Origin of the sequence: Nocardiopsis listeri NBRC 13360 (assembly GCF_001570765.1) — a bacterium.
Classification (GTDB): Bacteria; Actinomycetota; Actinomycetes; order Streptosporangiales; family Streptosporangiaceae; genus Nocardiopsis; species Nocardiopsis listeri.
In genome coordinates, this window is sequence record NZ_BCSH01000060.1 from 1 (window position 1) to 52,323 (window position 52,323).

Here is a 52,323-nt window from a genome sequence, read left to right on the forward strand (position 1 = left end):
GGGAATCGGGCCGATTCACCCAGAGGATATCGAACATATTTTCGAACAATGGGTATGCTGGGGAGCATGCCCGATCAGTCCCTGACGCCGGACTGGCCCGTGAGCGTGCACCCACCCGGGTCGGACTCCTTCGAGCAGACGGCCCTGGAGTGGTTGTTCGACCACGTGCCCGCCGACTACCGGTTGCACGGGGTCCTGCGCCGCCATCCCGTCGCTCTCTCCCGCCTGGTCCGCCAGTACGTCTCGGCGACGTTGGAGGCGGCCAGGGAGGGCTATCGCACGGCCCGGGTGGATCTGCGCGACCACCTGTCCCCGCACGCCCTCGACCAGGTCATGAGCGCCTACCTCGCCGAGGGTCGGCGCACGGCCGGGCTCCTCCGCTCCGTCGAGGTCGTGGACGAGGCCCTGCGTGCGGCCGGAACGGGGAGCTCCGATGACGACTGAGGTGATTCCACGCCCTCCGAACCCCGGTTCAGGCGGTGACCCGTACCAGGACCGCGACTTCTTCACCGGTGTTCACCAGGTGCCGGCCTCCCCGAGTGCCACCGCCCACCACACGGGCCCGATCCGAGGTCAGTTCCGCGGCCGACAGCATCTGACCGTCGGCGTCGGAGGTGATCAGGTGGGCGCGTCCGCTGACCAGGTACAGCGCCTCCAAGGCGTGTGGGTTCTCGGCGCGTGGCGAGGGGCCGGCGACGAAACTGTTGGGTTCCAGGGCCACGGACGTGACCCGGAAGCGCCCACGGGCCAGGCGGCGGACGCTGCGCGGGGCGGGTTGCCAGCTCCCGCGGCGGGTCGGCCAGAGGGTCGGGCGGCGCAGCGCGGTGGCGGCGTCCCTGGCGGCGGCGACCACCTGTCCGAGAGTGGGCAGGCGGCGAGCGCCCAGGTGGGCGTAGCCGGAGGCGCGTCCGGCGTCCACGACGTCGCCGATCCCGTCCAGCGACACGGTCGTGGCGCGTTGTCGCGGGGCGTGCTCGGTCGGAACCCGAGGGGCGGTGGCCGGCGCGGAGGTCTGCTGCGGCATCGTGAGAGGATCCTTCACGTGTGCGTGATCACCGGTGTGGTGGGCGATCACGGGAAAGTCGTCATGGGGCCCGGGAGGTCCCGGAACGGTGGGGTCGATGCCTCCGAACGCACGTTCGGAGAGGAAGATCACCCAAGCGAAGACCCGTCACGGCCGTCTCACGTCGAAGGACGGGGGCCGATCACGGGCCGGTCGTACGGGGTCGGTGGAATCCGGCCCCTCGACTACGACTCAGTGACGACAACACGGACACGCCGCACAAGCCGGCAGGCAGGAGGCCCCGTTGGGGGCCGTACGAGCCAAGGCGACGGTGCGGGTGCGCGGATGCATGGCAGCAAGGAGACCAGCAAAGCCGGTGGTGAGTCAAGCGGAGACCGGAAGACGAGCGCGTCGAACCGCCCACGCCGGAGACGTACCGGGCATGTTGCGGGTGGCGTCCCGTGGTGGTGACATGTGGAGCCCGGGAGAACGGCGTTCTCGCCGTTTCGGGCCCCACCTCCCAGAACAGCCGTAGTGACAGGAGTGGCAGTGCAGCCGTCCGTTCCCAGAGGGCAGCCTTGAACCCCGAGGCACAGGGACTGTGGGCGCGTGTGCTGGTACGGGCCGTCGTCGTGGCCGCCGCCGGGGTGATGGCTCTGGGCTTCCTCGGCGTGGAGGCGGCACTGCTCATCTGCTTCCTGTGCGTGCTCACCTACGTGCTCCTGTGGCTGCGGTCCAGGTACGGGAGCGTCCTCTTCACGGGGAGCGAGAGACCGTCGCCGCGACCGGGCCCCGAAACGGAACCGGGGGACGGGGACGACCCGGACGACACCGGAGGCCCGCCGAATCCACGAAGACCCCCCGATGACGCCTGAGATCCCCACCGAACTCGGACTTCGCGCGGTCTCCCCGAGCGCCGCGCCATGAGCCGGAATCGAGGGAAGGCCGCCGTGTCTTTCCATGAACCGGAGAGCGACGAGCGGCGCGCGGCGTAGATTCTAGGTCTATGACGGACCAGGACCTTCTGCACGACCTGCGCTCCGGTCGCGTGTGCCCGGCCGGCGTCTACGCCCGTCTCCTCGACGCCTACGGGGAGGAGCTGTACCGGTACTGCGTTCTGGTCCTACGAGACCGGGACACCGCGCACGTCGTGCTGCGGGACACCCTGATCGTGGCCAGGGCGCACAGCGTCCGTCTACGGGACTCCGCGCGGTTGGGGGAGTGGCTGCACGCGTTGGCCGAAGTGGAGTGCGGTCGTCACCGTGCCTGCGCGACGGGTGGGGAAGGGATCGCCCGTCCGGTCCTCGCGGGGTCCCACGGCCTGGTCCGGGTCCGTGTGCTCAACGGCCTGACCCGCCCCGAACTCGATGGATACAGGTCCCACGTCGCGGTCCGCGCCGACCAGTTCGGTCGTGACGGCTTCCCCCTTCGACAGGGGGCGCGCAACAGCCTGCGCGGGGTGGTGTTCTCGATCCCCACGCCACAGGCGCTGATGTTGCTGGGCGTGTTGCTCCTGCTCCTGCTCCTGCCATTGGGAGCCGACTGAGGAACAGGGTTCCCCGGACGCGAGCAGGCCCGGTGAGTCCACCTCACCGGGCCAGATCAGGTACCGAGACGCTCGTCGGTCACTTGCCCTCGTTGGTGATGTGCGAGGAGTCCCCGTGCATGCCGGCCTCTTCGGCGCGCTTCACCGACGCGGTGATCTCCTGCTCGGCCTCGTGGCGGCCGACCCAGCTGGCGCCCTCGACGGACTTGCCCGGCTCCAGGTCCTTGTACACGGTGAAGAAGTGTTCGATCTCTAGACGCTCGAACTCGTTGACGTGGTGAATGTCACGCAGGTGTTCCTGGCGCGGGTCCGTCGCCGGGACGCACAGCAGCTTGTCGTCACCACCGGCTTCGTCGCGCATCCGGAACATGCCGATGGCGCGGGCGCGGATGAGGCAGCCGGGGAAGGTCGGGGCCTTGAGCAGGACGAGTGCGTCCAGCGGGTCACCGTCCTCACCGAGCGTTCCCTCTACGAAGCCGTAGTCGGCGGGGTAGGTGGTGGAGGTGAACAGCATGCGGTCGAGACGGATACGACCGGTCTCGTGGTCCACCTCGTACTTGTTGCGCTCCCCCTTGGGGATCTCGATCGTAACGTCGAATTCCATGCTGATCTCGGCTCCCAATGCGACTAATGTCGCCGTATAACAACAACGTCAGACCGCGACACCAAAGGAAGGGCAGGTGCCCCGGGTGCGACGGGTACGAGGCGAGGCGATCCTCGCGCTGGCCCTGCTCAACATATTCGTGCTGATCACCGGGTTCGTCGCCTTGGACGTGATCGAGGCACGACCGCTGCCGGCGGTGCCCAACCCCGTCACGCACGCCGACGGCGTGGCGGCGGTTGCACCCGCGGCTCCGACTCCGGTGGACCCGGAACGGGTCGCGGACGTACTTGATGATCCCATGTCGTCGTCCGGGCTCGAGGAGGGCCTCTCCGGTTACGTGGTCGACGGATCGACCGGGGAGACACTCTTCGAACGGGACGCAGACGCCGCGGTGACCCCGGCGTCGACGACGAAGATCGCCACGGCCGTCACCGTCCTGGACACCGTCGGCCCCGACCACGTTCTACGGACCGAGGCATACCTCGATCCCGCGGAGAACCGTGTGGTGCTCCGTGGTGGGGGCGACGCGACCTTGACCGTGACCGCCGACTCCGCAGCTTACCCACAGGTAGCGACCCTGGAGGAGCTCGCGGTCGACACTGCGGGCTCCCTCGCCGAGCAGGGCGTCGACACCGTGAAGATCGGCTATGACGACTCTCTCTTCACCGGCTCGGACACCGGGCCGGGGTGGAAGCCCAACTACGTGACCGAGGGCAGCACCGCCACCATCCACGCGTTGCTCGTCGACCAGGGCAGGGTCGAACCGGACGTGTCCACCCGTGTGCCGGATCCACCACGGGCCGCCGCCGAGGCCTTCGCCGATCAACTGGAGCGGGCCGGGCTCACCGTCGAGGGCGACCCGAGGGAGGCCGAGTCCGTCGGTGAACCGGTGGCCTCTGTGACCTCCGCGCCGGTGAGTTCCCTCGTCGAGTTCATGATGTTGGCCAGTGACAACAACATGGCGGAGGCCCTGGGCCGCGTGGCCGCCCTGGAATCGGGGGCGGAGGCGAGCTTCGCCGGGGCTTCCGAGACCACTCACCGTGTCATGGCCGGCCTCGGTATCGACGGGGTCGACCTGTCGGACAACAGCGGCCTGAGCACCGAGAACCGCATCACCCCGCGGGCCCTCGTCCAGCTGCTCGAAGCCGCCGGCGAGCACCCCGAACTCAACGCGACGCTCACGGGGTTGCCCACCGCGCACTCCACCGGCACGCTCGCCGGTCGCTACTCCGAGTACTCCACCTCGCACCACGCGGCCGGCATGGTCCGGGGCAAGACCGGGACGCTCGACGGCGTCAGCACACTCGCCGGCACCATCCACGACCAGGAGGGCAACGCGTTCGTGTTCGCCTTCATGGCCAACGACGAGGCCGCGACCGGGCCGGCTCTGGACACCCTCGCCGCGGCCCTCGCCGAGTGCGGCTGTTCGTGAGGTCGGTCGCGGGCCCAGGGCGGATCCCACCGTGGGGCCCGGCCCGCCGAGAGGCGATTCGTTCGGGTTCGTTTCGGGTCGTCTCAGGGCGATCCCGGGGTCTGCCCTGAATTCGATCCCTGATCCCCGTGCCGCCGGGCGTCCCGTGGGTAGGCTGGCGATGTGACTGTGATCGACTGGGACGTAGCCGTCAACACCGGTGTCCGCCTCGTGCGCCCTGGACCGCAGGTGGATCTGGCCGACGCACGGCAGGCCGTCGTGCAGTTGCGCGACCTCTCCTCTGTGGCGGCCGGGCACGTGCGCGACTTCACCGGTATGAACCCCCTCGAACCCTCTGGTCCCGCGACCATCGTGGACAGACCCGGGTGGATTCGAGCCAACGTCAACGGGTTCCGGGTGGTGCTCGAACCCGTGCTCGAACAGATGGGCGCCGATCGGCTGAACAAGAGCCCGGCCGGGAACCTGGCCGGCGCGGTCGGTTCGCGGGTGACCGGGATGCAGCTCGGCGCCGTCCTGTCCTATCTGGCGGGGAAGGTCCTCGGCCAGTACGAGCTCTTCCTGCCACCGGACCCGAACGGTCATTCACCGACCGGGCGACTGACCCTGGTGGCGCCCAACATCGTCAACACCGAACGCGAGCTGGACGTCGACCCTCGCGACTTCCGACTGTGGGTCTGCCTGCACGAGGAGACCCACCGGATGCAGTTCACGTCCACGCCGTGGCTGCGCGACCACGTCCAGCAGCTCATGCAGGAACTCCTGCTGTCCACGGAGATGGACGCCTCCGACCTCATAGACCGGCTCCGGCAGGCCGGTGAGGCCGTGGCCGAAGCCGTGCGGGGTGGCGAGGGAAGCCTCCTCACCGCGTTCCAGAGCCCGGAGCAGAACGAGCTCATGGACCGGGTCACCGCGGTCATGAGCCTGGCCGAGGGGCACGGAGACTACGTGATGGACGCGGTCGGACCCGAGGTCGTGCCCTCGGTCGAGACCATCCGGGCCCGCTTCCAGAAGCGGCGCGAGGGGGCCAACCCGCTCGACCGGATCATGCGCCAGCTCTTGGGCATGGACATGAAGATGAAGCAGTACGAGGAAGGCGCGAGCTTCGTCCGACAGGTGGTCGCCCAGGTCGGCATGGCCGAGTTCAACAAGGTGTGGACCTCGCCCGAGACCCTGCCCACCATCGAGGAGATCCGTAACCCCTCGACGTGGATCGAACGGGTCGTGCGCCCCGCCGCCATCAGCGAGTGAGCGGTCCGCCCCCCGCCGTGGCCGCCGTTCGCTCGGCGGTCCGGCGGGTGCTGTCCGCACTGCCGGCCGACACCACCGCGCTCGCGGCCTGTAGCGGCGGAGCGGACTCGTTGGCCCTGGCCGGTGCGCTCGCCTTCGAGGCCCCTCGGATGGGGCGTGCGGCGGGCGCCGTCACCGTGGACCACGGGCTCCAAGAGGGCTCGGCCGAACGGGCCGAAGGGGTCGCCAAGGTGTTGCGCGGGCTGGGCCTTGATCCCGTGGACGTGGCCACCGTGCGGGTGGCCGGCTCGGGCGGCCCCGAGGCCGCGGCCAGAAGGGCCCGCTATGACGCCCTGGACACGGCCGTACGGGAGCACGCTCCCGCCGTGGTGCTGCTCGGACACACCCTCGACGACCAGGCGGAGACGGTCCTGCTCGGACTGGCACGCGGTTCGGGGGCCCGCTCCCTGGCGGGGATGTCCGCCTCGTCCGGGGCCTACCGCCGTCCCCTGCTGGAACTGGACCGGGGCACGGTTCGTGCGGCGTGCCTGCTCATGGACCTGAGTCCGTGGGAGGACCCGCACAACCACGACCCGCGGTTCGCCCGCTCCCGGGTGCGTCATGAGGCGCTTCCCGCCCTGGAACGGACGCTCGGTCCCGGGATCACGGCCGCCCTGGCGCGTACCGCGACGATGCTCCGGGCCGACGCCGACACCCTGGACGACCTCGCCACCACGCTGTACGACCGTGCGCTTGAGGCCGCCTCCGGCGTGGAGGGCCTGGCCGTCGGACCGCTGGAGGAGGCCGACACCTCACTGCGCACCCGCGTGCTTCGTCGCGCCGCGCTCGACGCCGGCTGTCCCGCCACCGACCTCACCGCCCGCCACGTACGCGAGCTCGAACGGTTGATCACGGAGTGGCGTGGCCAGGCCCACATCGATCTGCCCGGTGGCGTTCGTGGCCGCCGTGCGGCCGGTCGCATCCACTTCGTTCGGTGAGGTCGGTCGGTTACAGGAGGTGACCCCGCCCTCTTGTGTCGCAGTCCGGCGCTGTCGCCACCTTCGACACGTTTATCCTGGTTGCCGCAAACGGGGAATCCAGCAGCGAGGACAGTGAGCGTGGACGCTAAGGACATGGGCCAGGACCTGGAGAAGGTTCTGGTCACCGAGGAAGAGATCGATGCGCGTCTGGTCGAGCTGGGCGCGCGGATCGACGCGGACTACGCGGGTCGGGACCTGCTGATCGTCGGTGTGCTCAAGGGTGCCGTCATGGTCATGGCCGACCTGGCCCGAGTACTGCACACCTCGGTCTCGATGGACTGGATGGCGGTGTCCTCCTACGGAGCGGGAACCACGTCCTCGGGTGTGGTACGCATCCTCAAGGACCTGGAGACCGACATCAAGGACCGTGACGTCCTGATCGTCGAGGACGTCATCGACTCCGGGCTGACCCTCTCCTGGCTGGTGGGCAACCTGCGTTCGCGCGGCCCGAAGTCGGTCGAGGTCTGCACCATGGTCCGCAAGCCACTGGCCTTCGACGTCGACCTCGACGTCAAGTACGTCGGCTTCGACCTGCCCAACGAGTTCATCGTCGGTTACGGACTGGACTACGCGGAGAAGTACCGGAACCTTCCGTTCATCGGGACTCTCGCACCGCACGTCTACGAGAACTAGCCCGGACCCCGCCCGCGCGACCGTGTCATGGCCCACGCGGGCGGGGCTCGGGAACAACGGAACGGGTCGTCGTCGTTGCTTTCATGACGGCTCGCGTCCGGCCTCAGCGGTGTGCCCGCCCGGCGCGGCGAGGTGTACCGTCGAATATCCCGGCGTCAGCGCGGGGAGCACGTGTCCGATAGGTCCTGCTCCGGACAGTCCTCTGGGGCGGGCGGCCTGGTCTGGAGGGACGGACCCGACAGGGTTCCGCTCACATGAATCTGAAGCGTATTTTCCGCGGCCCGTGGATTTGGATCCTGGTCGTCGCCCTCATGCTCGTCATCGGCTTTCGCGTGTTCGACGTCGGTGGAGGTCCACAGCCGGAGGAAGCCGACATCTCCGAGGTCTACCGGCTCATCGAGCAGGACGAGGTCGAGGACGCCGAGATCATCGACCGTGATCAGCGCATCGAGCTGACCACCGTCGACGGCGAGATCCTCGAGGCCTACTGGGTCGAGGGCCAGGGCATGGAACTGGCGACCCTGCTCCAGGAGACGAGCCAGAATCCGGACGGCGCGCTGAAGGACTACAAGGTCTCCGTCGCCACCACCCCGGTCTGGACGACCGCCCTGTTCAGCCTCTTGCCGCTGATCATCATCATCGTCATCTTCTGGTTCGTCTTCAGCCAGATGCAGGGCGGCGGCTCCCGCGTGATGAACTTCGGCAAGTCCAAGGCCAAGCTCATCACCAAGGACACGCCCAAGAACACCTTCGACGACGTCGCCGGGGCCGACGAGGCCATCGAGGAACTCCACGAGATCAAGGAGTTCCTGCAAAGCCCGGAGAAGTTCCAGTCGATGGGCGCTAAGATCCCCAAGGGCGTCCTGCTCATGGGCCCGCCCGGTACCGGTAAGACGCTGCTGGCCCGAGCCGTCGCCGGTGAGGCCGGGGTGCCGTTCTACTCCATCTCCGGCTCGGACTTCGTCGAGATGTTCGTCGGCGTCGGCGCCTCCCGGGTGCGGGACCTGTTCGAGCAGGCCAAGGCGAACGCGCCCGCGATCATCTTCATCGACGAGATCGACGCCGTCGGCCGCCATCGCGGCGCCGGCATGGGCGGCGGTCACGACGAGCGCGAGCAGACCCTCAACCAGATGCTGGTCGAGATGGACGGCTTCGACGTCAAGGGCGGCGTCATCCTCATCGCCGCCACCAACCGGCCCGACATCCTCGACCCTGCGCTGTTGCGCCCGGGCCGCTTCGACCGCCAGGTCGTCGTGGACCGTCCCGACCTGGACGGTCGCCGCGACATCCTGGAGGTGCACTCCAAGGGCAAGCCGATGGCAGACGACGTCGACTTCTCGGTGATCGCCCGTCAGACCGCCGGGATGACCGGCGCCGACCTGGCCAACGTCATCAACGAGGGCGCCCTGTTGTCCGCGCGCGCGGACAAGAACGTCATCACCCACGCGATCCTGGAGGAGGCCATCGAACGTGTGATGGCCGGCCCCGAGCGCAAGTCCCGGGTGATGTCGGACCGTGAGAAGAAGGTCATCGCCTACCACGAGGGCGGCCACGCCCTGGTCGGGCACGCACTGCCCAACGCCGACCCGGTGCACAAGATCACGATCCTGCCGCGCGGTCGCGCCCTCGGGTACACCATGTCGGTGCCGACCGAGGACAAGTTCCTCACCTCGCGTTCGCAGATGATGGACCAGTTGGCCATGATGCTCGGTGGTCGCGCCGCCGAGGAGCTCGTCTTCCACGAGCCCACCACCGGCGCGAGCAACGACATCGACAAGGCCACCGACCTGGCCCGCAACATGGTCACCGAGTACGGCATGAGCGAGCGCCTGGGCGCCCGCAAGTTCGGCTCCGCCAACAGCGAGCCGTTCCTGGGCCGCGAGATGTCGCACGCCCGCGAGTACTCCGAAGAGATCGCCTCCATCATCGACGAGGAGGTGCGTCGCCTCATCGAGTCGGCGCACGATGAGGCCTACGAGGTCCTCGTCGAATACCGGGACGTTCTCGACGACCTGGTCCTACAGCTGTTGGAGCGGGAGACGCTCACCAAGGACGAGGTGTTGGCGGTCTTCGCCCCCGTCCGTAAGCGTCCCTCGCGCGGTTCCTACACCGGCTACGGCAAACGTCAGCCCTCCAACCGGCCGCCGGTCCGCTCCAAGAAGGAGATGGCCACACTCAACGGCGCCGAGGTGCAGGGATCGGAGTTCAACGGTCGGTTCCCCGGGGGAGTCGGCGACGAAGGAGAACAGGCGTGAGCGACCTTCCCTCCAGACCCGTGGATCGTGAGCGGATCGCCCGCGCGGTTCGCGAGATCCTCATCGCCATCGGGGAGGACCCCGACCGTGACGGGCTCGTCAAGACCCCCGATCGTGTGGCCAGGGCCTACGAGGAGCAGTTCTCGGGTCTGGGGCAGAAGCCGGGTGACGTGCTCACCACGGTCTTCGAGGCCGACCACGAGGAGATGGTCCTGGTCAAGGACATCGAGCTCTACTCGACGTGCGAGCACCACCTCGTGCCGTTCTACGGGGTGGCCCACGTGGGTTACATACCGGGAGTGGACGGCCGCATCACCGGACTGAGCAAGCTCGCCCGCCTCGTGGACGTCTACGCTCGCAGGCCGCAGGTGCAGGAGCGGCTGACCGGCCAGGTCTCCGACGCCATCATGGACCACCTGGACCCGCGCGGCGTGATCGTGGTGGTCGAGGCGGAGCACCTGTGCATGACCATGCGCGGGGTGCGCAAGCCCGGTGCCAAGACGGTCACCTCCGCGGTGCGAGGGATATTCCGCAGCAGCGACCGCACTCGGGCCGAGGCCATGAGTCTCATCCTCGACCGGGGCTGAGACCGGGACGAACCGTCCCGATGCCCGGTCGTGAGGAATCGGTGTTCGGTCGGCCGGAGTGGCCGGTCCGGAGCGACCCGGAGAACACCTTTCCAGGGGCCGGGGGCAGTGTGCCCCCGGCCCCCACGCGTACGCGTAGGGTGAAACGCATGGCGCCGAAACACACACTTCCGGGACTGCCCGACCGCGGGCGGTGCCTGGTCATGGGGGTCGTCAACGTCACCCCCGACTCCTTCTCCGACGGCGGGTCCTGGTTCGATCCCGAACGCGCGATCGAACACGGTCTGCGGCTGGTCGAAGAGGGAGCCGACGTCATCGACGTGGGCGGTGAGTCCACCCGACCCGGCGCCCAGCGTGTGGGCGCCGCCGAGGAACTGCGCCGCGTCGAACCGGTCGTGCGGGAACTCGCCTCCCGGGGGATCGCGGTCAGCGTCGACACCATGCGGGCCGAGGTGGCCGAGCGCGCGGTCGAGGCCGGCGCGGTCCTGGTCAACGACGTCAGCGGTGGGTTGGCCGACCCCGAGATGGCACGACTGGTCGCATCTTCCGGTGTCGCCTACGTGTTGATGCACTGGCGTGGGCATAGTCATGACATGCAGAGCCGTGCCGTGTACACGGATGTCGTCCAGGAGGTCCTCGATGAGCTCCGCGACCGTATGGAGGCCATGATCAGTGCAGGAGTCGACCCCGGCCAGATCGTTCTGGACCCGGGACTGGGATTCTCCAAACGCCCCGAACAGGCGCACAACTGGGCGCTGCTCCAGCACCTCGAACGGTTCCACGAACTGGGCCGTCCGGTGCTGGTCGCCGGTTCCCGCAAACGCTTCCTGAGCCGACTGCTCGGTGACGCCAAGGGCGAGGACCGCCCCTTCGTCGACTGTGACGCGGCCACCGCCGCGGTGACGACCCTGTCCGCGGACCGGGGCGCGTGGGCGGTACGCGTACACGACGTCCGTCCCAACGCCGACGCCGTACGCGTTGCGGCCGCCTGGTCCGATGGTGGCCGTGGGCTCGACGAGGGCCGTTCCGAGCCCTTGGACCGGGGTGGCCTGTGAAGTCGCGCCAGGAGGTCATGGAGAGCGTCGCCGAGGCCAACTCCCAGTTCTACAGCGCCATCGAGAACGGCGACATCGACCTGATGGGCGCGGTGTGGGCGGAGGAGTACGAGGCCCCGGACCTGGTGTGCGTCAACCCCGGCTGGCCGCTGCTGCGCGGTCGTACCGAGATCATGCGCGCCTGGTCCCTGATCATGGCCAACGTCACCTACATCCAGTACGTGCTCACCGAGACGCACATCGGGGTGGGCGGTGACATCGCCATGGTCACGTGTGAGGAGAACGTGCTGACGGCCGAGGACGGCAGCCCCGGGTTCGTCGCGGGCGGGCAGGTGGTCACCACCAACCTGTTCGTCGACACCGAGCAGGGGTGGCGGTTGTGGTCGCACCACGCCTCGCCGGTCCTGATGGAGGAGGACGAACCGGAGGGCGAGGACTGATGCCGGACCGCATCGCGCTCCGTGGACTGCGGGCCCGGGGCAACCACGGCGTGTTCGACTTCGAACGTCGTGAGGGCCAGGACTTCGTGGTCGACGCCGTGCTGTACCTGGACACGAGCCCGGCCGCGGTCAGTGACGACGTCGGAGACACCGTGCACTACGGGCTGCTCGCCGACCGTCTCGTCGCGATCGTCACCGGCGAACCGGTCAACCTGATCGAGACGCTGGCCGAACGGCTCGCCGCCGAGTGCATGGTCGAGTCGCTCGTGGAGGGGGTCGAGTTGACCGTGCACAAGCCGTCGGCACCGATCGAGCACGAGTTCGAGGACGTCTCGGTCACGGTGACCCGTGGAAAGCGGGGTGCGTAGGTGACCCGTGCCGTACTCGCCCTGGGTTCCAACCTGGGGGACCGCCACGCCACCCTGCGGGGGGCCGTGGACGCGCTGTCGTCCGGACCGGGTGCGCCCACGCCCGTCGCGCTCTCGCCGGTCTACGAGACCGCACCGGTGGGGGGACCCGAACAGGACCCGTACCTGAACGCGGTCCTGGTCGTCGACTTCGACGGCACAGCCCGGGAACTGCTGGAGCGCGCGCAGGCGGCCGAACGCGAATTCGACCGGGTCCGAGAGGTGCGGTGGGGTCCGCGCACGCTGGACGTGGACGTGATCGCCTTCGGGGACACCGTCGACGACGATCCGGTCCTGACGTTGCCGCACCCGCGCGCCCACCTGCGCGCGTTCGTGCTGCGTCCCTGGCTGGACGCCGACCCCGCGGCGGTCGTGCCCGGCCGGGCGCCGGTGGCGACGCTGCTCGCCGACGTGGAGGACGCCGACACCACCGGCGAACAGAAGCTGACGCGCCGGGACGACCTGGCCCTGCGACTTCCGGGGGAGGCGGATCGCTGATGTCCGATGACGGTGGGGGCACGCTCTCTCCGACCGGGTGGCGTGTCCCGTCCGTCCTGGCGGCCCTGGGGGCCCTGGTGGGCCTCTTCGTCGCCAACTCGCTGTCCGGACCGCCACTGATCCCGTGGTCGGCGATCCCGACCCTGTTGCTGCTGGCCTTCGCCGAGTCCTACACCGCGGGGCGGACCGCGCGGCGCATTCGACGCGAGCCGGGGACCGAACCCATCGAACCGATCAGCGCCGCCCGCCTACTGGCCCTGGCCAAGGCGAGCGCCCTGTTCGCGTCGATCGCCGCGGGCCTCTTCGCGGGCATGGCCCTGTCGATCACCGCACGACTGGACCTGCCCACACATCGTGAGGCCTTCCTGGTCTCGCTGGGCACCGCCCTGGCCGCCGGCCTGCTCCTGGTCGCCGCGCTGTACCTGGAGCACGCCTGCCGGGTCCCCGACGACGGCGAGGACGACATCGACGACACGCCACGGGCCACCTGAACATCCGGTGTCCACTGCGCGCCTTCACCGACCCTTGCGCGCTGATGGTTGACTGAGGCCGTGGAGACCAGTGAATCGACACCCGAGACCGAGACCGAGTCCGAGACGGGATCGACGAGTGTGGAGCGGCCCTTGGACGCGGCCTTCGCCGCGCCCGAGGGGCTGCTCTGGCGGCGTATTCCACCGGCGTTGGCCTGGTACCGACGGCTGGTGACCACGGCGGGATGCCTGGCCGCCGGGGTGGGTGGCGGCGTGCTGCTGCTCATGTGGGGCCGTCCGCTGTGGGCCGGGGCCTGGGCCGCTCTCGCCTTGGTCGTCGCGGCGGGCACGTGGTTCCTCGCGGGTCGGTTCCAACGCTCTTGGGGCTACACCGAAGCGCCGGCCGAGTTGTACCTGACCTACGGGGTGTTCGTCCGACAGCTCGTGGTGGTGCCCTACGGCCGGATGCAGGTCGTGGACGTCACCACGGACCTGCTCGAACAGGCGTTGGGGATCGCGACGGTGCGAGTGCGCACCGCGGCGAGCACCGCGGACGCGCGGGTGGTCGGGCTCCCGCTGGCCGATGCCGTCAAGTTGCGCGACCGGCTCGCCGCGCGCAGCGAGAGTTTCTCCACGGGGTTGTAAGTGCACGGATCGCCTCAGCAGGAACCATCGCCTCGGCCGGAACCAGGGTCGGAACCAGGGTGGGCGCCGCCGGGAGGCGGGGCGCACCGGCCGCCGCGGGGCCCCGCGCAGGGACCGCCTCCAGGCCCGTACCAAGGCCCGCACCAGTACCCGGGCGCGCGCCCGCCGGGGCCCACGCCCTACCCGCCGCCGGGCCCCTACCCGCGTTTCCAGGGGCCGGCCATGCCCGCGGGGCCCGGATGGGGGCCGCCACTACCGCCACCGCCGCCCAAGGACGACATCATCACCGGAGTGTTCCGGGCGCACTGGATGATCATCCCGTTGCAGATCATCGCGGTGACGCTGGTGTTCGTCGCGTTGATCGGGCCGATCCTGGTGATGTTCGGGTTCGCCTGGGTGCTGTTCATGGCGTTGGCGGTGCTGTTCGGCTCCTTCGCCTACGCGTTGCCCTCCTGGTGGTACGGCACCTTCGGTCTCCGAGAGGACCACCTGGTGGTGCACACGGGACTGGTCCTGCGCAGCGCCAGGGAGATCCCGTTGAGTCGGCTCCAAGCGGTCGACGTGGTCCAGCCGTTGCTGATGCAGGTGTTCGGGATGGCGGAACTGCGCGTCGAACTGGCCGGCGGGGACGGCAGCGCCATCCGGTTGCGATGCCTGCCCAAGGACGTCGCGGAGCGGATGCGGGCGGCGGTGCTCGCCCACGCGGCGGGGCTTCCCGGCCGCGCTCCGCAGGCCCCGGAGTGGCCGTTCTACCGCCTGCCCTTCCCCCTGCTGCTGGGGGCGTTGACCTTCAGGGTGCCGATCCTGGTCTCCTTCATCCTGCTGCTCATGCTGGCCACGGCGTTCGTGGTCTTCCTGGAGCCGGGTGTGCTGGGCGCGGTGGTGCCGCTCGCGTTGGGGCTGCTGCGCTACTACTGGGGCCCGCTGGCGCGGTACACGGACTTCTACGCGTCGCTGTCCTCGGACGGCCTGAGGCTGCGCTACGGCATGTTCCAGCGTCGGATGCAGACCGTCCCGCCCGGACGGGTACAGGCGGTTCGGATCGTGGAGCCGATGCTGTGGCGGGCCCTCGGGGTGGCCCGGGTGGAGGCGACCGTCGCGGGATACGCGGGGGCTCGCCAAGGCGACTCCGCGGACCTGCTGCCGGTGGCGCCGAGATCCAAGGCGTTCACGTTGGTGAACGAGGTCTTCCCCGGGAGCGACGCGGCGATGGTGCCGCTGGTGGCCGACCGGACGCGGTCGGTGGGCGCGGCCGGGGTGGACGAGCGGTTGTTCGTGAGCGTGCGCGGCGTGTTCTGCCGGGTCACGGAGATCGTCCCGGTGGAGCGGATGCAGACGCTGCGGCTCTCCGCCGGGCCGATCGCCCGTCTGCGAGGTCGTGTCACCGTCGACGTGGACACGCCTCCGGGACCGGTGGCGGCGCGCGCGAGCGACCGGGGCGCGGTGGAGGGGCGCCGTTTCCTGGACGCGTTGGCCGACGCGGGCAGGCGCGCACGGGTACCCTCCGCGGGCACGGAACGGTGGGCGACCCGGGCGACCATGCACGTGGAAACCGGGCAGGGGAAGCACCCGGTCGAGGAAGCGGAGGTTTCTCCGGGCGACACCCCCGAGACGTGACTGTGGTGTGTGTCACATTCGGGGCTGTAAGTGGCTGTGGTTGCGGGTTTCATGTCCGACATGTCCGCTCACTGATGGTGATATTTCCTGGTCATGGGCCATAAAAGCTTGGGGTTTCTGGTCACGCTCGGCGGCTGAGTATGGCTAAATGGTGACTGAACACGGGGAGTGTTCACTGTCATACACATCGTCAATGGTTTCGACCGTTTGGCGCCCCCCGCCAAACGGTCCTGACGGGAGATATTCATGCTGAAGAAGGCCTTCGCCGTTACCGCCATCACCGCTGCCGCCGCCGGCGTCCTCTTTGCCGGGTCCCCGGCCATGGCCAACAGCAACGCGTTCACCTCCGGCAACGGCGGCATCCTGAGCGGCAACCAGCTCATCGCCGACCTCGACGTGCCGGTCAACGTCTGCGGTAACTCGATCGCGCTGCTGGGTGTCTCCGGCGCCAACTGCGTCGACTCCGGTGCCACGGTGAAGAACTAGTTCGGGTCACCGAACCGACCCGACTCGGGCGGGGTGAACGGTCGGAAGGCGCCTTCCCCTGAACCGCCCTCGGGTCCCTGAGCTCCAACGCGTCAAGCGTCATCCCGTGACGACGGGGTGGCGCTTTTCGTGTGTCCGCGGTGAGTGCCCCGACAACGGTCGACCGCAACCCGCGTTGTCGCCGCGTGCTAACCACGAAGTGGTGGTGACGTTGTGCGACCAGGTGCGATGCGAAGTCTGAGCCTTTGTCCGGTTGGGCCCCGGGAAGCGCCACAACAGTGGGTGACGGCCGTCGACCTTTCGTGATCAGTGCAGCTCAGCGTGTGTTTCGTGAGTGTCTCCGTAGGTAATTTCATCTCCGACGCCAACAGGCGTCGTCGAACCCAAGAGTCCGGGCGGCTCCCCCCGACCGGACGACTAAGGAGACAAAGTAGTGCTGAAGAAGACGCTCGCAGTCGGTGCCGTGACCCTCGCCTCCGCCGGGATCATCCTCTCCGCCACGCCGGCCGCGGCACAGGCCGGAGCCTGGACCTCCGCTCACGGCTCCGATGTCAGCGGCAACATCGCCTACATCAACGGTGTGGACAACACCAACGCCGGCTGCGGCAACTCCAACGCCGTGCTGGGCCAGTCCCTCGCCTCCTGCTACAACGCCGGGGTCATCATCCAGAACTGATCCCCGGCCAGGCCGACGCGATGCGGTCGGCCGAAGCGGACGGAACACACGCGGGGGCGGGCGACGATGCCCGTCCCCGCTCCGTGTCCCCGGTCACCTCCCAGGGCCTTCCTCACCAGGGGCGGGGCGACGGTCCACCATGGGGGGAGGACTATCGTGTGCTCAGAACTCGGCGCGCGGGAAGCGAACGCGCACCGGACCAGGAGGGGACACGGAGTACATGGAGACGACACAGGGGCGTCCCGCCCGTCTGCGGGTCGGCGTCGTCGGGGCCGGACGTGTCGGCTCCGTCCTCGGCCTCGCCCTGGCCAGGGCCGGACACAAGGTCGTGGCGGCCAGCGCGGTCTCCGAGGCGTCGGTGACCCGGGCGGAGAAGCGCCTGGACGGTGCCCGCGTCCTCGAACCCGCCCAGGTGGTCGAGGCCAGTGACCTGGTGCTGCTCACCGTCCCCGACGACGCCCTTCCCGACCTGGTCGAAGGGCTCGCCGGAACCGGGGTCGACCTGCGCGGCAAGATCCTGGTCCACGCCAGCGGCGCCCACGGCTACAGCGTCCTCGCCCCCGCCACCATCGTCGGGGCCCTTCCCCTGGCGCTGCATCCCGCCATGACCTTCACCGGTCGTGACGAGGACATAGAACGGCTCGCCGACTGCACCTTCGGGGTCACCGCCCCCGACCAGCTGCGTCCCATCGCCGAGGCCCTCGTCGTCGAGATGGGCGCCGAACCGGTGTGGATCGCCGAGGACAAGCGCACCCTGTACCACGCGGCCCTGGCCGGCGGCGCGAACCACCTGGTCACCCTGGTCGCCGACAGCGCCTCCCTGCTCTCCGCCGCCGGGGTGCCCGAACCCGGTCGTCTGCTCGCCCCGATGCTCTCCGCCGCCCTGGACAACGCCCTGCGCCTGGGCATCCACGGGCTCAGCGGCCCCGTTCTGCGCGGTGACGCCGGAACGGTCGCCGGCCACATCGAACAGCTTCGGGAGAACGCGCCCGAGAGCGTCGCCAGCTACGTCGAACTCGCCCGTCTCACCGCGGACCGGGCCATCAACGCCGGGCTGCTCAAACCGGAGGACGCCGCGCGACTGCTCGACGTCCTGCGCCGCTGAGGAAGCGCACCGCCGAGCCCCGAACCACCCCGGCGCGCGAACCCCGGTCCGCGCGCCATCGTGCCCACCAGGGAGAGATCGATGACCGCCCCCAGCACGCCCGCCGCAGACGGGCCCCTTCTCGTCCGAACCCCGGACGAGCTGCGCCGTGCCCTCGACGGTCGTGGCCGTGTGGGCCTGGTCCCCACCATGGGAGCCCTCCACGGCGGCCACCGCACCCTTGTGCGCCTGGCCCGGGAGAAAGCCGAGACCGTGGTGGTCAGCGTCTTCGTCAATCCCCTCCAGTTCGGTCCGGACGAGGACCTCGACCGCTACCCGCGCGACCTGCCGGCCGACGTCCGAGTGTGCGCGCAGGAAGGGGTGGACGTGATCTTCGCCCCCGAGGTCGAGACCATGTACCCCGCCGAGCAGATGGTCACCGTCGACGCCGGCGCCATGGGTGAACGGCTGGAGGGCGCCTCCAGACCCGGGCACTTCACCGGTGTCCTGACCGTGGTCACCAAGCTGTTCCAACTGGTCCGCCCCCACCTCGCCGTCTTCGGGGAGAAGGACGCGCAGCAGATCGCCCTCGTCCGCCGCATGGTCGTCGACCTGAACCTCCCGGTCGAGATCGTCGGTGCCCCCACCCTGCGCGACGCCGACGGCCTGGCCTCCTCCAGCCGCAACGTCTACCTCGACGACGCGCAACGCGAGAGCGCCCTCGCGCTCTCCCGCGCCCTGCGCGCCGGGGCAGAGGCCACCTCCGACGGGGCCGACGGCGTCCGAGAGGCCGCCCGTTCCGTCCTCGAGGAGGCGGCGAAGGCGACCCCGCCGGTCGAACTCGACTACCTCGCCCTGGTGGACCCGGCGACCTTCGCCGAAGCCTCCTCGGAACATCGGGGCTCCGCCGTCCTGGCCGTCGCCGCCCGAGTCGGCCCCACCCGACTGATCGACAACGTGTCGGTGTCCCTCTAGTGCCGCGACGGGGTGGACCTTGGCCGACGCGGCACTAGTGGGGTCGGCCGGGCCGAGCCCGTTCAGATCGTTCAGAAAGCGACCCCCGGATGAGTGCTGACAGACAGACCCGGATCACGGCCCCCGAACCCGGCTGGGCCACCCACGCCGACGTCGTGGTCGTCGGTTCGGGCATCGCCGGCCTGAGCACCGCGCTGCGCTACGTCCAAGGCACCGACGTCGGTCGGGTCGTCCTGGTCACCAAGGACCGTCTGTCCACCGGTTCGACCGCCTTCGCCCAGGGCGGCATCGCCGCGGCCATGGCCCCCGAGGACGGACCCGTCGCCCACATGGTCGACACGCACCTGGCCGGGGCGGGACTGTGCGACCCCCATGCCGTCAACGTGCTCGCCACCGAGGGCCCGGACGCCCTGCGCTGGCTCATCGGGCTGGGCGCCGAGTTCGACCGTGACGACGATGGCGAGCTCTCCCTCACCCGCGAGGGCGGCCACCGCACCGACCGGGTGGTCCACGCCGGAGGGGACGCCACCGGCGCGGAGATCCAACGGGCCCTCGTGCGCGCCGTCCGCGACGCCGAACGCGTCGAGATCATCGAACACGCCCTGGCCCTGGACGTCCTGCGCGACCCCTCGACCGGCCGGGTCGGTGGGATCACCCTGCACGTCATGGGGGAGGGAGAGCGCGACGGGGTGGGTGCGGTCCGGGCCCCCGCCGTGGTCCTGGCCACCGGCGGCATGGGCCAGGTGTTCGCGGCCACCACCAACCCGCCCGTGTCCACCGGGGACGGTCTGGCCCTGGCGGCCCGGGCCGGTGCGAGCCTGCGCGACCTGGAGTTCATCCAGTTCCACCCCACCGTCCTTTGGCTGGGCCCGGAGGCACGGGGTCGACAACCCCTCGTCTCGGAGGCGCTGCGTGGAGAGGGCGCCTACCTCGTCGACGCCGAGGGCCGCCGCATCATGCTGGGGGTGCACGAACTCGCCGACCTCGCTCCCCGCGACGTGGTCGCCCGTACCATCGCCCGGGTCATGGCCGCGCAGGACACCGACCACGTGTACCTGGAGACCCGCCACTTCGGTCGTGCCACGTGGGAACGCCGTTTCCCCACCATCCTGGCGTCCTGCCGTGCCCACGGCATCGACCCGCTGACCCAGGCCATCCCCGTGGCGCCGGCCGCCCATTACGCCTCCGGCGGGGTGGAGGTCGACATCGATGGCCGTACCGGGGTCCCCGGGCTGTGGGCCGTGGGCGAGGTGGCCCGCACCGGGGTGCACGGAGCCAATCGTCTGGCCTCCAACTCACTGCTGGAGGGTCTGGTCTACGCCGACCGCATCGCCGCACGACTCATCGCGGAACCCTCTCCAGAGCGGGCGGAGGTCGTGACCGTCGGCGTGCCCGCTCCGCCGGTCGATCCGTCGACGGCCGCTCGGATCCGCGCCCTGATGTCCCGTCACGCCGGGGTCCTGCGCACCGGCGACGGGCTCAAGAGCCTGGTCACCGAACTCGACGTCCTGGTCGAGAACACCGGCGAGGTCGCCCCCGACACCGCGTCCTGGGAGACCGCCAACCTGCTCACAGTGGCCCGGCTGGTGGCCGCCGCGGCCGGGAGCCGCGCGGAGAGCCGAGGCTCCCACCAGCGCGCCGACACACCAGAACCCCGACCCGAGCTGCGCACGCGGCCCGTGATCGTCCGACTTGAAGGGGACACCATCGTGACCACCGACGACAAGCGCGAGCCCTCACTCCCGACCGCCCTGGAAGCCGAGCTGGACGGCATCACCTTCCCCTTGGGCCGACCCGACCCGGCACCGGAGGCACGCGCCGAGTTCACGCTGCCCTGGACCGCGCCGCACCAGGGCCACGTGGACACCGTGCTGCGGGCCCTGTCCGAGGACCTCACCGCCGGCCCCCGCATCGACGTCACCACCGTGGCGACCATCCCCGCAGACCAGGTGCGCACCGCCCACGTGGTGGCGCGCGCCGCGGGCACCGTCAGCGGCCTGCCCTTGGCGGAGCTGGTGTTCTGGTTGGTCGCCGACGGTGCCTTGGAGGTCGACCGATCGGTGCGTGACGGCGACTCCGTCAAGCGTGGCGACGTGCTCATGACGGTCACCGCCCGCACCCGCGACCTGCTCACCGCCGAGCGCACCGCCCTCAACCTGCTCACCCACATGTCCGGGATCGCGACCGCCACCCGAACCTGGGTGGATGCCGTGGCCGGGACGCAAGCCCGTATTCGGGACAGCCGAAAGACCACCCCCGGACTGCGGGCCTTGGACAAGTACGCGGTGCGGTGCGGCGGCGGCGTCAACCACCGGTACTGCCTCAGCGACGCCGGACTGATCAAGGACAACCACGTCCTCGCCGCCGGAGGGGTGGGCGCGGCGGTCCGCGCCATCCGGGAACGCTTCCCCGACCTTCCCCTGGAGGTAGAGGTCGACCGGATCGATCAGATCGAGGACGCCCTGGCAGCGGGCGCGGAGGAGATCCTGCTCGACAACTTCTCGGTGCCGCGACTGCGCGAGGCCGTCGCCCTGGTGGCGGGCCGTGCCCGCTTGGAGTCCAGTGGTGGCCTCTCCCTGAAGGTCGCCGCCGACGTGGCCGCCACCGGGGTCGACTACCTGGCGGTGGGTGCGCTCACCCACTCCAGCCCGGCGCTGGATATCGCACTCGACCTGGCCTGAACCGCCCGAGTGGTGGAAGATTCCCTTGATACCCACCACTTCGACCAAAGATGAGGCCTCCAGAATGCTGCTGGCGATCGACGTCGGTAACTCCGAGACGGTGCTCGGACTCTTCGACTCCGATGACCTTGTCGAACACTGGAGGGTGGGGACCGACGTCCGCCGCACCGCGGACGAGTGGGCGGTGGTGCTGCGCGGCCTCATCGACGGGAGCTCGCTGAGCGACCTGGGCGGAGTCGAGGGCATCGCCATGTGCTGCTCGGTGCCCTCCGTCCAACACGAGATGCGCGACATGTTCCGCCGGCACTTCGGGGACCTGCCCGCGGTGATCGTCGAGCCGGGCGTGAAGACGGGTGTGCCGATCCGGATGGACAACCCCAAGGAGGTCGGTAGCGACCGGATCATCAACGCGCTGGCCGCCGGTCACCTCTACGGCGGCCCGAGCGTGGTGGTGGACTTCGGCACGGCGACCACGTTCGACGCGGTCAGTCCCAAGGGCGAGTACGTGGGCGGGGCCATCGCCCCGGGCATCGACATCTCCGTGGACGCGTTGTCCCGCAGGGGCGCCCAACTGCACATGGTGGAGATCGTCAAGCCGCGTACGGCGATCGCGAAGAACACCACCGAGGCGCTGCGCTCCGGCATCGTGTTCGGGTTCGCCGGCCAGGTCGACGGGATCGTGGACCGGATGGTCGCGGAGCTGACCGACAACCCGGACGAGGTCACGGTCGTGGCCACCGGTGGTCTGGCCACGACGGTGGTGGACGAGTGCGAGACCATCGACGTGCACGAGCCCTGGTTGACCCTCACCGGTCTGCGCCTGGTCTTCGAACGCAACGTCGACTGAGCCACCCGGCGGGGAGGAGTCTCGAACGAGGTCGTGACGGGAACGCGACCGGGACGGAACCCGGTCGCGCGGTGGAGCTGCGACGCTGGATGGGCAAGCCCCTTCCGAAAGAAGGACCTCCGTGGCGTTCCCCATCACCCACGACGGCTCCAACGTTCATGACGCCTTCGGTCTCCGGGACACCTTCGGACACTCCTCGGTGGCCGCACCCTTCGCTCTGGCGGGGCCCTGCTCACCGGAGCCGGCCTGTTCTCGATGGCGCTGGGTCTGGTCCGAGAATCGGAGGTCCCCTTCTCGGTCGAGCTGCTGTGCGTCTTCGCAGCCCTCCTGCTGTTCCTCGCGACCCGTCACGGCCACGTGCTGATTCGGCTGGTGGCGCTGTTCACGGGCATGGTCGCCCTGTTCCCGGTGGGAGCCGGAAGCGAGCGTTTCCTGCTCCCCGTCCCCAGCGAGCCCGCCCTGTACCTGGAAGAGGTCGGTTCCTGGCTCGTCCTGGTCGCCGGTGATCCCGGATGGGAGATCGCGGTCCATCCCTGGGACGACACCGAACCGAGAACGATCCCCTTGGACCAGGAGACCCTGGCCGGTGGTTGGACGACCGGGTCGGGTGCGCTCTTCGTACCGGTCCACGAGACCGTGTTCGTCCACGCCGGGGACGAGGACCGGAATCGGGCGGTGGTGGGGTTGCGCTGAGCCTTCCGCGCACCGGACCGATCCGGTCGGTGGGAGTGTCCGACACGGGTAGGATCGGGCCCGTGAATGACGCGCACGACGACACCTACGACGACCTGCCCGAACAGATGCGAGTCCGGCGACAGAAGCTGGACCGGCTCTGGGAGGAGGGCATCGACCCCTTCCCCGTGAACTATCCGCGGACCACGTCGATCGGACCTGTGCGCGACAAACACCAGGGCCTGGAGCCCGACACCCACACAAGGGACGAGGTCGCCATCGCCGGCCGCGTCATGCTCTACCGCACCGGTGGCAAGCTCTGCTTCGCCACCCTGCGCGACGAGACCGGGGACGTGCAGATCATGCTGTCCCTGGACCAGGTCGGCAAGGAGAGCCTGGACGCTTGGAAGGCCGACATCGACCTCGGTGACCACGTGGGTGTGGAGGGCGAGGTCATCACCTCCCGCCGCGGTGAGTTGTCCATCCTGGTGAGTTCTTGGACGCTCACGGCCAAGTGCCTGCGTCCGCTCCCGGAGAAGCACAAGGGCCTGACCGACCCCGAGGCCCGCGTGCGTCAGCGCTACGTGGACCTCATCGTCAACCCCGAGTCCCAGCAGATGGTGCGTCGTCGCTCGGCCGCCATCCGCGCGATCCGGGACGGTCTGAGCGACCGCGACTTCATCGAGGTCGAGACCCCCATGCTGATGCGGGTGCACGGCGGCGCCACGGCGCGCCCGTTCACCACGCACATCAACGCCTACGACATGGACCTGTACCTGCGCATCGCCCCGGAGCTGTCGCTCAAGCGGCTGGTCGTGGGCGGCCTGGAGAAGGTCTTCGAGATCAACCGGAACTTCCGGAACGAGGGCGCGGACTCCACGCACAACCCCGAGTTCACGATGCTGGAGTTCTACCAGGCGTACGCGGACTACAACGTGATGGCCGACATCACCCGGGACCTGATCCAGGACGCGGCCCGCGCCGTCTACGGCTCCACCACGATCGAACGTGACGGCCAGACCTTCGACCTGGGCGGGGAGTGGCCGCGGGTCACCCTTTACGGCGCGGTCTCCGAGGCCCTGGGGGCCGAGGTCACCCCGCGCACCCCGATCGAGGAGGTCCACCGGCTGGCCGAGGCCAAGGGTGTGGAGTTCGACCACGCCTGGGGCCAGGGCAAACTCGTCGAGCACGTCTTCGAGGAGCTGGTGGAGCACACCCTGGTCCAGCCCACGTTCGTGTGCGACTACCCGGTGGAGACGAGCCCGCTCACCCGCCGGCACCGTGAGGATCCGCTGCTCACCGAGAAGTGGGACCTCATCGGCTTCGGCATGGAGCTGGGCACGGGCTACTCGGAGTTGGTCGACCCGGTCGAGCAGCGCCGTCGACTCACCGAACAGTCGCTGATGGCGGCGGAGGGCGACCCCGAAGCGATGCAGCTGGACGAGGACTTCCTCCGCGCGCTGGAGTACGGCATGCCGCCGACCGGTGGCGTGGGTGTGGGTATCGACCGCCTGCTGATGGCCTTCACCGGTAAGAACATTCGAGAAACCGTTCTTTTCCCGATCGTGAAGCCGTCCGGGGAGTAGCATCGCGCACCTTGACCCTGTCTTGGGGTGAATAGGTACAGAGGGAATCCCGTTACGGGATGACCGAAAGAAGTCAGAGGGCCGTCGCGACATCGAAGCGGCGGCCCTCGTTCGTCACTTCGGCCATCTGGGAGAATGCGGCCTACGGCACGAGATGTCGCTCACTTCCCGGTCACAGGGAACAAACCTTCGGTCAGGTCGAGGTGGCCACTCGGCCAGAACCTTCTTTTCCCGAGGGGTTCCGGTATGCGCGGCACCGTTCTCGGGGGAAGATTGTTTACGCAGGTCAGTGCCGTAGGGGTATTTCACCTTCCATGGCATTACGACCCAGCGTCCATTGCGCATCACGCATGGTCATTTATCGGCCCTTGACGGTAACAACGGAGCGGCCTAGCGTGCTGAGAGCGGACCTTGGTCCGTGAGTTCGCCGAAGTGGATCGAGAAGAACGGTGAGCCGGGATGTCGGACCGAGGACCGGTCCAACGTTCCCCGCGCACGTAGCCACGGTGTGGTCTGTCCGTCCCAGATCACGACATCCCTGGCACCACGTGCGTCTCGTGCTCCCTACCGCCCCCAACCCCTGTGCCAGAGGGGTTCGTCGGGGATGGGTCGGGTGACCGGGACTCACCACGCGCCGACAGCCGGTCGGATGCGCCCTTCGGTCGATGAGTCGATGTTCCGCACTCATATGAATGAGGGAGGACGGAGTGGAACAGGCCACACTCGTACGCCGTGCCGTTGAGGACCAGAGCCTCATACGAGACCCCCGGGAGAACGTGGTTCCCCTGCAGGGCCGGCGGGACCACGCCCAGTCGGGCGTGTACACCCCGGTCGAGCTGGGCCACGAAGAGCTGGAACTGCTCGCCGAGATCGCCACGGGTGTCACCACCGAAGTGGCCGCGCGGCACCTCGAGCTCAGCGCTCGAACCCTGCGGCGTCGCATCCGCAACATCTGCGACGTGCTCGGAGTGAACACACCCATCGAGGCGGTCGTCTGGGCCGCGAGGCGTCAGCTCATCTGAGCCGACCACACCCGGGAGACGCCCGGGTGACACATACGGGCATACCGGCCCCGCACGTCCGCGCGCCCCACCGGTGAAAGAGCGTTCCGGTCGGAGGTCGTGAAGGCGTAGTCTGGTCCGGCTATGCCCGTTCGTCATGTTCGGGTGCGTCGGGCGCGTACGTCCGACGTCACCCACATTCGCCGCCTCGTCGACACCTACTCCGTCGACCGCCGTGTGCTCTCCAAGAGCACGGTCAACCTCTACGAGGACGTCCAGGAGTTCTGGGTGGCCGAGGCGGAGGGCACCTTCGCCGACCCCGAGGATTCCGTGTCCGAGCGGGAGGGCCTCTTCGTGGTCGGCTGCGGGGCGCTGCACGTTCTTTGGGAGGACCTCGCGGAGGTCCGTACGGTCGCGGTCGATCCCGCGTTGCGCGGTTTCGGCGTGGGTCACCGAATCGTGACCGCATTGCTCGATACGGCTCGCGGGCTGGGTGTGCGTCGTGTGTTCTGCCTGACATTCGAGACCGGTTTCTTCGCCCGACACGGCTTTGTCCCGATCCAGGGCACTCCGGTCTCCTTCCGTGTGTACGAGGAACTTCTACGTTCCTATGACGAGGGTGTCGCGGAATTCCTCGACCTGGAGCGGGTCAAACCCAACACTCTCGGGAACACGAGGATGCTTGTACACCTCGACGATGACCCCGTAGGCGCCTCGGGCTAAAGGTTCCGGGTGCGGATAGGTACCCGCCGGCCATACGTCCCAAGGCGCCGGGTCCATGTGGTGGAGAGGTCGAGCGCTTAAGTACACCGGGTGGTATGGGAGTGGAAGAGGGCGGGTAATGTGGACCTGCGTCCGCCGGGGCGGCGTAGGGTTCGTCGACTACCGATGAGATGACGGGATCGCGCGTTTTTCGGTTCCATCGAGTAGCCGCTCCTCACCTTCCGTCCGCGAACCGGTGTGGGGCGGGAACATCTGATCGGACATTGGCCGCCCAAGGGCTTTGACGGGACCTCTTCGGTACGTCCGGTGTCGAACCGGGGGCAAACGATGTCTATGATGTCTGGTATGCGATTGCCCGGGCCCACCGGCGTCCCATCCCCCGGACCGGCCCGACACTGAGTCGGGTATTTGCTGCAATAAGTAACAACCAGGAAGGGCAGGGCGCTTCGATGGGTGACTTTTTGTCATCGGTGCTTCCCCCTGGGCTGATCGACGTATTGTCCGCGCTCATCCCACCGGTGGTTGTCGCGACCGTCTTCTGTGCCTTCGTCATCAAGCTGCTCCGCCGGGAGATGGCTCCGAGGCGGATGGACGGAAGCCTGGTCAACGAGGACGACACCTCGGATGCCGGCGTGGGTGACAAGGGCGCGGCCAAGGTCGAGGAGACCAAGGCGACGAACGAGACGCCGATTACCCAGGACGGGGAACGCACCGAATCCGAGGGGCGTTAGATACTCTGCCGGTTCGATCCGGCCATCGCGACTCCCCGGAGTCGGGAGGACCCGTGAGCGCGGGCCGACTCATGTGCCCCGTGCGGTTCCGGTGACCCCGAATCCTCGTCCGGTGGGCGGCGCCGATTTCATCGCGTCGGGAATTGTCTTTCGCGTTCTCGCGAGATAGCTTTATATTCAGGTGCTACAGACACCTCTCTTCTGAAAGGTTTGATTCCATGGCACAGAAGGTCCAGGTTTTCCTGGTGGACGACCTCGACGGCGGTGAGGCCGAGGAGACGGTGACGTTCGGTCTCGACGGGTCGACGTACGAAATCGACCTCAGCGCGGATAATGCCGGCAAGCTCCGCGAGGCTCTTAGCCCGTTCGTCGAGGCCTCTCGTAAGGCCCCCGCGAAGCAGGGTCGTGGTGGCGCTCGGCGTGGAAGCCGAAATGCCCCGAGCCGTGAGCGCAGCGCCGAGATTCGCGCCTGGGCGAAGGCCGCCGGGAAGCCGGTCAATGAGCGTGGCCGTATCCCCGCCGCCATCGTCGCCGAATATGAGGCCATCAAGGGCTGATTTCGCCGTCGGCTCGGGTCCGCCGAAATGTTGTCAGGTCTTGATCGAATTTCGACCTGGGTCCCGCCGACGTCGCACCCGATCCTCCGGCAGGTTCCGGTCCGTCATGGAACGGACCGTGGTCCACCGGACGCAGGGGATAACGGGGGAGGCGAGGATTGTCGGTGGAATCGGGCGGAGCCGCTCGGTCGTGAGCGCCAAGCCGGTGCGGAGATCGTTCGTTGGAGGACACCCCGCGCTGCGGGCACGCGGTCCCCGCTCCTGTTTGGCCCGGCCTCGACGCAGTCCGACCCGTGAGTGGACCGCGCATTCGGTGGTCCGGTGCGCGGCGGTCCCATCGTGGGCCGCCGCACCTATGGGCCACCGACCCGGTCAGGTCGGAAGCATCGACATCCGCGGGCCAATTCCGCTCGAAGAACAACACGCTTCGGCTTGTTCGCTAAGAGCCGATAATGGGGCTTGCGCACGTGCGGCCCGGGCACTCTCGTGATGGATGGGATGCCCGGGCCGTTCGCCTTCGGCGTACAGGGAAATCTGACGCGGCAATTGGTAGTTGGATGTTGGGTGAACGCCCTATCGTCGGGGAAAGTCTCTGGCACGGACGGCTGCGGTCGGTCGTGCGGGAGATGTTCGTCCGAGCCGGCCGTGGTCGGTGAGGACGAGCGGTGCGACAGCGCTCCCCGGGGCGGTTATCCCTGTGGGGCCTATATGCGGAAGAGTCGGGTCGGTATCGACCGTCCCTGCCTGACCGCTCTGTAGAGGAGCGACGAGACATGTTCGAGAGGTTTACCGACCGCGCGCGGCGAGTGGTGGTTCTGGCTCAGGAAGAAGCCAGGATGCTCAACCACAACTACATCGGTACGGAGCACATCCTGCTCGGCCTCATCCACGAGGGTGAGGGTGTCGCCGCCAAGGCCCTGGAGAGTCTTGGGATCAGCCTCGAAGCGGTTCGGCAGCAGGTCGAGGAGATCATCGGCCAGGGCCAACAGGCTCCGTCGGGGCACATTCCCTTCACCCCGCGGGCCAAGAAGGTCCTCGAGCTGTCGCTGCGCGAGGCGCTTCAGCTCGGTCACAACTACATCGGTACCGAGCACATACTGCTGGGCCTGATCCGCGAGGGCGAGGGCGTCGCCGCCCAGGTCCTCGTCAAGCTGGGCGCCGACCTCAACCGGGTCCGCCAGCAGGTCATCCAGCTGCTGCACGGTTACCAGGGCAAGGAGCCGCAGGCCACCGGAGCCTCCTCCGAGTCCACACCCTCCACCTCGCTGGTGCTGGACCAGTTCGGCCGCAACCTGACGCAGGCCGCTCGCGAGTCCAAGCTCGACCCGGTCATCGGTCGTGACAACGAGATCGAGCGGGTCATGCAGGTCCTGTCCCGCAGGACCAAGAACAACCCGGTCCTCATCGGTGAGCCCGGCGTCGGTAAGACGGCGGTCGTCGAGGGGCTGGCGCAGAAGATCGTCAAGGGGGAGATCCCCGAGACGCTCAAGGACAAGCAGCTCTACACCCTCGACCTGGGCGCCCTGGTCGCGGGCAGCCGCTACCGCGGTGACTTCGAGGAGCGCCTCAAGAAGGTGCTCAAGGAGATCCGCACCCGCGGTGACATCATCCTCTTCATCGACGAGCTGCACACGCTGGTCGGCGCGGGGGCGGCGGAAGGTGCCATAGACGCCGCTTCCATCCTGAAGCCCATGCTGGCCCGGGGTGAGCTGCAGACCATCGGTGCGACCACGCTCGACGAGTACCGCAAGTACCTGGAGAAGGACGCCGCGCTGGAGCGCCGTTTCCAGCCGATCCAGGTCGACGAGCCCACCACCAAGCACACCATCGAGATCCTCAAGGGTCTGCGCGACCGGTACGAGGCCCACCACCGGGTCTCCATCACCGACAGCGCGCTCGTGGCCGCCGCGCAGCTCGCGGACCGCTACATCAGCGACCGCTTCCTGCCGGACAAGGCGATCGACCTCATCGACGAGGCGGGTTCGCGAATGCGCATCCGTCGGATGACCGCTCCGCCGGACCTGCGCGAGTTCGACGAGAAGATCGCCAAGGTGCGCCGCGACAAGGAATCGGCCATCGACGAGCAGGACTTCGAAAAGGCCGCGTCCCTGCGCGATGACGAGAAGCAGCTGCTCAACAAGAAGGCGCAGCGGGAGAAGGAGTGGAAGGCCGGCGACATGGACGTCGTGGCCGAGGTCGACGAGGAGCTCATCGCCGAGGTCCTGGCCGCGTCCACCGGTATCCCGGTCTTCAAGCTGACCGAGGAGGAGAGCTCGCGCCTGCTGCGCATGGAGGACGAGCTGCACCAGCGGGTCATCGGTCAGGAGGACGCCATCAAGGCGCTCTCGCAGGCCATCCGCCGGACCCGTGCGGGTCTGAAGGACCCCAAGCGTCCCGGTGGTTCGTTCATCTTCGCCGGTCCGTCCGGTGTGGGTAAGACCGAGCTGTCCAAGACCCTCGCGGAGTTCCTCTTCGGGGACGAGGAAGCGTTGATCCAGCTCGACATGTCCGAGTTCATGGAGAAGCACACCGTTTCGCGGCTGTTCGGTTCGCCTCCCGGCTACGTCGGTTACGAAGAGGGCGGTCAGCTCACCGAGAAGGTGCGCCGCAAGCCGTTCTCCGTGGTCCTGTTCGACGAGATCGAGAAGGCCCACAACGACATCTTCAACTCGCTCCTGCAGGTGCTGGAGGAGGGTCGTCTCACCGACGCCCAGGGTCGCAACGTCGACTTCAAGAACACGGTCATCATCATGACGACCAACCTGGGTACGCGTGACATCTCCAAGGGCCAGGCCATGGGCTTCGCCAAGGAGGACGACGCCACCACCAACTACGAGCGGATGAAGGCCAAGGTCAACGAGGAGCTGAAGACCAACTTCAGGCCCGAGTTCCTCAACCGTGTGGACGACGTCATCGTCTTCCACCAGTTGACCCAGAGCGAGATCTTCCAGATCGTCGACCTGATGGTCACGAGCCTGGATGGTCGGCTCAAGGAGCGGGACATGGGCATCGAGCTTCGGTCCAACGCCAAGAAGGTCCTCTCCGAGCGTGGGTTCGACCCGGTGCTGGGCGCGCGTCCGCTGCGTCGCACGATCCAGCGGGAGATCGAGGACCAGCTGTCCGAGAAGATCCTGTTCGGTGACCTCAAGGCCGGCCAGATCGTGGTGATCGACGCCGAGGGCGAGGGCGAGAACGCCAAGTTCACCTTCAAGGGTGTGCCGAAGCCCGCCGCGGTTCCGGACACTCCCGAGGTGGAGTCCGCCGCCAAGGGCGAGTAGGGACATCGGCCGGCCGAACGCCGGTACGAACGGGGGCATCCCTTCTGGGGTGCCCCCTTTCCCGTGCCCGGGGGAGGCCCGCGGGGTAGGGTTCTCCGGTGTCCTCACCGAATGATCCTCGCCAGAACGGCCCCCAGCGGCCCCCGGAACCGTTCCCCGGCTCCTACCCGGGTCAGGGCCCGCACGGCGCTCCCGCGTACCAGGGGCCGCTGCAAGGACCTCCTCCTCAGGGTCCTCCTCCCGGATACCCACCTCAGGGCGCTCCGCCGCAGGGTCTTCCTCCCGGATACCCGCCGGTAGGCCCGCCCGGACACCCGTACCAGGGGCCACCACGCAAGCGCGGCGGCGCGCTGCCCTGGGTGATCGGTGGAAGCGCCCTCGCCATCGTCCTGGTCGGCGTCACGGGCCTTGGAGTGTGGTGGGCGAGGGGCGGCCCCGGCGGCGCCGACTCGGGTGGGAGCGGTGCGAGCGGTGCGAGCGGGGGTGGCCAGGGCGAGGTCCGAATCTTCGAGGGGCTGTCCGCCGACCACGTGGACCCCGGAGAGACCGTCGACTACGCGCAACACCCTCCGGTCGGCGGCGAGCACTACCCCTTCTGGCAGAACTGTGGCGTCTACGACGAGCCGGTGCTGACCGAGGCCGCGGTCCACTCCCTGGAACACGGCACGGTCTGGATCACCTACGACCCGTCGCTGGACTCGGGTCAGGTCGAACGATTGACCTCCTACCACGAGCCCGGATCGTACGTGCTGGTCAGCCCGATGGGAGATCTGCCCGCACCGATCGTGGCCTCGGCCTGGGGCGCCCAGATCCAACTGGAGGACGCCTCGGACGAACGGATCGGCGACTTCCTGCGCGAGTACGAGCAGAGCCCCGCGGCCCCCGAACCGGGCGCGCCGTGCAGCGGTGCCTACGACGGCAACGACGCCGACTTCGACCCCGAGACCGTCGACGTCCGGATGAACTGACCTCGCCGACAGCGGCCCCCGGCCACGTGTCCGGGGCCTCAGCCGGGCAGGGCGAAACGGCCGTCACCGAGCGGATCGACCAGGCCGTCGTCGATGAGCGCGTCCAGGGCGCGTTCGCGTTGGACGTGGTCGTTCCACACGGCGTCCAGGGCCGACTTGGCGACGGGCTCCGTGGAGTCGCGCAGGACGGCCAGGAGCTTGCCGCGCACCTGGCGGTCGGTCCCGGCGTAGGTCTGAGCGCGCCGGGGCGGTCCGTCATAGGCGGGGCGGCCGGCCAGTCGCCAGGCGCACTGGCCGGCGATGGGACAGTCGGCGCAGCGCGGAGAGCGGGCGGTGCACACCAAGGCTCCCAGCTCCATCACGGCCACGCCCCAGCGGGCGGCCACCGACGGCAGTGGCGGCAAAAGTGACTCGGCCAGGGCGACCTCCGCCTTGGTCTGGGTTTTCGGCGGGTACTCGATCCCGGTTTCGGCCCTGGACAGGACGCGCCGAACGTTGGTGTCCAGAATGGCGTGCCGCTGCCCGTAAGCAAAGCTCGCCACCGCCGCAGCGGTGTAGGCGCCGATGCCCGGAAGGGCCAACAGGGTGGCGTGGTCGTCGGGGACCTCGCCGTCATGTTCCTCGGTGATGGCCACCGCGCAGGCGTGCAGACGCAGGGCACGGCGTGGGTAGCCCAGCCGGTTCCACATGCGCACGGCTTCGCCCGAGGGTTCTTTCGCCAGGTGGGCGGGGGTGGGCCAGCGTTCCATCCACGCCTCCCAGGCAGGCAGGACTCGGACGACCGGGGTCTGCTGAAGCATGATCTCGCTGACCAGGATCGACCAAGGGGAGGCGTCCGGGCGACGCCAGGGAAGATCGCGGGCGTTGGTCTCGTACCACGCCAGAACCGCGGTGCTGTAAGGGTTATCGCTCATCTTTAACGGCAAATCGGCGGGTTGAGTGGATGGGTGGTGCACAAAACCGCAATACTACGGCCCATGGCGTCAAGTACCGGACACACCGCACCCGTCGGCAAGGACATCTACTGGAGGCGCAGAGCCTTCGTGCTGATCGGCGTGCTGCTGTTGTTCGCGCTGATCGCCTACGCCTGTAGTCCCTCCGAGAGCGAGAACACGTCGGACAGCAACCAGGCGGGTGTGGAGGAACCCTCACCCTCTCCCAGTGAGCCAGAGGAGGAGCCCTCCGAGGAGGCTTCCGAGGAGCCCGAGGAGGACGCTTCCCCGTCACCGTCCGACGAACCCTCCGCGGGTGAGGACGAGGGTGAGGACGAGGGGTCCGGGGAGGATTCCTCCGGCGGTGACTCCACCGAGGCCGCCGCGCCCGAGAAGCCCGAGGACCCCTGCCGTCCACAGGACGTGGTGGTCTCCTTCGACTTCGCCGAGGCCGACCGCGAGGCCTACGGGGCCGATACCGACCCCGGGTTCAAGGTCTCCGTGGTCAACGTCGGCGAACAGACCTGCACCGTTGACGTGGGGCCGGAGGCACTCGAACTGATCGTGCACTCCGGCGAGGACCGGATCTACTCCACCGCGGACTGCGTGGAGGGCAAGGCCACCCAGGAACGTCAGCTGGAGCAGGGTCGCCCGCACGACTACACGATCACCTGGGAGCGGGACCGCTCCTTCACCGACTGCCGGTCGACCTCGTCGCGGGCCCAGGCCGGTTGGTACAAGGCCAACCTCCGGGGCGACATCGTCAGTGGCGTGGACCAACTGGTCTTCCAACTCAAGGCCTGAGGGCACTACGCCCGGGGCGCGACGACGGCACACCGGTTTCCACAAACGCCACGACTCCTCGTCATCGGTTCGCTACGATTCGTGGTGACCTGATCTCGTCGTCGTTGGAGTGAAAACCATGAGGACAGCCCTGGGGCTCGTCGCAGCCGCCGCCCTCGCCCTCTCCCTGGCCTCGCCCGCGCAGGCCGAGGCCACGAGCTACGACCTCAGCCTCTCTCCCGTGTCGCCGGGTGGGGTCGAGGCCGCCGAGACCACGCCGTTCCGTTCGGTGGTCCTGGAGTGCGGACCGGCCGGAGGTACACACCCCGCGGCCCAGGCGGCCTGTGACCTCATCGGGGAGGCCGGCGGGCGGGTCTCCGAGGTCGAGACCGGTACCGGTGGGATCTGCACCATGATCCACCGACCGGTGACCGTGGTCGCCGACGGTGGGGGAGAGCGCTACGAGGAGACCTTCGGGAACGAGTGCCTTCTGCGCGAGGCCAAGGGCGCGGTCTTCGACTTCTGATCGTGGACGTGGCGCCCCGGCCCGTCAGAACTGGGGTTCCTCGGCGATGGTGAGCTTCGGACGGGCCTGCTTCTTGGGGTCCTTCGGCTTGTCCGGGGCGCCCTTCTTGCGACGGCTCTTGGCGATCCACTTCAGGGCGTCCTTCAGTTCCTCGGCCTCGTAGACGCGGATGCCGGGAAGGGGGTCGCCGAAGCCCTTCGGTACGACCGCCTGGGTGAAACCGAGACGCTGCGCCTCGGCCACCCGGCGGCGTACCCCTTGGACGGAACGTACGTCCCCGGCCAGTCCGACCTCGCCGATGGCCACGAAGCCCTTGGGCAGGGCGACGTCGTTGTGGGAGCCGCCGGCCGCGATGGCCAGCGCCAGGTCGACGGCGGGTTCGGTCAGTTTCACGCCGCCCACGGTGGACGCGTAGACGTCCAGGTTGGCCAGTTTCATGCCCGAACGCTTCTCCAACACGGCCAGGATCATGTTCACCCGTGAGGTGTCCAGGCCGGAGGTGGCGCGGCGCGGCGCAGGCAGCGGCGAGGGCGCGACCAGCGCTTGTACCTCGGTGATGAGGGGACGTCGCCCCTCCAGGGTGACGGTGACGCAGGTGCCCGGGGCCGGATCGGTGCGATCGGAGAGGAACAGCCCGCTGGGGTCGGGCATGCCCTCGATGCCCTTGTCGCTCAGCTCGAACACGCCGATCTCGTCGGTGGGCCCGTAGCGGTTCTTGACCGCGCGCAGTAGGCGCAACTGGGAGTGGCGTTCGCCCTCGAAGTGCAGGACGACGTCGACCAGGTGCTCCAACATCCGGGGGCCGGCGATGGAACCGTCCTTGGTGACGTGGCCGACCAGCACGGTGGCGATGTTGCGCTCCTTGGCGATCTGGATGAGGGCGCCGGACACCTGCCGGATCTGGGTGACGCCGCCCGGGACGCCGGACGCCTCGGGGGAGACCATGGTCTGCACGGAGTCGACGATGAGCAGCTTCGGGGCGACCGCGTCCACGTGGGCGGCCAGGGTCGCCACCGAGGTCTCCGCGGCCAGGTACAGCCGCTCGGAGAGGGCGCCCAGGCGTTCGGCGCGCAGACGTACCTGCCCGGCCGACTCCTCACCGGTGATGTACAGGACCGGCGCTTGCGCGGCGCGCATCGCGGCGACCTCCAGGAGCAGGGTCGACTTGCCCACGCCGGGTTCACCGGCCAGCAGCACCACCCCACCGGGGACGGCGCCGCCGCCCAGGACACGGTCGAGTTCGTCCACGCCGGTGGGGATCGCCTCGGCGGTCTCCACGCTGATCTCGGTGATGGGGCGGGCCCTGGCGGTGACGGGGGCGGGCGCGACGGCGCTGGGGGCGGGCGCCCCGGTCTCCTCGACGGTGCCCCAGGCCTGGCACTCACCGCAGCGCCCGACCCACTTGAGGGTGCTCCAGCCGCACTCGACGCATCGGAACGAGGTCTTCACTGCTTTTGCCATGGTCGCCACGCTAACGGGTGTCGGTGACATACGTGGAGCGTCGTCCACAGGTCCTCCGGAGCCATCGGAATCCGCGGGAGACACATGAAAGTTACCTACGAGTTAGGTCACGGATCCGGTAAATCATGTTAGAGAATGTGTGGGGAGTCACTCCCCGGCGGTATCTGACAATTCCTGTCCCCCGCTCCTTCGAGAGGAAGTCCCTCGTGTCCCGCTCGCACGAATCCCCCGTCCCCCACCGCTCCCGCACCGGGCTCCGGCGCCGTCTGGCCCGGGCCGTCGCCCCCATAGCCATCGCCGCACTGGGCGTCACGATGGCGTCGGCGCCCGCCGCGGCCGACGAGGTCGAGGCCGCCGTCTACTCGCACTACGTGGCCATCGGTGACTCCTTCACCGCAGGCCCCATGGTGAGCGCTCAGATGCCGTTGCTGGGCTGCATGCAGTCGTCCGTCAACTATCCCAAGCGCCTCGCCGAGGAGCTTGGGGTCGAGGAGATCACCGACGTCAGCTGCTCCGGCGCGGTGATGAGCCACCTGTACGAGAAGCAGTTCGACGATACCGAACCGCAGCTCGACGCCCTTCGCCCCGAGACCGACCTGGTCACGGTCGGGATCGCCGGCAACGACTTCGGCTTCTCCGACGTGCTCGTGGAGTGTGCCAAGCAGAGTCTGAGCAACCCGGTGGGCAGCCCCTGCGCCGACCACTACGGCACCGAGCTGGACGACCGGATCGAGGGGATGCGGGGTGAGGTGTCCCAGGTCTACGCCGACATCGCCGAGCGCAGCCCGAACGCGACCGTGCTCGCCGTCGGCTACCTCCAGATCATGCCGGAGAGCGGCGGCTGCTGGCCGAGCACACCGATCGCCCGTGGTGACGTTCCGTTCCTGGACGAGGCGCAGACCACGCTCAACGGGATGCTCGCCGAGGAGTCCGAGGCCCACGGCGCGGTCTTCGTGGACACCTTCGAGCGGGGGCACGACGTCTGCCAGGGGTCGGACACGCGCTGGGTCGAGGGACTGATTCCCGAGGACGGAGCTCCGGTCCACCCGAACAACCTGGGCATGCAGGCGACGACCGACTTCGTCCGTGACGCCCTCGGGGTTCCGACCCCCTAGGCAGTGTTTTTTCAGGGCCTCCGCCGGCGCTTCGGCGTGTTCGGGCGCCCCACAAAGTCAGGAACCTTCGGCGCCTACGGTGTGATGGCTCGTTCCTCGCGATCCCACCTCCGGCACCTCCGCGGGTTTGCAGAAGACAGGGCCTGACGGCGCCCGAACGGGTAACCCCCCGTGGCTCACAAAACAGCTAGGGCGGATCTACGGAACGCGCCCTGGGTTCCGGTGACCCTTGGTCCATGGTGATCGACCCCGGTGGATGGTGTTCGGTTGGTGCTTTTCCGACCGAAATGTCCGCCGGGGTCAAGCAGTCTTTACCGTTCTTGGGTATCGTCTAGAGCACGGAGAGTGACTTACCGTAATCAATATGTGACCAATGGTGATGGGCCGGTGGTGGGAGATCCACGTCACAGCGTCGTGGTCCGCCCCGGCCGATCGAGGAGGGTCACCACATGTGCCTACCGCGACACCACGAGCAAACACGGGCCTGCCGTTCCATCACGGACCCGGAACAGCAGGCCGTCACCGTCGGGGCGCACCGTCGGGGGAAGCGGGCACTCGTCGTCGCCGCGCTCACCGCGGCGGCCCTGACCACCGGGACCGCACCGGCGCTCGCACAGCCCCAACAGCCCACCACTCCGGTCGCCGCCGCACAGCAGAGCGGACCGGAACGTGTCCACCAGGCACTCGCCTCGTCCGCCATCGAAGAGGCCATCAGCGCAGCGGAGGCCCAAGAGGGCAAGCCCTATGGCTGGGGCGGCACCGGCCCCGATTCCTTCGACTGTTCCGGTCTCGTACAGCACGCCTTCGGGGAGGCGGGTGTGAAACTGCCTCGCATCGCCCACGACCAGGTCGGTTCCGGAACCCGTGTCTCCTACGCCAACGCCGAGCGCGGTGATCTCCTGTACTGGACCGACTCGGGTGGTTACGCCTACCACGTCGCGATCTACCTCGGAGGCGATCGCATGATCGACGCACCGAGTTCCGGCGGCAAGGTCGGAGAGCGCGCGGTGATGCGCCACAACCTCGCCGGAGGTGTGCGGCTGTAGCCGCTCCGGCCCCATCACTCTTCCCGACGGCCGTCGCCCACAGGGGCCACGGCCGTCGCCCCTTTCCCGGGAGCGCGCCGGAACGGTCGGGCCGAAGGTCCCCCGCCACGCCGCGTTGGCGTACCCGGTCGTCCCAAGGACGTCGAAAGCGCATACCCTGGAACCTGTGAGCCCTATCCAGGTCCCAGACGCGCCCGTGGTCCTATCGACGGCGTCGGTCTACCCGGAGAAGACCCCGGCCGCCTTCGAGATCGCGGCGAAGCTGGGGTACGACGGGGTGGAGGTGCTCGTCTCCTCCGACCCGGCCAGCCAGGACATCGAACTCCTCCGGCGCCTCTCGGACTACCACCAGATGCCCGTCACCGCAGTCCATTCACCCTGCCTCGTCCTCACCCAACGGGTGTGGGGCAAGGATCCCTGGGGCAAGCTCGTCCGTTCCAAGGAGATGGCCGAGGCCCTCGGGGCCAAGGCGATCGTGGTCCACCCGGCCTTCCGCTGGCAACGCGAATACGCCAAGGACTTCGAGATCGGCGTCTCCCGCATGCAGGACGAGACCGACGTGGTCTTCGCGGTGGAGAACATGTACCCGGTCCGGGTGCGCGACCGAGAGGTCGTCCCCTACGCCCCGAGTTGGAACCCGCTCGACCGCGACTACGCCGACGTGACCCTCGACCTGTCGCACACCGCCATGTCCGGTTCCGACGCGATGGACATGGCCAGGCGGCTGGGCGATCGACTCTCCCACGTACACGTCACCGATGGTCTGGGCGGCCAGAACCTGGACGAGCACCTCATCCCCGGGCGAGGGAACCAGCCCGTGGCCGAACTCCTCGAACACCTGGCGGGCAGTCGGTACGAGGGTCAGCTCGTCCTGGAGGTGAGCACCCGTAAGGCCCCCGATCGGCAGACCCGGATGCGGGAGCTGGCCGAGGCGCTGGCCTTCACCCGACTGCACTTCGCCGGACCACGCGAGCCCGAACCCGCGCCGGGTCGTCGTGAGCGGATCGCGCTGCTGCGTCGCGGCACCCAGACGCCGCCGCGACGCTTCGCCGTGGACGAAGGCGGGGCCGTCGACGACGAGGGCACCGTCGACCCGGACTGAGGCACCCGTTGCCGCCGCCCCGGAGGGTTGTCCACGGGTTGGGACGAGGGGTCCACCTCGGCCCGGCGGGGCGGTTAGCGTGGAGGGATCCGCAGAGAGGACCCTTCATGATCGCGATCATCGGTGTAGGCAAGATGGGCGAGGCGCTGCTCGCCGGGCTGTTGGCCAAGGACCATTCCCCGGGGGACGTCCTGGTCACCGAACCGCGTGAGGAACACGCCGCGGAGCTTCGCGCGCGCTACGGGGTCGAGACCGTGTCGGCCGTCGACGCCGCCAAGCGCGCCGACACCCTGCTCCTGGCCCTCAAGCCCCAGGACATGCTCGCCCTGCTGGACGAGGTCTCCGCGCACCTGTCCGAGGAGCGACTGGTCATCTCGGTCGCGGCGGGGCTGACCACCGCCGTGTTGGAGAGCCACCTGCCCTCCGGTGTTCCCGTGGTCCGGGCCATGCCCAACACCCCGGCCCTCATGGGGAAGGGGATGACCGCCGTCTCCGGTGGAGCGCACACGCGGACCGAACACCTGGACCGGGCCGAGGAGTTGTTGAGCACGGTCGGCGAGGTGATCCGGGTCGGCGAGCAGCACATGGACACCGTGACCGCGATCTCCGGAAGTGGGCCGGCCTACTTCTACTTCATCGCCGAGACCATGATCGAGGCCGGAGTGGCGATGGGCATGCCGCGCGCAACGGCGCAGCGGTTGGTCGCTCAGACGATCACCGGATCCGCCGCCATGCTCGACGGCTCGGGCGAGCACCCCGTGGTCCTGCGCGAAGCGGTCACCTCACCGGGCGGGACCACCGCCGCCGCCCTGCGCGAGCTGGAACGGCACGGTGTGCGGACCGCGTTCACCGACGCGATCGAGGCCGCGAGGGACCGGAGCAGGGCTCTCTCCGGACACTGACCGCAGGGCATGTGGGGTAAATCACATAAAAACCCGTAACGGTTCGTGATCGAGGGGCGCTGGAAGTGGCGTCGTATGGGATGCATAAAGTCGGGCAGAGCGGGTGGAACCCCGCCTCCTTCCACTCCACGCACTCCCAGTACCTCCTCCACAGATTCCGGGGCCCCATGACCAACTCTCAACCGCCATCGGACCCTTCCCAGCAGCCCGGGCAGTCCGGGCCGAACACGCCTCCGACCGGAGCTCCGAGTGGTCCCCAGGTCCCTGGGAACCCCTCCGGGAGCCAGATCCCTCCCGGGCCGAACACGGCAGGGCATGCCGCGGGTGGTCGGCCGCCGGCCGGCCCGCCATCGGGTGGACCACCTCCCGGTGGACCACCGCCTCAGGGCGGAGCCCCCTCCGGTGGTCGGCCACCGGCCGGTCCCCCGAGCGGTGGACAGCCGAACCTCGTTCCTCCGAGCGGAGGACGGCCGCCGATGGGCGGCCCCCTGGGCCCGCCCCCGGGAGGAATGCCGCCGGGTGGTCCGCCGCCTCCCGGAGGGATGCCCCCCGGTGGGATGGGTGCGGGCGGTCTGCCTCCCGGTGGCCCCGGAGGTCCCGGTGGCCCCGGTGGCCCCGGAGGTCCGGGCATGCCGCCGCCCCCCGGTCCCTATGGTGGTCCCCCCGGCCCGCCGCCCCTGCCCCCGCTCGGCCTGTTCAAGTCCAAGTCGGGCCTGCGCGCCGCGCTGCTCAACCTGTCCGGGGTCGGCGCGGGCTACTTCTACCTGCGCAGTTGGCTGTTCTTCGGGATCAACGTAGGCGTCACCCTCGCGCTCCTGGTCACCGCGGCGATCCTCGGTGCGGCCGACAACCTGCTCGTGTGGGTTCCCTCGCTGCTCTTCTGGATCCTGATCACCGTCGTGCACGGTCTGTTCGCCGGCCGCTCGCACGACCGACGACTCATGGGTACCGGACAACAACCCTCCGCCAAGCCCATGCCGATGATCCTCGCGGCCTGTCTGGTACTGGTGATGGCCGCCTCGCTGGTCGGGGTGTGGCAGGCAGGTGAGTGGCGACTGCGAGTGGCCGACGCGGCTCACGCGCGTGGTGACTGCGACACCGCGATCGACGCCTACAACGGGGTCGAGGCCGGGTTCCAACTCTCCATGTCCCCGAGCCTGATGAACCGGGCACGTTCCGGTGTGGAGGCCTGTGAACTGCTGCGTCGCGCCCAGGCCGACGTGGAGAACGAGGCCTACGACCACGCCCTGGAGTCCTACGGCGAGTACTTCGCGCACGGGTCCGCGCAGTGGGAGGACACCGACGGCAGCGTCGCCGAGGTCCACCTGGACTACGCCTCCCAGCTCGCGACGGAGGCCGACGAGCTGTACAGCGGAGAGGTGACCTCGGATGTCGAGGAGGCCTTCCGTCAGGCCCAGGAGACCTACACCTTCGTGGCCGAGGACTTCTCGGACACCCCCGCCGCGGAAGAGGTGCCCGCGGCCCTGGTCGATCTGTACGACCTGGCGACCGGCGACTACGCCGAAGAGAGCTGGTGCGGGGCGTTCGGTCAGATCGGCATGTTCGACGGCCTGAACTGGGACTCCGCGCCCGAGATCGCCGATCGCATCGATGAGGAGCGTCCCAACGCCGCCCTTCAATGTGGTTGGGACCAGGTCGACGAGGAGAACTTCGACGAGGCCGAGGACCAGGTCGAGTTCCTCACCGCCGACTACCCCGAGCACGAGGCCGACGAGGTCGAGGACCTGGAGCGGCACATCGGTGCCGGCCGTGTCGAGCTTCAGATGGACCTCGCGGTCATCGTGGGCGAGAGCGACCTGGACGGCACCGCCTGGGAGACCGGCGGTGGGGACAAGGTCAAGGTCCAGTACGTCAACCACACCGACGAGGACATGCGTTTCCTCTACGTCGGACCGGACGCGGTGCACGGTGAGGTCATCATCGAGCCCTGCGACAGCTGTGACACCTCCTCCGCGCCCACCGACACCTCCTGTCTCAGCGACTCCAACGCGATGGACCTGACGCTGGACCCGGGCGAGTACCGGATCGTCATCGGAGCGGTCGACAACTTCACCAGCAAACCCCTGCACAACACCATCAACATGAAGGCCGGGGAGACGTACGCGGACTGCTTCTACACGGACTGATCTCGAGCGCTTCACGGACACGAGGAAACCGAACGGGGCCCGCGCGAGTCATCATCGTGCGGGCCCCGGGGTCCTTGAGCGGTTCCCGGTTTGCGTACTGTGTGCTTCGGAGCACGTACGCCTGGAACGGGGGTCACCATATGGGAGGGCACACGTCCTGCTCGCTTCGGGTGGCATGGGACGAAGGACTCACCACCTACGATTTCGGGGCGCAGCACCCGATGGCGCCGATCCGGGTCGAACTGACCATGGCGCTCAGCCGTGAACTCGGCGTCTTCGACGGGCCGGGTGTGGACCTGATCGACGTGGAGCCGGCCTCCGACGAACTGCTCTCCCTGGTGCACGACCCCGCCTACATCAAGGCGGTCAAGCGGGCGGGCAAGACCCTCCAGCCCGACGACACACACCTGCTCGGCACCGTCGACAACCCCGTCTTCCCCGACATGCACGACGCGGCCGCGCTGATCTCCGGCGCCTCGGTGGCCGCCGCCGAGTCGGTGTGGACGGGAAAGAGCGCGCACGCCGCGAACATCGCGGGCGGCCTGCACCACGCCATGCGCGGACACGCCTGGGGCTTTTGCGTCTACAACGACCCCGCTCTGGCCATCGCCTGGCTGCTGGAGCAGGGGGCCAAGCGGGTCGCGTACGTGGACGTGGACGTCCACCACGGCGACGGCGTCCAGAAGGCCTTCTACAACGACCCGCGCGTGCTCACCATCAGCCTGCACGAGTCCCCGGTGACGCTGTTCCCCGGTACCGGTCAGGCCTCGGAGGCGGGTGGTCCGGACGCGGAGGGCTACGCCGTGAACGTCGCCCTGCCCGCGGGCACCGGCGACACCGGCTGGCATCGCGCCTTCGACGCGGTCGTCCCACCGCTGCTGCACGAGTTCCAGCCGGAGATCCTGGTGACCCAGCAAGGGTGCGACACCCACGCGCTGGACCCCCTGGCCAACCTCACGCTCAGCGTGGACGGGCAGCGTCGCGCCTACCAGGAACTGCACAAGCTGGCCCGTAAGACCGCGGGCGGTCGTTGGCTGATGTTCGGCGGTGGCGGGTACGGCCTGGTCCACGTCGTGCCCAGGGCCTGGAGCCACCTGCTCGGCGAAGCGGCAGGTGCCCCCATCGACCCCGACCTCGAGACCCCGCAGAAGTGGCGCGACTTCGTACGTGAGCGCACCGGCGAACTCGCGCCGCTGTACATGACGGACGGACGCGAGGTCACCTTCACACCCTTCGAGAACGGTTACGACCCGGGCGACCCCATCGACCGGGCCATCCACGCCACCCGCACCGCGATCTTCCCCAGCCACGGCATCGACCCCACTCTCTGAACCCCCGATCCCACCTGCCCGGGTGGTCGGGTCACACGATGGTTGAAATCCGCGTGTTCGCGGAGTGGCCGGCCCATGGCGGGTAGGAAGGGGATGAATACCGGGCGAACGAGAGTCGGCGCCTTGGTGGCCGCCCGACGTGTCACCGCGATCGCCGCTCAGGAAAGGAAGGGGAACGCAGGTGACGCCGCCGACACGCGCCGAACTCATCACCTATCTGGTTCGCACGGGGATCGCGGGGCATGTCGACACCCCACGGCAGAACAACCTGCGCCATTATCGACGGCTCGTCCAGAAGGACCCCTATCACCAGTTCGGCCTGACCTTCTCGCACGACTGGACCTTCAGCGAGGTCCTCTCACTGCTGAGCAAGCGGTGCGGTGTGGTGGACGACGAGGAGTACGTGTGGGGGATCGACACGATCGACCCGGACCGGACCATCGACGCGCTGGAGGCCCTCGCCGACCGGCTGGTGTTGGCCGCGGAACGCCGTGAACGCGTCATGTTCGCCACCGGTCACCCCCGCAACCTCCAGGAGACCTACGCCGCGTGGAAGGACGCCCTGGTCGAGCGCGGCTGCACCGTGATCACCGCGGCCGGTGGGTACTCCTACGAGGTGACCACGGAACGCCCGCCCAATCGGCGGATCGTGGTCTGGCGGGACGACGTCGCCATGGTGACCGACGGCCGACTGCCCCGGCACAGCCACCATCCGTTCGCCATGCGGGCGATCCTGAACGAGCTCGGAGGTCGCGGTGAGGCATGGCCGCAGTTGGTCATCGCCGATCATGGATTCGCCGGGGCCGCGGGGGAGATGGGGGTGCCGACGGTGGGCTTCGCGGACTGCAACGACCCGGCCCTGTTTCTCGCCGAACACGAGGGAAAGCTACTGGTCACGGTGCCTTTGGACGATGGTTATCTGACCGATGACTACGCCCCCCTTCGGGATTACGTTCTCTCCCGGGCCGGGTTCCTTTGAGCAGGGTGGGCCATTTATACCCACCGTTAAACCTCATCCGACCCGTGCACAACGGACAACCCGGAAGCGTGCACGAACGACCTTCCCTAGAGGGGAACTCGGCTCTACTCTGAAAACGGACGTGTCAGTAGTGACGGCATGGCACGCCGGCGTGTCGGTGGGACGAACACGGTTTCCGGGGTCGTTCGGCCAACGCCCGGTGTGCCAGGGCTGAAGGGTAGACAATTGATCACGTCCGGGAATGAGGGCGTCGCAAGATGAACGGGAGCAAGCCGCCTCTCGAAGAGGTCAGGTTCTTGACCGTGGCGGAGGTCGCCACGATCATGCGCGTATCCAAGATGACCGTTTACCGAATGGTGCACTCGGGAGTTCTCCCCGCAATCCGTGTGGGGCGGTCCTACCGGGTCCCCGAACGTGCCGTGCACGACTACCTCCGCGAGGCTTTCGTCGAGGCCGGTTGATCGGTGGGATCCGGGTGTGGGGCGGAGACGCTCGACACCCGGTTCACCGCCACCTGAGGGACGGCGCGCCCCCGGCGCCGTCCCCCATGGTGACCTTCCCTCGTCGGCGGTCGCTCCGGGAACGGGCCGAACGGCTCTTGCCCCGGGGCGACGAAGGGCATCTCAAGGCATCTACTACACTTTGTCGTTGTTGTAGTCCGCCCTGATCACACCCCGTTCGCGAGGTTGCCTGGATGCCCAGTACCAGTACGGGTACGCGACGCAGTCGTGCCGTGCCGCGCCTGTCGGCCGCCGCTTTGGCCGCCGTCCTCGCTTTGTCCGGCTGCGCCGGTGGAACCGAGATCGAGAGTGGCGGCGAAGAGGACCGCTTCATCTCCGGTGACGGCAGCGCCACCGTCTTCGAGGCCGACGAACGCGAACCCGCGCCCGACGTCGAAGGCAACACCTTCGAGGGCGACGACCTCGCCCTCTCGGACTACGAGGGGCAGATCCTCGTCATCAACGTGTGGGCCAGCTGGTGCGGTCCCTGCCGTGCCGAACAGCCGGTGCTCGACGAGGTGCACACCGAGTACGAGGGCCTCGGCGTGGACTTCCTCGGCGTGAACATCAAGGACAACGAGACCGCCGCACGGGCCTACACCGAGAACAAGGGCGTGGCCTACCCGAGCCTGCACGACCAGCCGGGCGAGATCCCACAGGCGTTCCGGGAGACGGTTCCGCCGCGCGCCATCCCGAGCACCCTGATCCTGGACCCGAACGGCGACATCGCCGCCCGCGTCATCGGCCCCACCACCTATGGGCAGCTCACCGACCTCCTCGACCCGCTGGTCGTCGAGTTCGACCTGGGCGACCCCGAGGAACGTCCTCGGGTCGCCGAGGAGGAGGGCGATGACTACGGGGCCGATGACTCCGAGAGCGCCGAGGCCACGGAGGGCACCGAGGACGCCGCCGAGGACGATGGCTGATGGATCCCATCGGTACCACGATCCTGTCCGGTTCGCTCCTGCTCGCCGCGCCGCTGGCCCTGGCCGCGGGGCTGGTCTCCTTCCTCTCCCCGTGCGTCCTGCCCCTGGTACCCGGATACCTCTCCTACGTGTCCGGGATGAGCGGCTCGCACGTGCGGGAGCGCCAAGAGGCGGCGGGAGAGGGCGGAACCGTCACCGACATCGACACCGAACTCGCCTCCCGTCGCTGGACGATGGTCACCGGAAGCGTGCTGTTCATCGCCGGTTTCAGCCTGGTGTTCATCGCCGTGGGCGGGTTCATCGGCTGGCTCGGCGACCTGTTCATGGCCTACACCGACCCCATCACCCGGGTGCTCGGCGCACTCACGATCGTGCTCGGCCTGGCCTTCATGGGGTTCGTGCCGGGGCTCGGTCGCGAGTTCCGGTTCCACCGTCTGCCCCGGGCCGGCCTGGCGGGTGCGCCCCTGCTCGGGGTCCTGTTCGGGCTGGGTTGGACCCCCTGCATCGGACCGACCCTGGCCGCCGTGCAGACCCTCGCCTTCGTCGAGGGCGGCGCCGGTCGCGGCATGCTCCTGTCCCTGATCTACTGCGTCGGTCTGGGTCTGCCCTTCATCCTGGCCTCGCTGCTCTACCGGCGCGCGCTCAACTCCTTCGACCGACTCAAGAGCCACACCCGCACGGTCGCGACGGTCGGCGGGATCATGCTCGTCCTGGTCGGCCTGGCCATGGTGACGGGGTTGTGGACCGAGATGACCATCGCCATGCAGGGATGGGCCGCGAACTTCCAGACGGTGATCTGACTTGACCACGACCAAGACCGACACACCGACGAACCCCGAGGAGAAGCCGCGCCCCGCCAAGGGCCTGGGGCTCCTGGGATGGGCGCGCTGGATCTGGCGCACGCTCACTTCGATGCGCACCGCGCTGATCCTTCTGTTCCTGCTGGCGCTGGGAGCGATCCCCGGATCGATCCTGCCGCAGAACGTGGTGAGCGTCGACGAGGTCGCCTCCTACTTCCAGGAGAACCCGGAGCTGGCGCCCTGGCTCGACCGGTTCTACCTCTTCGACGTGTTCTCCTCGCCCTGGTACGGGGCCATCTACCTGTTGCTCTTCGTGTCGCTGGCCGGGTGCGTGATCCCGCGCGCCATGGTCCACGCCAAGGCCGTGCGGGCCAGGCCGGTGGCCACCCCGCGCAACCTGGGCCGCATGCCGTACGTGGCACGGTTCGGCACCGACGCCACCCCCGACACCGCGCTGGAACAGGCGCGCAAGGTTCTCAAGGGGTACCGGACCGAGCGCTACGGTGACTCGTTGTCCGCCGAGACGGGCTACCTGCGCGAGGCCGGGAACGTACTCTTCCACCTGGCCCTGCTCGGGTTGCTCCTGGCGCTGGCCGCCGGTTCCTTCTTCGGCTACCGCGGCAACATGCTCATCGTGGAGGGCGACGGGTTCGCCAACACGCTGCCCTCCTACGACGCCATCTACCCGGGGCACTGGACCGACACCGACGAGTTCGCCCCGTTCACCATGCACCTGGACGATTTCGAGGCCACCTTCATCCAGGACGGTGACCTGCGCGGCCAGGCGGAGGCCTACGTCGCCGACGTCACCTACACCGAGGAACCCGGTGGTGAGGAGAAGACCCACCGGCTGGAGGTCAACCATCCGCTGAGCGTCGACGGCGTGCAGGTGTACCTGCTCGGCCACGGCTACGCGCCGCGGTTCGAGGTCCACAACGCCGAGGGCGACCTGGTCTTCGACCAGGCGGTCCCGTTCCTGCACCGCGAGACCATGACCTACGCCTCCGACGGTGTCGTCAAGGTGCCCGACACCGGCGGCGAGGAGCTCGGATTCGTGGGTGTCTTCCTGCCCACCGCCGACGAGGGGGCCGAAGGGGAACTGGTGTCCACCTACCCCGGCGCGGAGAACCCCAAGGTGACGCTGGACGCCTACCGAGGCGACCTCGGCATGGTCGACCCGCAGTCGGTCTACCAGATCCAGACCCAGAACATGGAGGGACTCGGTGAGTCTCCCGTGATGGCGGTCGGTGAAACCTGGGAGCTTCCCGATGAGGCCGGATCGATCACCTTCACCGGTGTCCAGGAGTACGTCACCCTGCAGAGCAACCGGGATGGGGCGCGGGTGCCCGCGCTCACCGCCGCGACCCTGGCCGTTGTGGGTCTGATCGTCACCCTGTTCGTACGCCCCCGTCGGGTCTGGGTGCGGGCCACCGAGGACGAGGACGGACGGACCCGGGTGGAGCTGGCCGGACTCGGCAAGACCGAGGTGGCCGGCAACAACGCCGAGTTCCACGAGATCACCACACGGCTCGCCGGACGGCTCCGGAGTGAGTCCACCGACGACCCCACCAGCCCAACCGAAGAGTCGACCACACGAGGGAGTGACCGGTGACGAACATACTCGCCGCACCGGTGAACGAGAGCATGGCCTCGGCCAGTGACACGCTCATCATCGCGATGATCGTGACCTACGCCGCCGCGCTCTTCATGTTCGCGATCGAGGCCGCGTACGGCCGTCGTACCAAGCTCAAGGCCGGCCGCCTCATGCCGGTCGGCGCCGGATCCGTCGATGGCGGCGACAGCGACATCGAGGTCGACGTCCGTACCAACGAGGGGGAGGCACGGGCCTCCCAAAGCGTGCTCGGTCGCATCGCCCTCGGCGTGACCGCGCTGGGCTTCCTCTTCAGCCTCGCCCAGATCATCACCCGTGGCATCGCCGCCGGTCGCTGGCCGTGGGGCAACATGTTCGAGTTCGTCGTGGCGATGTGTCTGGTCGCCGTCGGCGCGCTGCTGTTCGCCTCCTGGCGCTACCAGGCCCGCTTCCTCGGTGCCTTCGTGCTCGTCCCGGTGCTACTCCTGCTCGGCATCGGTGTGCGTTGGCTGTACGTCGACCCGGGGCCGCTGATCCCGGCGCTGCAGTCCTACTGGGTGCCGATCCACGTGACGGCGGTGATCATCGCGGGTGGCGCGTTCATGGTGTCCGGTGTCGCCGGCGTCACCTACCTGGTCGCGCACCGGGCCGAGAGCAAGAGGGCACTGGGGGAGAAGGTCGCCGGTATCGCCGGACGGCTGCCCAGCTCGGAGCTGCTGGACCGCATCTCCCACCGGTTCATCCTCTTCGCCTTCCCGCTGTGGACCTTCGGCGTCATCGCCGGGTCGATCTGGGCGGACGAGGCCTGGGGCCGCTTCTGGGGCTGGGACCCCAAGGAGGTCTGGTCGTTCATCTCCTGGGTCATCTACGCGGCCTACCTGCACGCACGGGTCACCGGTGGTTGGCGTGGACCCAAGGCCACCTGGATCAACGTGCTCGGTTTCGCGACCGTCATGTTCAACTTCTTCGCGGTGAACTACATGTTCAGCGGCCTGCACTCCTACGCCTGATCGGCGGCGGAGAGCGAACGCGACTCTTTCGAAGGGCGGCCCGAGGGATCGGGCCGCCCTTCGGTTTCTCCGCTCAGGGCCGAGACGTCAGCGGAGGCCCTCGCCGGACGCCGGAGGCGCGGTCGACCCGCGGACGATCAGGGAGGTCTCCAGGGTGACCGTGCCGGTGGACCCTGCCGCGTCCACCGAGCGAAGGAGGAGATCGACCGCCCCGTGCCCGGCCTCGGCGACCGGCATGGCCACCGTGGTCAGGGCGGGGCTGGAGTACCGGGCCACGTGGCTGTTGTCCACGCCGATCACGCTGAGGTCGCCCGGAACGTCGAGGCCGAGCTCGGTGGCCCGCTGGACGAGACCGAAGGCGAGCAGGTCGTTGTGGGCCAGGACCGCGGTGGCACCACTGGCCACGACCTCATCGGCCACGGTGTGGCCGCCCTCCTCGGTGGGTGGGTTGGGGCCCACGCGTTGGATCAGGATCCCGTGGTCCCGCGCGATGTGCTCGGTGGCGCGTTCGATCTCCCCGCTGGTCCAGGCGCGCGAGGGGCCGCCGACCACGGCGATCTCCCGGTGGCCGAGTTCGATGAGGTGTTCCATGGCCCGGCGGGCGCCGGTTCCGACGTCCATCAGGACCCCGGACACCCCGCGCAGCCGGCGGTTCACCACGACCAGCGGGATCTCTTGTGCCAACTCCGTTATGACCCGATTGGTCAGGCGTGGTGCGACCAGCACGGCGCCGTCCACCTGCTTGGCCATGGACCGGATGAGTTCCTCCTCCACCCGGGCCTGCTCGTCGGTGTCGGCGATGAACACGTGGTAGTCCCGGGCTCGGGCCTGAGCCTGGGCCGCCTTGATCAAGGGCGGGAAGAAGGGGTTGGCGATGTCGGCGACGATGAGCCCGAGGTTGCCGGTCCTACTGGTGGACAGCGCCCGCGCCGCCCGATTGGGGCGGTAACCGAGTTCCTCCGCCGCGGCGAGGACACGCGCGCGTGTTTCGGCGTTGACCAGGTGCGTCGCGGAGAAGGCCCGCGAGACCGTGGAGACGTGGACCCCGCTCACCCTGGCGACGTCCTTGATGGTGACGGCCACCCGTGGACTCCGTTCCGCTGGTCGGTCTTGAAGACGGCAAGCGTTTGCCCCATGGGCGCCCTTTCACCCTTGCCGCTTTTGTCATCGTGACCCATCGAAGGCCCGGCTTTCCAGCATTTTCCCACAACAACTCTGTAGGGGAGGGTTGACTGGTTCAGGAGTATCGGGGAGGTTCATGCAAACGTTTGTATACGGATCTCGATCCGTCATCCCCCGGAGGAGCGCCGATGCGCAAACCGTCCCCGATTCCTTCCCTGACCCTGGCGGCCGTCCTGGCCACGACCACTCTCGTCGCCGTGGCTCCGGCCGCCGCCGAACCCGACGTCGACCCCCACGGCATCGGTCGCGAGACCCTCCAGGAGGGCGACGGTTGGGGCTCGGCCGGATACGGAACGACCGGCGGTTCGTCGGCCGCTCCCGAGGACGTCCACGTGGTCTCCACCTTCGAGGAGTTCCGTGACGCGGTCGGTGGCAAGGACGACGACACCCCCAAGATCGTCTACGTCGACGGGCACCTCGACGCCAACACCGACCCGAACGGCGCCCCACTGAAGTGCGAGGACTACGCGGTCGACGGATACACCCTGGAGGAGTACCTGAAGGCCTACGATCCCCAGGTCTGGGGTCGGGAGGACCCCGAGGGACCCCTGGAAGAGGCCCGCCTCGCCTCCGCCGCGGTACAGGCGGAACGGGTTCGCGTCGAGGTCGGATCCAACACCACCATCGTGGGCGCGGGCGAGGACGCCGTCCTCTTCGGGGCGAACCTGCGCGTCCACGACGTCGACAACGTCATCCTGCGCGACCTGACCTTCTCCGACGCGCACGACTGCTTCCCCGGCTGGGACCCCACCGACGGCGACAGCGGCAACTGGAACTCCGAGTACGACCAGGTGGAGGTCTCCGGCGCCACCAACGTGTGGGTGGATCACAACACCTTCGACGACGGCGACAACCCCGGCACCGAACTCCCCGAGTACTTCGGCCGCAAGTACGAAGTGCACGACGGACTGCTCGACATCGTACGAGAGACCGACCTGGTGACGGTGTCCCGCAACCACTTCCACGGCCGGGACAAGGCGATGCTGTTGGGCAACAGCGACGGCCGGACCACCGACCGCGGGTACCTGCGGGTGACCTACCGGCACAACCACTTCGACGGGTTGGGGGAGCGAGCGCCCCGGGTGCGGTTCGGGCAGGTGCACGTCCACAACAACCTCTACACCGTCCGGGATCCGGAGCACTTCGGTTACAGCCTGGGGGTCGGCCTGGAGTCACACCTGTACGCGGAGAACAACGTCTTCGACCTGCGCGACGGGATCGGGGCCGGCGAACTGCTCCGCAACTGGGGCGGTACCGACGTCGTGGAGCACGGGAACGTGACGATGTCGGAGGGCGGCGGTCGTCTCACCCCCGTGGACCTGGTCGCCGAACACAACGCGCGATACCCGGACACGCCGCTGGGCACCGGGCTCACCTGGGTGCCGCGGTTCACGGCCGAGGTCGAATCGGCGCACGCGATCCGCGGGCTGGCGCGGGAGGTCGGGGCCGGACTCCTGTGAGGCCCTGACCCGCTCCCTGAAACGCGTTTGGGCCGCACCCGATTTCCTCGGGCGCGGCCCCCAACGTTGGTTCGAGCGGCGGTACCACTCGGGGCGACTAATCCTCAGGATCGATGCGTCGGTTCAGTCGACGGAGGAACTCCGGATCGTCATCGGGTCCGAGCGGGTGCGGGCTGCCGGAGGGGTTGGAGAAGTCGGACGGGTCAAGGTCATCCGCGGACACGTCCTGGGCCGGAGAGGGCGCGTCACCCGGCACAGGAACGGTCTTGCGTGGCCGGCCGAGGAAGAACCAGAGGATCCATCCCACAGGCACGAACAGTCCGATGACGACCAACCACAGGATCTTCGGTAGGTTCCGAGCTTCCTGGGCAGGGGTGGTCAACGCGTCGAAGAACGCGTACACCCATAGAACGATCGATACGAGCGTGATCAGGCCACCGAGCCACACCATGGTTCCAGCCTACTCTCGCTGTCCACTCCCCGTGGCCCGGCCCAGGGATGCGGGAGACCCCACGGAGCCCGGGGCCGTCGAGGACGTTGCTCTGTCTTATGTCAGGGGGTGGTCTCGCTGGGCTCCCCGAGGAGGAGTGCCCGTACCTCGGACTCCCGGAAACGGCGGTGCCCGCCAGGAGTGCGGATGCTGCTGATCCGCCCGGATGCGGCCCAGCGGGTCACGGTCTTGGGATCAACCCGGAAGAGTGAGGCCACTTCCCCGGGGGTCAACAGGCGTTCGCTTGCTCGTTCCACCTTCACATTCCCCCAATCATGCCCGCCTTGAGTGAGGGGGCGGCGGGCGTTTGATCCCC

Annotated in this window: 52 protein-coding genes; 45 read left to right on the forward strand and 7 right to left on the reverse strand. The window is 68.6% G+C overall.

Features of this window, described 5'->3' with window-relative positions; all coding sequences use genetic code 11:
* The first annotated feature begins 54 nt into the window (after window positions 1-54).
* Complete coding sequence (locus NLI01S_RS18355; protein WP_190318518.1) at window positions 55-444, forward strand: hypothetical protein; 390 nt, start codon at window positions 55-57, stop codon at window positions 442-444.
* A gap of 28 nt (window positions 445-472) precedes the next feature.
* On the opposite strand, the gene NLI01S_RS18360 is transcribed toward NLI01S_RS18355, so the two are convergent.
* Window positions 473-1,024: a hypothetical protein gene (locus NLI01S_RS18360; RefSeq protein WP_067606336.1), complete on the reverse strand. Its 552-nt coding sequence runs from the start codon at window positions 1,022-1,024 to the stop codon at window positions 473-475.
* Between the two features lie 557 nt (window positions 1,025-1,581).
* Here NLI01S_RS18360 and NLI01S_RS18365 point away from each other — a divergent pair.
* On the forward strand, window positions 1,582-1,878 hold the full coding sequence (locus NLI01S_RS18365) for a hypothetical protein (RefSeq protein WP_157091072.1): 297 nt from the start codon (window positions 1,582-1,584) through the stop codon (window positions 1,876-1,878).
* A 131-nt stretch (window positions 1,879-2,009) separates the two neighbouring features.
* A complete protein-coding gene (locus tag NLI01S_RS18370) occupies window positions 2,010-2,549 on the forward strand; it encodes a hypothetical protein (protein ID WP_067606251.1) in 540 nt (179 codons plus the stop codon).
* A 79-nt stretch (window positions 2,550-2,628) separates the two neighbouring features.
* On the opposite strand, the gene NLI01S_RS18375 is transcribed toward NLI01S_RS18370, so the two are convergent.
* Window positions 2,629-3,153 carry an inorganic diphosphatase gene (locus tag NLI01S_RS18375; protein WP_190318516.1) on the reverse strand — a complete coding sequence of 175 codons (525 nt, stop codon included), beginning with the start codon at window positions 3,151-3,153 and terminating at the stop codon, window positions 2,629-2,631.
* Between the two features lie 76 nt (window positions 3,154-3,229).
* Here NLI01S_RS18375 and dacB point away from each other — a divergent pair, with 76 nt between their 5' ends.
* From dacB to NLI01S_RS18510, 27 genes are all read left to right on the forward strand, one after another.
* A complete protein-coding gene (dacB, locus tag NLI01S_RS18380) occupies window positions 3,230-4,585 on the forward strand; it encodes a D-alanyl-D-alanine carboxypeptidase/D-alanyl-D-alanine endopeptidase (protein ID WP_157091073.1) in 1,356 nt (451 codons plus the stop codon).
* Between the two features lie 168 nt (window positions 4,586-4,753).
* Window positions 4,754-5,833: a zinc-dependent metalloprotease gene (locus NLI01S_RS18385; protein WP_067606255.1), complete on the forward strand. Its 1,080-nt coding sequence runs from the start codon at window positions 4,754-4,756 to the stop codon at window positions 5,831-5,833.
* Window positions 5,830-6,810, forward strand: a complete 981-nt coding sequence (gene tilS, locus NLI01S_RS18390) for a tRNA lysidine(34) synthetase TilS (RefSeq protein ID WP_067606257.1) — start codon at window positions 5,830-5,832, stop codon at window positions 6,808-6,810. Before NLI01S_RS18385 ends, tilS begins: the two co-directional genes overlap by 4 nt.
* 120 nt (window positions 6,811-6,930) lie before the next feature.
* On the forward strand, window positions 6,931-7,485 hold the full coding sequence (hpt, locus tag NLI01S_RS18395) for a hypoxanthine phosphoribosyltransferase (RefSeq protein WP_190318517.1): 555 nt from the start codon (window positions 6,931-6,933) through the stop codon (window positions 7,483-7,485).
* Window positions 7,486-7,739: 254 nt separating this feature from the next.
* Entirely contained in the window at window positions 7,740-9,740 is a 2,001-nt protein-coding gene (gene ftsH, locus NLI01S_RS18400; RefSeq protein ID WP_067606261.1) for an ATP-dependent zinc metalloprotease FtsH, read from the forward strand.
* A complete protein-coding gene (gene folE / locus NLI01S_RS18405; protein ID WP_223809291.1) occupies window positions 9,737-10,327 on the forward strand; it encodes a GTP cyclohydrolase I FolE in 591 nt (196 codons plus the stop codon). Before ftsH ends, folE begins: the two co-directional genes overlap by 4 nt.
* 149 nt (window positions 10,328-10,476) lie before the next feature.
* The gene (folP, locus tag NLI01S_RS18410) at window positions 10,477-11,382 is read left to right on the forward strand and encodes a dihydropteroate synthase (protein ID WP_223809292.1); all 906 of its coding nucleotides are present in this window, start codon (window positions 10,477-10,479) and stop codon (window positions 11,380-11,382) included.
* Entirely contained in the window at window positions 11,379-11,822 is a 444-nt protein-coding gene (locus NLI01S_RS18415) for a nuclear transport factor 2 family protein (protein WP_067606263.1), read from the forward strand. The genes folP and NLI01S_RS18415 overlap by 4 nt, the downstream gene beginning before the upstream one ends.
* The gene (folB, locus tag NLI01S_RS18420) at window positions 11,822-12,190 is read left to right on the forward strand and encodes a dihydroneopterin aldolase (protein WP_067606266.1); all 369 of its coding nucleotides are present in this window, start codon (window positions 11,822-11,824) and stop codon (window positions 12,188-12,190) included. Before NLI01S_RS18415 ends, folB begins: the two co-directional genes overlap by 1 nt.
* On the forward strand, window positions 12,191-12,727 hold the full coding sequence (folK, locus tag NLI01S_RS18425) for a 2-amino-4-hydroxy-6-hydroxymethyldihydropteridine diphosphokinase (RefSeq protein WP_067606268.1): 537 nt from the start codon (window positions 12,191-12,193) through the stop codon (window positions 12,725-12,727).
* A complete protein-coding gene (locus NLI01S_RS18430; protein ID WP_067606270.1) occupies window positions 12,727-13,218 on the forward strand; it encodes a DUF3180 domain-containing protein in 492 nt (163 codons plus the stop codon). The genes folK and NLI01S_RS18430 overlap by 1 nt, the downstream gene beginning before the upstream one ends.
* A 177-nt stretch (window positions 13,219-13,395) precedes the next feature.
* Window positions 13,396-13,842 carry a PH domain-containing protein gene (locus NLI01S_RS18435; protein WP_067606346.1) on the forward strand — a complete coding sequence of 149 codons (447 nt, stop codon included), beginning with the start codon at window positions 13,396-13,398 and terminating at the stop codon, window positions 13,840-13,842.
* Between the two features lie 222 nt (window positions 13,843-14,064).
* Window positions 14,065-15,459, forward strand: coding sequence for a PH domain-containing protein (locus NLI01S_RS18440; RefSeq protein ID WP_067606272.1), 1,395 nt, complete (start codon window positions 14,065-14,067; stop codon window positions 15,457-15,459).
* A 246-nt stretch (window positions 15,460-15,705) separates the two neighbouring features.
* The gene (locus tag NLI01S_RS18445) at window positions 15,706-15,945 is read left to right on the forward strand and encodes a chaplin family protein (protein WP_067606273.1); all 240 of its coding nucleotides are present in this window, start codon (window positions 15,706-15,708) and stop codon (window positions 15,943-15,945) included.
* A 433-nt stretch (window positions 15,946-16,378) separates the two neighbouring features.
* Window positions 16,379-16,621 carry a hypothetical protein gene (locus NLI01S_RS18450; RefSeq protein WP_067606275.1) on the forward strand — a complete coding sequence of 81 codons (243 nt, stop codon included), beginning with the start codon at window positions 16,379-16,381 and terminating at the stop codon, window positions 16,619-16,621.
* A gap of 220 nt (window positions 16,622-16,841) precedes the next feature.
* Window positions 16,842-17,726, forward strand: coding sequence for a Rossmann-like and DUF2520 domain-containing protein (locus NLI01S_RS18455; protein WP_067606277.1), 885 nt, complete (start codon window positions 16,842-16,844; stop codon window positions 17,724-17,726).
* Window positions 17,727-17,807: 81 nt separating this feature from the next.
* Window positions 17,808-18,680: a pantoate--beta-alanine ligase gene (gene panC, locus NLI01S_RS18460; protein ID WP_067606280.1), complete on the forward strand. Its 873-nt coding sequence runs from the start codon at window positions 17,808-17,810 to the stop codon at window positions 18,678-18,680.
* Between the two features lie 89 nt (window positions 18,681-18,769).
* On the forward strand, window positions 18,770-21,361 hold the full coding sequence (locus tag NLI01S_RS18465) for an L-aspartate oxidase (RefSeq protein ID WP_067606282.1): 2,592 nt from the start codon (window positions 18,770-18,772) through the stop codon (window positions 21,359-21,361).
* A 64-nt stretch (window positions 21,362-21,425) separates the two neighbouring features.
* Window positions 21,426-22,208, forward strand: coding sequence for a type III pantothenate kinase (locus NLI01S_RS18470; RefSeq protein WP_067606285.1), 783 nt, complete (start codon window positions 21,426-21,428; stop codon window positions 22,206-22,208).
* 255 nt (window positions 22,209-22,463) lie between these two features.
* Window positions 22,464-22,901 (forward strand): hypothetical protein, encoded by a 438-nt coding sequence (locus tag NLI01S_RS18475; RefSeq protein ID WP_067606287.1) that lies wholly within the window; start codon window positions 22,464-22,466, stop codon window positions 22,899-22,901.
* Between the two features lie 62 nt (window positions 22,902-22,963).
* Complete coding sequence (gene lysX / locus NLI01S_RS18480) at window positions 22,964-24,466, forward strand: bifunctional lysylphosphatidylglycerol synthetase/lysine--tRNA ligase LysX (RefSeq protein ID WP_067606289.1); 1,503 nt, start codon at window positions 22,964-22,966, stop codon at window positions 24,464-24,466.
* 707 nt (window positions 24,467-25,173) lie between these two features.
* Window positions 25,174-25,488, forward strand: a complete 315-nt coding sequence (locus NLI01S_RS18485) for a LuxR C-terminal-related transcriptional regulator (RefSeq protein WP_067606291.1) — start codon at window positions 25,174-25,176, stop codon at window positions 25,486-25,488.
* Between the two features lie 123 nt (window positions 25,489-25,611).
* Entirely contained in the window at window positions 25,612-26,190 is a 579-nt protein-coding gene (locus NLI01S_RS18490) for an amino-acid N-acetyltransferase (protein WP_067606293.1), read from the forward strand.
* A gap of 449 nt (window positions 26,191-26,639) precedes the next feature.
* Complete coding sequence (locus NLI01S_RS18495) at window positions 26,640-26,921, forward strand: hypothetical protein (RefSeq protein WP_067606295.1); 282 nt, start codon at window positions 26,640-26,642, stop codon at window positions 26,919-26,921.
* A gap of 218 nt (window positions 26,922-27,139) precedes the next feature.
* Entirely contained in the window at window positions 27,140-27,478 is a 339-nt protein-coding gene (locus tag NLI01S_RS18500) for a histone-like nucleoid-structuring protein Lsr2 (protein WP_067606297.1), read from the forward strand.
* A gap of 773 nt (window positions 27,479-28,251) precedes the next feature.
* The gene (locus NLI01S_RS18505) at window positions 28,252-30,756 is read left to right on the forward strand and encodes an ATP-dependent Clp protease ATP-binding subunit (protein ID WP_084392701.1); all 2,505 of its coding nucleotides are present in this window, start codon (window positions 28,252-28,254) and stop codon (window positions 30,754-30,756) included.
* A 98-nt stretch (window positions 30,757-30,854) separates the two neighbouring features.
* The gene (locus NLI01S_RS18510; protein WP_223809294.1) at window positions 30,855-31,724 is read left to right on the forward strand and encodes a DUF3105 domain-containing protein; all 870 of its coding nucleotides are present in this window, start codon (window positions 30,855-30,857) and stop codon (window positions 31,722-31,724) included.
* A 38-nt stretch (window positions 31,725-31,762) separates the two neighbouring features.
* On the opposite strand, the gene NLI01S_RS18515 is transcribed toward NLI01S_RS18510, so the two are convergent.
* The gene (locus NLI01S_RS18515) at window positions 31,763-32,638 is read right to left on the reverse strand and encodes an A/G-specific adenine glycosylase (protein WP_067606303.1); all 876 of its coding nucleotides are present in this window, start codon (window positions 32,636-32,638) and stop codon (window positions 31,763-31,765) included.
* Window positions 32,639-32,701: 63 nt separating this feature from the next.
* Between NLI01S_RS18515 and NLI01S_RS18520 the strand changes: the two genes are divergently transcribed.
* Both NLI01S_RS18520 and NLI01S_RS18525 read left to right on the forward strand, forming a co-directional pair.
* Window positions 32,702-33,460 (forward strand): hypothetical protein, encoded by a 759-nt coding sequence (locus NLI01S_RS18520; protein WP_067606305.1) that lies wholly within the window; start codon window positions 32,702-32,704, stop codon window positions 33,458-33,460.
* Between the two features lie 118 nt (window positions 33,461-33,578).
* The gene (locus NLI01S_RS18525) at window positions 33,579-33,965 is read left to right on the forward strand and encodes an SSI family serine proteinase inhibitor (protein WP_067606307.1); all 387 of its coding nucleotides are present in this window, start codon (window positions 33,579-33,581) and stop codon (window positions 33,963-33,965) included.
* Between the two features lie 24 nt (window positions 33,966-33,989).
* Here NLI01S_RS18525 and radA read toward each other — a convergent pair whose 3' ends face one another.
* Window positions 33,990-35,426 (reverse strand): DNA repair protein RadA, encoded by a 1,437-nt coding sequence (gene radA, locus NLI01S_RS18530; RefSeq protein ID WP_084392706.1) that lies wholly within the window; start codon window positions 35,424-35,426, stop codon window positions 33,990-33,992.
* Window positions 35,427-35,632: 206 nt separating this feature from the next.
* Here radA and NLI01S_RS18535 point away from each other — a divergent pair, with 206 nt between their 5' ends.
* From NLI01S_RS18535 to ccsB, 12 genes are all read left to right on the forward strand, one after another.
* Window positions 35,633-36,541 (forward strand): SGNH/GDSL hydrolase family protein, encoded by a 909-nt coding sequence (locus tag NLI01S_RS18535; protein ID WP_223809295.1) that lies wholly within the window; start codon window positions 35,633-35,635, stop codon window positions 36,539-36,541.
* 449 nt (window positions 36,542-36,990) lie between these two features.
* Window positions 36,991-37,587 carry a C40 family peptidase gene (locus NLI01S_RS18540; RefSeq protein ID WP_067606310.1) on the forward strand — a complete coding sequence of 199 codons (597 nt, stop codon included), beginning with the start codon at window positions 36,991-36,993 and terminating at the stop codon, window positions 37,585-37,587.
* 166 nt (window positions 37,588-37,753) lie between these two features.
* Window positions 37,754-38,689 (forward strand): sugar phosphate isomerase/epimerase family protein, encoded by a 936-nt coding sequence (locus tag NLI01S_RS18545; protein ID WP_067606312.1) that lies wholly within the window; start codon window positions 37,754-37,756, stop codon window positions 38,687-38,689.
* Between the two features lie 107 nt (window positions 38,690-38,796).
* Window positions 38,797-39,591, forward strand: a complete 795-nt coding sequence (gene proC, locus NLI01S_RS18550; RefSeq protein ID WP_067606314.1) for a pyrroline-5-carboxylate reductase — start codon at window positions 38,797-38,799, stop codon at window positions 39,589-39,591.
* Window positions 39,592-40,220: 629 nt separating this feature from the next.
* Window positions 40,221-41,738, forward strand: coding sequence for a hypothetical protein (locus tag NLI01S_RS18555; protein ID WP_067606316.1), 1,518 nt, complete (start codon window positions 40,221-40,223; stop codon window positions 41,736-41,738).
* 170 nt (window positions 41,739-41,908) lie between these two features.
* Window positions 41,909-43,069 (forward strand): acetoin utilization protein AcuC, encoded by a 1,161-nt coding sequence (locus tag NLI01S_RS18560; RefSeq protein ID WP_067606350.1) that lies wholly within the window; start codon window positions 41,909-41,911, stop codon window positions 43,067-43,069.
* A 181-nt stretch (window positions 43,070-43,250) separates the two neighbouring features.
* Window positions 43,251-44,048, forward strand: coding sequence for a phosphatase (locus tag NLI01S_RS18565; protein ID WP_067606318.1), 798 nt, complete (start codon window positions 43,251-43,253; stop codon window positions 44,046-44,048).
* A gap of 257 nt (window positions 44,049-44,305) precedes the next feature.
* Window positions 44,306-44,509: a helix-turn-helix domain-containing protein gene (locus tag NLI01S_RS18570; RefSeq protein WP_013155995.1), complete on the forward strand. Its 204-nt coding sequence runs from the start codon at window positions 44,306-44,308 to the stop codon at window positions 44,507-44,509.
* Window positions 44,510-44,742: 233 nt separating this feature from the next.
* Window positions 44,743-45,474: a TlpA family protein disulfide reductase gene (locus tag NLI01S_RS18575; RefSeq protein WP_084392704.1), complete on the forward strand. Its 732-nt coding sequence runs from the start codon at window positions 44,743-44,745 to the stop codon at window positions 45,472-45,474.
* On the forward strand, window positions 45,474-46,274 hold the full coding sequence (locus NLI01S_RS18580; protein WP_067606322.1) for a cytochrome c biogenesis CcdA family protein: 801 nt from the start codon (window positions 45,474-45,476) through the stop codon (window positions 46,272-46,274). The genes NLI01S_RS18575 and NLI01S_RS18580 overlap by 1 nt, the downstream gene beginning before the upstream one ends.
* A gap of 112 nt (window positions 46,275-46,386) precedes the next feature.
* On the forward strand, window positions 46,387-47,886 hold the full coding sequence (resB, locus tag NLI01S_RS18585; RefSeq protein ID WP_371850620.1) for a cytochrome c biogenesis protein ResB: 1,500 nt from the start codon (window positions 46,387-46,389) through the stop codon (window positions 47,884-47,886).
* Complete coding sequence (gene ccsB / locus NLI01S_RS18590) at window positions 47,883-48,875, forward strand: c-type cytochrome biogenesis protein CcsB (RefSeq protein WP_067606326.1); 993 nt, start codon at window positions 47,883-47,885, stop codon at window positions 48,873-48,875. Before resB ends, ccsB begins: the two co-directional genes overlap by 4 nt.
* A gap of 87 nt (window positions 48,876-48,962) precedes the next feature.
* Here the strand turns inward: ccsB and NLI01S_RS18595 are convergent, their stop codons facing one another.
* A complete protein-coding gene (locus tag NLI01S_RS18595; RefSeq protein ID WP_067606328.1) occupies window positions 48,963-49,958 on the reverse strand; it encodes a LacI family DNA-binding transcriptional regulator in 996 nt (331 codons plus the stop codon).
* Window positions 49,959-50,185: 227 nt separating this feature from the next.
* On the opposite strand from NLI01S_RS18595, the gene NLI01S_RS18600 reads away from it, so the two are divergent.
* On the forward strand, window positions 50,186-51,517 hold the full coding sequence (locus tag NLI01S_RS18600; RefSeq protein ID WP_067606330.1) for a pectate lyase family protein: 1,332 nt from the start codon (window positions 50,186-50,188) through the stop codon (window positions 51,515-51,517).
* Between the two features lie 97 nt (window positions 51,518-51,614).
* Here NLI01S_RS18600 and NLI01S_RS18605 read toward each other — a convergent pair whose 3' ends face one another.
* Together NLI01S_RS18605 and NLI01S_RS25380 are read right to left on the reverse strand one after the other, a co-directional pair.
* Complete coding sequence (locus NLI01S_RS18605) at window positions 51,615-51,968, reverse strand: PLD nuclease N-terminal domain-containing protein (RefSeq protein ID WP_067606332.1); 354 nt, start codon at window positions 51,966-51,968, stop codon at window positions 51,615-51,617.
* Between the two features lie 101 nt (window positions 51,969-52,069).
* The gene (locus NLI01S_RS25380) at window positions 52,070-52,270 is read right to left on the reverse strand and encodes a BldC family transcriptional regulator (protein WP_017603819.1); all 201 of its coding nucleotides are present in this window, start codon (window positions 52,268-52,270) and stop codon (window positions 52,070-52,072) included.
* Between the last annotated feature and the right edge of the window lie 53 nt (window positions 52,271-52,323).

What these genes read in the sequence shown, in the direction of transcription:
- NLI01S_RS18570 (WP_013155995.1), top strand. Translation starts at nt 44,306, where the DNA reads ATGAACGGGAGCAAGCCGCCTCTCGAAGAGGTCAGGTTCTTGACCGTG.
- folP (WP_223809292.1), top strand. Translation starts at nt 10,477, where the DNA reads ATGGCGCCGAAACACACACTTCCGGGACTGCCCGACCGCGGGCGGTGC.
- radA (WP_084392706.1), bottom strand. Translation starts at nt 35,426, where the DNA reads ATGGCAAAAGCAGTGAAGACCTCGTTCCGATGCGTCGAGTGCGGCTGG.
- NLI01S_RS18600 (WP_067606330.1), top strand. Translation starts at nt 50,186, where the DNA reads ATGCGCAAACCGTCCCCGATTCCTTCCCTGACCCTGGCGGCCGTCCTG.
- NLI01S_RS18505 (WP_084392701.1), top strand. Translation starts at nt 28,252, where the DNA reads ATGTTCGAGAGGTTTACCGACCGCGCGCGGCGAGTGGTGGTTCTGGCT.
- NLI01S_RS18475 (WP_067606287.1), top strand. Translation starts at nt 22,464, where the DNA reads ATGGCGCTGGGTCTGGTCCGAGAATCGGAGGTCCCCTTCTCGGTCGAG.
- NLI01S_RS18540 (WP_067606310.1), top strand. Translation starts at nt 36,991, where the DNA reads ATGTGCCTACCGCGACACCACGAGCAAACACGGGCCTGCCGTTCCATC.
- folB (WP_067606266.1), top strand. Translation starts at nt 11,822, where the DNA reads ATGCCGGACCGCATCGCGCTCCGTGGACTGCGGGCCCGGGGCAACCAC.
- NLI01S_RS18430 (WP_067606270.1), top strand. Translation starts at nt 12,727, where the DNA reads ATGTCCGATGACGGTGGGGGCACGCTCTCTCCGACCGGGTGGCGTGTC.
- NLI01S_RS18520 (WP_067606305.1), top strand. Translation starts at nt 32,702, where the DNA reads ATGGCGTCAAGTACCGGACACACCGCACCCGTCGGCAAGGACATCTAC.
- NLI01S_RS18555 (WP_067606316.1), top strand. Translation starts at nt 40,221, where the DNA reads ATGCCGCCGCCCCCCGGTCCCTATGGTGGTCCCCCCGGCCCGCCGCCC.
- resB (WP_371850620.1), top strand. Translation starts at nt 46,387, where the DNA reads ATGCGCACCGCGCTGATCCTTCTGTTCCTGCTGGCGCTGGGAGCGATC.
- NLI01S_RS18445 (WP_067606273.1), top strand. Translation starts at nt 15,706, where the DNA reads ATGCTGAAGAAGGCCTTCGCCGTTACCGCCATCACCGCTGCCGCCGCC.
- proC (WP_067606314.1), top strand. Translation starts at nt 38,797, where the DNA reads ATGATCGCGATCATCGGTGTAGGCAAGATGGGCGAGGCGCTGCTCGCC.
- NLI01S_RS18440 (WP_067606272.1), top strand. Translation starts at nt 14,065, where the DNA reads ATGCCCGCGGGGCCCGGATGGGGGCCGCCACTACCGCCACCGCCGCCC.
- NLI01S_RS18490 (WP_067606293.1), top strand. Translation starts at nt 25,612, where the DNA reads ATGCCCGTTCGTCATGTTCGGGTGCGTCGGGCGCGTACGTCCGACGTC.
- NLI01S_RS18525 (WP_067606307.1), top strand. Translation starts at nt 33,579, where the DNA reads ATGAGGACAGCCCTGGGGCTCGTCGCAGCCGCCGCCCTCGCCCTCTCC.
- panC (WP_067606280.1), top strand. Translation starts at nt 17,808, where the DNA reads ATGACCGCCCCCAGCACGCCCGCCGCAGACGGGCCCCTTCTCGTCCGA.
- NLI01S_RS18580 (WP_067606322.1), top strand. Translation starts at nt 45,474, where the DNA reads ATGGATCCCATCGGTACCACGATCCTGTCCGGTTCGCTCCTGCTCGCC.
- NLI01S_RS18375 (WP_190318516.1), bottom strand. Translation starts at nt 3,153, where the DNA reads ATGGAATTCGACGTTACGATCGAGATCCCCAAGGGGGAGCGCAACAAG.
- NLI01S_RS18465 (WP_067606282.1), top strand. Translation starts at nt 18,770, where the DNA reads ATGAGTGCTGACAGACAGACCCGGATCACGGCCCCCGAACCCGGCTGG.
- ftsH (WP_067606261.1), top strand. Translation starts at nt 7,740, where the DNA reads ATGAATCTGAAGCGTATTTTCCGCGGCCCGTGGATTTGGATCCTGGTC.
- NLI01S_RS18355 (WP_190318518.1), top strand. Translation starts at nt 55, where the DNA reads ATGCTGGGGAGCATGCCCGATCAGTCCCTGACGCCGGACTGGCCCGTG.
- NLI01S_RS18515 (WP_067606303.1), bottom strand. Translation starts at nt 32,638, where the DNA reads ATGAGCGATAACCCTTACAGCACCGCGGTTCTGGCGTGGTACGAGACC.
- NLI01S_RS18575 (WP_084392704.1), top strand. Translation starts at nt 44,743, where the DNA reads ATGCCCAGTACCAGTACGGGTACGCGACGCAGTCGTGCCGTGCCGCGC.
- NLI01S_RS18370 (WP_067606251.1), top strand. Translation starts at nt 2,010, where the DNA reads ATGACGGACCAGGACCTTCTGCACGACCTGCGCTCCGGTCGCGTGTGC.
- NLI01S_RS18495 (WP_067606295.1), top strand. Translation starts at nt 26,640, where the DNA reads ATGGGTGACTTTTTGTCATCGGTGCTTCCCCCTGGGCTGATCGACGTA.
- NLI01S_RS18455 (WP_067606277.1), top strand. Translation starts at nt 16,842, where the DNA reads ATGGAGACGACACAGGGGCGTCCCGCCCGTCTGCGGGTCGGCGTCGTC.
- NLI01S_RS18470 (WP_067606285.1), top strand. Translation starts at nt 21,426, where the DNA reads ATGCTGCTGGCGATCGACGTCGGTAACTCCGAGACGGTGCTCGGACTC.
- NLI01S_RS18605 (WP_067606332.1), bottom strand. Translation starts at nt 51,968, where the DNA reads ATGGTGTGGCTCGGTGGCCTGATCACGCTCGTATCGATCGTTCTATGG.
- NLI01S_RS18360 (WP_067606336.1), bottom strand. Translation starts at nt 1,024, where the DNA reads ATGCCGCAGCAGACCTCCGCGCCGGCCACCGCCCCTCGGGTTCCGACC.
- NLI01S_RS18500 (WP_067606297.1), top strand. Translation starts at nt 27,140, where the DNA reads ATGGCACAGAAGGTCCAGGTTTTCCTGGTGGACGACCTCGACGGCGGT.